Annotated in this window: 59 protein-coding genes and 1 pseudogene (2 of these 60 only partly in view); 21 read left to right on the forward strand and 39 right to left on the reverse strand. The window is 68.3% G+C overall.

Translation table 11 applies throughout. From position 1 onward, the window contains the following. The 16 genes from EV651_RS15725 to EV651_RS15800 all read right to left on the reverse strand — a co-directional run. Positions 1–159, reverse strand: the 5' portion of a protein-coding gene (locus EV651_RS15725) for a VOC family protein (RefSeq protein ID WP_238156911.1). It extends 156 nt beyond the left edge of the window; the window shows 159 of its 315 coding nt (coding positions 1–159); it begins with the start codon at positions 157–159; its stop codon lies off the left edge, out of view. A gap of 46 nt (positions 160–205) precedes the next feature. Next, positions 206–1,396 carry a Gfo/Idh/MocA family protein gene (locus EV651_RS15730; RefSeq protein WP_133785927.1) on the reverse strand — a complete coding sequence of 397 codons (1,191 nt, stop codon included), beginning with the start codon at positions 1,394–1,396 and terminating at the stop codon, positions 206–208. Positions 1,397–1,553: 157 nt separating this feature from the next. Then, positions 1,554–2,228 carry a glycerophosphodiester phosphodiesterase family protein gene (locus tag EV651_RS15735; protein WP_133785928.1) on the reverse strand — a complete coding sequence of 225 codons (675 nt, stop codon included), beginning with the start codon at positions 2,226–2,228 and terminating at the stop codon, positions 1,554–1,556. Then, complete coding sequence (locus EV651_RS15740; RefSeq protein ID WP_166658621.1) at positions 2,225–3,544, reverse strand: ABC transporter substrate-binding protein; 1,320 nt, start codon at positions 3,542–3,544, stop codon at positions 2,225–2,227. The genes EV651_RS15735 and EV651_RS15740 overlap by 4 nt, the downstream gene beginning before the upstream one ends. Positions 3,545–3,546: 2 nt before the next feature. Beyond that, on the reverse strand, positions 3,547–4,359 hold the full coding sequence (locus EV651_RS15745) for a carbohydrate ABC transporter permease (RefSeq protein WP_131283610.1): 813 nt from the start codon (positions 4,357–4,359) through the stop codon (positions 3,547–3,549). Continuing rightward, positions 4,356–5,306, reverse strand: a complete 951-nt coding sequence (locus EV651_RS15750; RefSeq protein ID WP_238156912.1) for a carbohydrate ABC transporter permease — start codon at positions 5,304–5,306, stop codon at positions 4,356–4,358. The genes EV651_RS15745 and EV651_RS15750 overlap by 4 nt, the downstream gene beginning before the upstream one ends. Positions 5,307–5,382: 76 nt before the next feature. Further along, positions 5,383–6,177, reverse strand: a complete 795-nt coding sequence (locus tag EV651_RS15755) for an inositol monophosphatase family protein (RefSeq protein ID WP_133785930.1) — start codon at positions 6,175–6,177, stop codon at positions 5,383–5,385. A 77-nt stretch (positions 6,178–6,254) separates the two neighbouring features. After that, entirely contained in the window at positions 6,255–6,950 is a 696-nt protein-coding gene (locus EV651_RS15760) for an MgtC/SapB family protein (RefSeq protein ID WP_133785931.1), read from the reverse strand. A gap of 144 nt (positions 6,951–7,094) precedes the next feature. Further along, positions 7,095–8,108: a 2-hydroxyacid dehydrogenase gene (locus tag EV651_RS15765; protein WP_133785932.1), complete on the reverse strand. Its 1,014-nt coding sequence runs from the start codon at positions 8,106–8,108 to the stop codon at positions 7,095–7,097. Next, positions 8,105–9,565: an FGGY family carbohydrate kinase gene (locus tag EV651_RS15770; protein WP_133785933.1), complete on the reverse strand. Its 1,461-nt coding sequence runs from the start codon at positions 9,563–9,565 to the stop codon at positions 8,105–8,107. The genes EV651_RS15765 and EV651_RS15770 overlap by 4 nt, the downstream gene beginning before the upstream one ends. A 13-nt stretch (positions 9,566–9,578) precedes the next feature. Then, on the reverse strand, positions 9,579–10,379 hold the full coding sequence (locus EV651_RS15775) for a DeoR/GlpR family DNA-binding transcription regulator (RefSeq protein WP_131335817.1): 801 nt from the start codon (positions 10,377–10,379) through the stop codon (positions 9,579–9,581). Next, positions 10,376–11,005, reverse strand: coding sequence for a histidine phosphatase family protein (locus EV651_RS15780; protein WP_133785934.1), 630 nt, complete (start codon positions 11,003–11,005; stop codon positions 10,376–10,378). The genes EV651_RS15775 and EV651_RS15780 overlap by 4 nt, the downstream gene beginning before the upstream one ends. Next, positions 11,002–12,336, reverse strand: coding sequence for an FGGY-family carbohydrate kinase (locus tag EV651_RS15785; protein WP_133785935.1), 1,335 nt, complete (start codon positions 12,334–12,336; stop codon positions 11,002–11,004). Before EV651_RS15785 ends, EV651_RS15780 begins: the two co-directional genes overlap by 4 nt. Positions 12,337–12,475: 139 nt before the next feature. Beyond that, on the reverse strand, positions 12,476–12,709 hold the full coding sequence (locus tag EV651_RS15790; protein WP_133785936.1) for a hypothetical protein: 234 nt from the start codon (positions 12,707–12,709) through the stop codon (positions 12,476–12,478). A 307-nt stretch (positions 12,710–13,016) separates the two neighbouring features. After that, positions 13,017–13,133, reverse strand: coding sequence for an excalibur calcium-binding domain-containing protein (locus tag EV651_RS42375; protein WP_255512189.1), 117 nt, complete (start codon positions 13,131–13,133; stop codon positions 13,017–13,019). Positions 13,134–13,243: 110 nt separating this feature from the next. Next, positions 13,244–13,528, reverse strand: coding sequence for a hypothetical protein (locus EV651_RS15800; protein ID WP_238156913.1), 285 nt, complete (start codon positions 13,526–13,528; stop codon positions 13,244–13,246). A gap of 78 nt (positions 13,529–13,606) precedes the next feature. Between EV651_RS15800 and EV651_RS15805 the strand changes: the two genes are divergently transcribed. After that, a complete protein-coding gene (locus EV651_RS15805; protein WP_133785937.1) occupies positions 13,607–15,019 on the forward strand; it encodes a glycoside hydrolase family 43 protein in 1,413 nt (470 codons plus the stop codon). Here EV651_RS15805 and EV651_RS41870 read toward each other — a convergent pair. From EV651_RS41870 to EV651_RS15830, 5 genes are read right to left on the reverse strand one after another with little or no spacing between them, the layout of a single operon-like run. Beyond that, positions 15,016–15,786, reverse strand: a complete 771-nt coding sequence (locus tag EV651_RS41870; RefSeq protein ID WP_202870342.1) for a hypothetical protein — start codon at positions 15,784–15,786, stop codon at positions 15,016–15,018. The genes EV651_RS15805 and EV651_RS41870 overlap by 4 nt on opposite strands. A 27-nt stretch (positions 15,787–15,813) precedes the next feature. Further along, positions 15,814–16,584, reverse strand: coding sequence for a hypothetical protein (locus EV651_RS15815; RefSeq protein WP_133785938.1), 771 nt, complete (start codon positions 16,582–16,584; stop codon positions 15,814–15,816). A gap of 51 nt (positions 16,585–16,635) precedes the next feature. Then, complete coding sequence (locus EV651_RS15820) at positions 16,636–17,457, reverse strand: carbohydrate ABC transporter permease (protein WP_133785939.1); 822 nt, start codon at positions 17,455–17,457, stop codon at positions 16,636–16,638. Then, complete coding sequence (locus tag EV651_RS15825) at positions 17,454–18,386, reverse strand: carbohydrate ABC transporter permease (protein WP_133785940.1); 933 nt, start codon at positions 18,384–18,386, stop codon at positions 17,454–17,456. Before EV651_RS15825 ends, EV651_RS15820 begins: the two co-directional genes overlap by 4 nt. Then, entirely contained in the window at positions 18,383–19,678 is a 1,296-nt protein-coding gene (locus tag EV651_RS15830) for an ABC transporter substrate-binding protein (protein ID WP_133785941.1), read from the reverse strand. The genes EV651_RS15825 and EV651_RS15830 overlap by 4 nt, the downstream gene beginning before the upstream one ends. A 196-nt stretch (positions 19,679–19,874) precedes the next feature. Between EV651_RS15830 and EV651_RS15835 the strand changes: the two genes are divergently transcribed. After that, complete coding sequence (locus EV651_RS15835; protein WP_133785942.1) at positions 19,875–20,603, forward strand: hypothetical protein; 729 nt, start codon at positions 19,875–19,877, stop codon at positions 20,601–20,603. Between the two features lie 85 nt (positions 20,604–20,688). Beyond that, a complete protein-coding gene (locus EV651_RS15840) occupies positions 20,689–21,417 on the forward strand; it encodes a hypothetical protein (RefSeq protein WP_133785943.1) in 729 nt (242 codons plus the stop codon). Here EV651_RS15840 and EV651_RS15845 read toward each other — a convergent pair. Further along, a complete protein-coding gene (locus tag EV651_RS15845) occupies positions 21,414–22,151 on the reverse strand; it encodes a helix-turn-helix transcriptional regulator (protein WP_238156928.1) in 738 nt (245 codons plus the stop codon). The genes EV651_RS15840 and EV651_RS15845 overlap by 4 nt on opposite strands. A gap of 57 nt (positions 22,152–22,208) precedes the next feature. Between EV651_RS15845 and EV651_RS15850 the strand changes: the two genes are divergently transcribed. Both EV651_RS15850 and EV651_RS15855 read left to right on the forward strand, forming a co-directional pair. Further along, complete coding sequence (locus tag EV651_RS15850; RefSeq protein WP_133785944.1) at positions 22,209–23,351, forward strand: MFS transporter; 1,143 nt, start codon at positions 22,209–22,211, stop codon at positions 23,349–23,351. 2 nt (positions 23,352–23,353) lie between these two features. Next, entirely contained in the window at positions 23,354–24,136 is a 783-nt protein-coding gene (locus EV651_RS15855) for an endonuclease/exonuclease/phosphatase family protein (RefSeq protein ID WP_133785945.1), read from the forward strand. On the opposite strand, the gene EV651_RS15860 is transcribed toward EV651_RS15855, so the two are convergent. Both EV651_RS15860 and EV651_RS15865 read right to left on the reverse strand, forming a co-directional pair. After that, positions 24,107–24,964, reverse strand: coding sequence for an alpha/beta fold hydrolase (locus EV651_RS15860; RefSeq protein WP_133785946.1), 858 nt, complete (start codon positions 24,962–24,964; stop codon positions 24,107–24,109). The two genes, EV651_RS15855 and EV651_RS15860, sit on opposite strands and share 30 nt — an antisense overlap. Positions 24,965–25,131: 167 nt before the next feature. Then, positions 25,132–26,655, reverse strand: a complete 1,524-nt coding sequence (locus EV651_RS15865; RefSeq protein WP_238156914.1) for a serine/threonine-protein kinase — start codon at positions 26,653–26,655, stop codon at positions 25,132–25,134. Positions 26,656–26,766: 111 nt separating this feature from the next. Here EV651_RS15865 and EV651_RS15870 point away from each other — a divergent pair, with 111 nt between their 5' ends. The 4 genes from EV651_RS15870 to dhaL are packed head-to-tail and all read left to right on the forward strand — an operon-like array spanning position 26,767 to position 30,255. Then, positions 26,767–27,327 carry an RNA polymerase sigma factor gene (locus EV651_RS15870; RefSeq protein ID WP_133785948.1) on the forward strand — a complete coding sequence of 187 codons (561 nt, stop codon included), beginning with the start codon at positions 26,767–26,769 and terminating at the stop codon, positions 27,325–27,327. A 26-nt stretch (positions 27,328–27,353) separates the two neighbouring features. Beyond that, a complete protein-coding gene (locus EV651_RS15875; RefSeq protein WP_133785949.1) occupies positions 27,354–28,583 on the forward strand; it encodes an MFS transporter in 1,230 nt (409 codons plus the stop codon). 44 nt (positions 28,584–28,627) lie between these two features. Further along, the gene (dhaK, locus tag EV651_RS15880) at positions 28,628–29,632 is read left to right on the forward strand and encodes a dihydroxyacetone kinase subunit DhaK (RefSeq protein ID WP_133785950.1); all 1,005 of its coding nucleotides are present in this window, start codon (positions 28,628–28,630) and stop codon (positions 29,630–29,632) included. A gap of 2 nt (positions 29,633–29,634) precedes the next feature. After that, complete coding sequence (gene dhaL, locus EV651_RS15885; RefSeq protein WP_133786108.1) at positions 29,635–30,255, forward strand: dihydroxyacetone kinase subunit DhaL; 621 nt, start codon at positions 29,635–29,637, stop codon at positions 30,253–30,255. 38 nt (positions 30,256–30,293) lie between these two features. Here dhaL and EV651_RS15890 read toward each other — a convergent pair whose 3' ends face one another. Then, positions 30,294–31,475: an RNA-guided endonuclease TnpB family protein gene (locus EV651_RS15890; protein WP_133785951.1), complete on the reverse strand. Its 1,182-nt coding sequence runs from the start codon at positions 31,473–31,475 to the stop codon at positions 30,294–30,296. A 95-nt stretch (positions 31,476–31,570) separates the two neighbouring features. Here EV651_RS15890 and dhaM point away from each other — a divergent pair. Next, a pseudogene (gene dhaM, locus EV651_RS43260) lies at positions 31,571–31,981 on the forward strand (dihydroxyacetone kinase phosphoryl donor subunit DhaM); the annotation flags it as partial. Between the two features lie 54 nt (positions 31,982–32,035). Next, a complete protein-coding gene (locus tag EV651_RS15895; protein WP_370352796.1) occupies positions 32,036–33,907 on the forward strand; it encodes an HPr family phosphocarrier protein in 1,872 nt (623 codons plus the stop codon). Here the strand turns inward: EV651_RS15895 and EV651_RS15900 are convergent. From EV651_RS15900 to EV651_RS15910, 3 genes are read right to left on the reverse strand one after another with little or no spacing between them, the layout of a single operon-like run. Continuing rightward, complete coding sequence (locus EV651_RS15900) at positions 33,886–34,536, reverse strand: hypothetical protein (protein ID WP_133785952.1); 651 nt, start codon at positions 34,534–34,536, stop codon at positions 33,886–33,888. The genes EV651_RS15895 and EV651_RS15900 overlap by 22 nt on opposite strands. Then, positions 34,533–35,075, reverse strand: coding sequence for a GNAT family N-acetyltransferase (locus EV651_RS15905; protein ID WP_133785953.1), 543 nt, complete (start codon positions 35,073–35,075; stop codon positions 34,533–34,535). Before EV651_RS15905 ends, EV651_RS15900 begins: the two co-directional genes overlap by 4 nt. Before the next feature lie 15 nt (positions 35,076–35,090). Then, positions 35,091–35,831: a helix-turn-helix domain-containing protein gene (locus EV651_RS15910; protein WP_133785954.1), complete on the reverse strand. Its 741-nt coding sequence runs from the start codon at positions 35,829–35,831 to the stop codon at positions 35,091–35,093. Positions 35,832–36,020: 189 nt separating this feature from the next. Between EV651_RS15910 and EV651_RS15915 the strand changes: the two genes are divergently transcribed. Then, the gene (locus EV651_RS15915) at positions 36,021–36,611 is read left to right on the forward strand and encodes an RNA polymerase sigma factor (RefSeq protein ID WP_238156915.1); all 591 of its coding nucleotides are present in this window, start codon (positions 36,021–36,023) and stop codon (positions 36,609–36,611) included. Then, the gene (locus EV651_RS15920) at positions 36,598–37,431 is read left to right on the forward strand and encodes a hypothetical protein (protein WP_133785956.1); all 834 of its coding nucleotides are present in this window, start codon (positions 36,598–36,600) and stop codon (positions 37,429–37,431) included. The genes EV651_RS15915 and EV651_RS15920 overlap by 14 nt, the downstream gene beginning before the upstream one ends. Here the strand turns inward: EV651_RS15920 and EV651_RS15925 are convergent. Continuing rightward, positions 37,424–39,775, reverse strand: coding sequence for a beta-L-arabinofuranosidase domain-containing protein (locus EV651_RS15925; RefSeq protein ID WP_133785957.1), 2,352 nt, complete (start codon positions 39,773–39,775; stop codon positions 37,424–37,426). The genes EV651_RS15920 and EV651_RS15925 overlap by 8 nt on opposite strands. Positions 39,776–39,948: 173 nt before the next feature. Here EV651_RS15925 and EV651_RS15930 point away from each other — a divergent pair, with 173 nt between their 5' ends. Beyond that, positions 39,949–40,944, forward strand: coding sequence for a LacI family DNA-binding transcriptional regulator (locus tag EV651_RS15930; RefSeq protein ID WP_133785958.1), 996 nt, complete (start codon positions 39,949–39,951; stop codon positions 40,942–40,944). Here the strand turns inward: EV651_RS15930 and EV651_RS15935 are convergent. After that, positions 40,933–41,415 (reverse strand): DUF1707 domain-containing protein, encoded by a 483-nt coding sequence (locus EV651_RS15935; protein ID WP_133785959.1) that lies wholly within the window; start codon positions 41,413–41,415, stop codon positions 40,933–40,935. The genes EV651_RS15930 and EV651_RS15935 overlap by 12 nt on opposite strands. A gap of 183 nt (positions 41,416–41,598) precedes the next feature. Here EV651_RS15935 and EV651_RS15940 point away from each other — a divergent pair, with 183 nt between their 5' ends. Next, positions 41,599–42,258, forward strand: a complete 660-nt coding sequence (locus EV651_RS15940; protein WP_133785960.1) for a hypothetical protein — start codon at positions 41,599–41,601, stop codon at positions 42,256–42,258. Between the two features lie 66 nt (positions 42,259–42,324). Here the strand turns inward: EV651_RS15940 and purL are convergent, their stop codons facing one another. The 4 genes from purL to purS are packed head-to-tail and all read right to left on the reverse strand — an operon-like array spanning position 42,325 to position 47,570. After that, a complete protein-coding gene (gene purL / locus EV651_RS15945; protein ID WP_133785961.1) occupies positions 42,325–44,586 on the reverse strand; it encodes a phosphoribosylformylglycinamidine synthase subunit PurL in 2,262 nt (753 codons plus the stop codon). A gap of 1 nt (position 44,587) precedes the next feature. Continuing rightward, positions 44,588–46,642, reverse strand: coding sequence for a hypothetical protein (locus EV651_RS15950; protein WP_133785962.1), 2,055 nt, complete (start codon positions 46,640–46,642; stop codon positions 44,588–44,590). Beyond that, positions 46,642–47,310 (reverse strand): phosphoribosylformylglycinamidine synthase subunit PurQ, encoded by a 669-nt coding sequence (purQ, locus tag EV651_RS15955; protein ID WP_133785963.1) that lies wholly within the window; start codon positions 47,308–47,310, stop codon positions 46,642–46,644. The genes EV651_RS15950 and purQ overlap by 1 nt, the downstream gene beginning before the upstream one ends. Beyond that, positions 47,307–47,570, reverse strand: a complete 264-nt coding sequence (gene purS, locus EV651_RS15960; RefSeq protein WP_133785964.1) for a phosphoribosylformylglycinamidine synthase subunit PurS — start codon at positions 47,568–47,570, stop codon at positions 47,307–47,309. Before purS ends, purQ begins: the two co-directional genes overlap by 4 nt. A gap of 112 nt (positions 47,571–47,682) precedes the next feature. Between purS and EV651_RS15965 the strand changes: the two genes are divergently transcribed. The 5 genes from EV651_RS15965 (at position 47,683) to EV651_RS15985 (ending at position 51,391) form a co-directional block, all read left to right on the forward strand. Continuing rightward, positions 47,683–48,201: a PadR family transcriptional regulator gene (locus EV651_RS15965; RefSeq protein ID WP_133785965.1), complete on the forward strand. Its 519-nt coding sequence runs from the start codon at positions 47,683–47,685 to the stop codon at positions 48,199–48,201. Then, entirely contained in the window at positions 48,201–48,875 is a 675-nt protein-coding gene (locus tag EV651_RS15970; RefSeq protein ID WP_133785966.1) for an ABC transporter ATP-binding protein, read from the forward strand. The genes EV651_RS15965 and EV651_RS15970 overlap by 1 nt, the downstream gene beginning before the upstream one ends. Further along, complete coding sequence (locus EV651_RS15975) at positions 48,875–50,200, forward strand: FtsX-like permease family protein (RefSeq protein WP_133785967.1); 1,326 nt, start codon at positions 48,875–48,877, stop codon at positions 50,198–50,200. Before EV651_RS15970 ends, EV651_RS15975 begins: the two co-directional genes overlap by 1 nt. After that, positions 50,200–50,820 carry a CDP-alcohol phosphatidyltransferase family protein gene (locus EV651_RS15980; protein WP_133785968.1) on the forward strand — a complete coding sequence of 207 codons (621 nt, stop codon included), beginning with the start codon at positions 50,200–50,202 and terminating at the stop codon, positions 50,818–50,820. The genes EV651_RS15975 and EV651_RS15980 overlap by 1 nt, the downstream gene beginning before the upstream one ends. Positions 50,821–50,899: 79 nt before the next feature. Further along, positions 50,900–51,391: a hypothetical protein gene (locus tag EV651_RS15985; protein WP_133785969.1), complete on the forward strand. Its 492-nt coding sequence runs from the start codon at positions 50,900–50,902 to the stop codon at positions 51,389–51,391. On the opposite strand, the gene EV651_RS15990 is transcribed toward EV651_RS15985, so the two are convergent. Together EV651_RS15990 and EV651_RS15995 are read right to left on the reverse strand one after the other, a co-directional pair. Further along, positions 51,388–52,263 carry a phosphoribosylaminoimidazolesuccinocarboxamide synthase gene (locus EV651_RS15990; RefSeq protein ID WP_133785970.1) on the reverse strand — a complete coding sequence of 292 codons (876 nt, stop codon included), beginning with the start codon at positions 52,261–52,263 and terminating at the stop codon, positions 51,388–51,390. The two genes, EV651_RS15985 and EV651_RS15990, sit on opposite strands and share 4 nt — an antisense overlap. 21 nt (positions 52,264–52,284) lie before the next feature. Next, on the reverse strand, positions 52,285–53,343 hold the full coding sequence (locus EV651_RS15995; protein WP_133785971.1) for an FAD-dependent oxidoreductase: 1,059 nt from the start codon (positions 53,341–53,343) through the stop codon (positions 52,285–52,287). Between the two features lie 53 nt (positions 53,344–53,396). On the opposite strand from EV651_RS15995, the gene EV651_RS16000 reads away from it, so the two are divergent. Beyond that, a complete protein-coding gene (locus EV651_RS16000; RefSeq protein ID WP_133785972.1) occupies positions 53,397–53,975 on the forward strand; it encodes a TetR/AcrR family transcriptional regulator in 579 nt (192 codons plus the stop codon). On the opposite strand, the gene EV651_RS16005 is transcribed toward EV651_RS16000, so the two are convergent. The 3 genes from EV651_RS16005 to EV651_RS16015 all read right to left on the reverse strand — a co-directional run. Beyond that, positions 53,959–54,381: a hypothetical protein gene (locus EV651_RS16005; RefSeq protein ID WP_133785973.1), complete on the reverse strand. Its 423-nt coding sequence runs from the start codon at positions 54,379–54,381 to the stop codon at positions 53,959–53,961. The two genes, EV651_RS16000 and EV651_RS16005, sit on opposite strands and share 17 nt — an antisense overlap. 210 nt (positions 54,382–54,591) lie before the next feature. Then, on the reverse strand, positions 54,592–55,068 hold the full coding sequence (locus EV651_RS16010) for a hypothetical protein (protein ID WP_133785974.1): 477 nt from the start codon (positions 55,066–55,068) through the stop codon (positions 54,592–54,594). Positions 55,069–55,070: 2 nt separating this feature from the next. After that, a protein-coding gene (locus tag EV651_RS16015) for a glycosyltransferase family 39 protein (protein WP_133785975.1) crosses the window boundary here: on the reverse strand, positions 55,071–55,952 show its 3' portion. 1,122 nt of this gene lie beyond the right edge of the window; the window shows 882 of its 2,004 coding nt (coding positions 1,123–2,004); the start codon falls outside the window, past its right edge; its stop codon occupies positions 55,071–55,073.

Genomic DNA, 55,952 nt, shown 5'->3' on the forward strand with positions numbered 1-55,952 from the left:
CGTGTGCTGCGCGTGGCCGGCATGCTCCGGGACGACCTCGATGTACAGGTACTGGTGCTCGCCGATCTCCCACACCGCCTCGATGTCATTGGGCAGAAAACTCGGCGGCGCCCCCAACAACTTCTCGTACCACGCGACCGCGGTCGCGTAGTCACTCACAGAGATCCCAGCAAACAGATCCATACCGGATCTTATCGGCAGGAGGTCACTCCGGGGCGTCGCCGTGGTCAGGGATCTCGAGTTGTACGCCGCCTTGCAGGGCGGACTGGTGGGCGTAGATGCCGGGGAGGGTGTAGCGGGCGGAGACCCACGCGTTGATCGGCGGGAGGGTCTTGTCGGCGACCGCGCGGACGAAGTCGTCGGCGAGGAAGTGGTGCGAGCCCTCGTGCCCGTTGTGCAGGCCGTCGAACTCCTTCGGCAGCCGTTTGCGGTCGTGCACCGGGGACAGGCCGGACCGGAACGCGTCCCGCAGCGCCGGGTCCACGTTCGCCAGGTCGGCGTCGTCACCCGTTGGCTTGGTCTCCATCAGGTGGCTGACGTCCTCGACGCCTTGCTTGTTCTGCCACAGCGTCGTGGTGGCGAGCTGCTCGAAGCTGCCCTCGGTACCGAACACCCGCAGCCGGGACTCGCGGATGTGCGACGGGTACCCGACCCGGCGCATCTCGTTGGTCCGCATGATCCCGCCGTCGGCGAGCTTGAACAGCGCGGTCGCGTTCGAGAAGTCGTTGTCGAACTGGCTGATCTCCTTGTCGAAGACGCCGTCGCCGCGGTCGTCCTTGACGCCGATCGCCGACACGTGGGTGGCGTGCTGACCGGTCACCGAGAGGACGTTGCCGACGGCGTGCGTCGGGTAGAGCAGCGGCGGGAACGACGCGGTCTTCTTCCAGTCGTCGCCGCCGGAGTACTGGTACGCCGCGTAGAACCCGAGGTCCATGTCGTGGACGTAGTCGCCCTCGCTGTAGAACACCCGGCCGAACGCCCCCTCGGCGAGCTTCTGCCGGCAGTAGACCGAGGACGGGTAGTAGAAGCTGGTCTCACCCATCATGTAGGTGAGCCCGGTCTCCTTCACCAGTTCGATGATGCGCGCGATCTGGTCCGCCTCGATCGCCATCGGGACCGTGGAGTACACGTGCTTGCCGGCCTCGAGCGCCTTGATCGCCATCTCGCCGTGCAGCCACCGCTGCGTGAAGATCGCGACCGCGTCCACGTCCGACTCGAGCATCTCCTCGAACGACGCCGGCGTCACCGTGATCCCCTGCTTGGCGGCCATCTCCGCGGTCCGCTCCGGGATGACGTCGGTCAGCCGCACGTCGGACACGTCCGGATGCGCGGACCACAACCGCAGGAACGAAGGGGCGAACTGTCCGGCTCCGACCACACCGATGCTGATTCCCATACAGAAGAGCCAATCACACATTTATGTTCCACGGAAGAACAAATTCGCACGTTGAAACGTGTGACCCAGCCCACACCGCCCACCCGCCCGAGGCACTTTGAGAACCCACCAACCATTCTCAGGGCGTCGAAACGGTTGGTGGGTTCTCAAAGTTGGGTCAGAGGTGCTGGAGGAGGTGGGGGTTGTCGGTGGTGATGCCGTCTACGGCTAGGGCGGTGGCCTTGGTGAGGGTTTCGGGGTCGGGGACGGGCCAGGCAGTGACGGAGAGGCCCGCGGCGTGGAGGTCGGCGACAGCGTCGGGGGTGAGGCCGGCGATGCCGCACAGGGACCAGCTCGCGCCGGCGGCGCGGGTACGGGTGATGACCTCGGCAGTGTCCGGCGTACGGCCGAAGATGTGGCCCGTCGTCACACCCGGGAACGCCTCCCGGATGGCGAGCAGGATGCCCGGGTGGAACGACGTCACCAGGGTCCGCTCGGCCAGCGCCCGGTCCGACTTCAGCGACTGGGCGAGCAGCGGTACGGCGGCCTCGTCCTTGACCTCCGCCTGGAACCGTACGTCGATCGCCGCGACCGTCTCCGACCAGGTCGGGACCTGTTCCCCGAGCCCGGCGTCGAGTGCACGCAGCTCGTCCAGCGTCAGGCAGGCGACCTCACCCGACCCGGAGGTGGTGCGGTCGACGGTGGCGTCGTGCATGATCACGAGCTCGCCGTCCGCACTCACCCGCAGGTCCAGCTCGATCTCGTCGCAGCCGTCCGCGACCGCCCGCCGGAACGAGCGCAGCGTGTTCTCCGGTTCGGTCCCGAGTGCACCCCGGTGGCCGGTGATGATCACAGAACTTTCTCCTCGTAGAGACGTTTGACCTCGTCGCCGATCACCTCGAGCCGGCGCGCGACGGAGGCGAACACCTTCTTCGGCTGCGCGTTGTCGGCGTAGATCTGCTGCAGCCCGGTGTAGATCTGCACGTTCGCGTTCCGCCCGTACAACCGGATCGCGTCCTGCTGGCGCGCGTTCTTCAGTTGCGCGATCGCGACGCCGTAGTTCGGCTGCTCCGCGATCAGCTTCTTCAGCTCGGCGTCCTCGCGGGCCTTGTTCACCACCGGAAGGTAGCCGGTCTGCGTCGTCCACCACGCCGAGTTCTCCGGCAGGGCGAGGAACTGCAGGAACGTCGCCGCGGCCTGTTTCCGCTCGGTCGAGATGTTCCGCAACATCCCGATCCCGCCGCCGCCGGTGGCGATCCCGGCCGCGACCTCCGACGGGATGAACCCGGCCCCGACCTTGAACTTCGCCTTGGACCCGATGGTCTTCATCGCGCCGGTCGACTCCTGGATCACGCCGACCAGCCCATTCGCGAAATCCGTACTCGGGCTGCTCGCCATGTACGCCGCCCCGAGCTCGTGCACCATCTCGCGCTGCCACTCACCGGCCGCGACCGCCCCGGCCTCGTCGATCGTGACGTCGAGCCCCTTCGAGTACGCGCCGCCGAACTGCCACACGTTGCCCTGGAACTGCCAGTCGCCGTCGATCTTCGCGAACGCGATCGTCCGCAACGACCGTCCGCCGGACTGCACCTTCGCGAGCTCGGGCACCCACGACCGCAGCTCGCTCCAGGTCCGCGGCACCCGGTCCGGCAGCCCGGCCTTCGCGAACGCGTCCCGGTTGTAGTACATGATCGGCGTACTGCGGGCGAACGGAACGGCCCAGCTCTGCCCCTTCACGACGTACTCCCCGAACAGCTTCTCCTGATACACGCCAGGACCGAAACCGTCGGTGAAGTAGCCGTTCAACGGTTCGAGCGCGTCGTTCAGGAAGAACCGTTCCCAGGTGACGTCCGACAGTACGGCGAGATCGGGCGCCTGCTTCGCGACCAGCGCGGCCGCGACCTTCTGCGCCACGTCGTCGTAGCTGCCCTGGAACTGCACCTCGACGTACACGTCCTGCTGCGAGTCGTTGAACTTGGCAACGAGCTTGTCCACTGCCTTGCCGTTCACGCCGCCGTACGGCGACCAGAACACGACCCGCGTGCGGTTGGCGTACTGCTTCGGCACGGACCCGGCCGGCTGCGAGTAGATCGCGTCGACGGAACGGTAACCGCAGCCGGCCAGCGTGGCGCCGGCCGCGAGCCCCAGGAACATCCTGCGCTTGAGCATGCTCATCCCTTCAGAGCTCCGGCCGTGATCCCACCGACGATGTAGCGCTGGGCGATCAGGAAGATCAGCAGCATCGGTGCGAGCACCAGCAGCGTGCCGGCCATGATCGTTCCCCAGGCCGCGAGACCCTCCTCGTCCTTGAGGATCAGCAGCCCGACGGGCAGCGTCCGCATCGAGGCGGTGTTGGTGACGATCAGCGGCCAGACGAAGTTGTTCCATTCCTCGACGGCGGTGATCACCACGACCGTGATCAGCATCGGCCGCGACATCGGGAGAACGACGCGCCACAAGGTGCGCAGGTGTCCGGCGCCGTCGACGGCGGCCGCGTCCGTCACCTCTGTGGGCAGGGTGAGGAAGTGTTGCCGCATCAGGAACGTCGCGAACGCGGACCCGATGCCGGGGATGATCAGGCCGGCGTAGGTGTTGATCCAGCCGAGGCTCGCCACGGTCAGGTAGTTCGGCAACAGCGTCACGTGGCCGGGCACCATCATCGCGCCGAGCACCGCAAAGAACAGGATCTTCTTGAACGGGAACCGCAGATAGGCGAAGGCGTACGCCGTCAGCACGGCGTTCACCACCTTCAACGCGGTCCCGATCACGGTGATGATCGTGGAGTTCAGGAAGAACCGGTCGAACGGCGCGGCCTTCCACGCCAGGCTGAAGTTCTCCCAGGTCAGGTGCGGCCACCAGGCGGGCGGCCACTGGTAGATCTGGGTCGGCTGCTTGAACGCGGTGGACAGCAACCAGTACAGCGGTCCGAGGAACACGGCCGCCACACCGATCAGTACGACGTACTGGATCGCGCGTGTCTTCATCGGTAGTGCACCCGCCTCTCCATCACCCGGGCCTGCACCGTGGTGACGACCAGCAGGATGACGAACATGATGATCGACAGCGTCGCCGCGCGGCCCGCGTTGAACGCCTGGAAACCTTCGTTGTAGATCGACCAGCTCAGCGTGGTGGTGGCATCACCAGGGCCGCCACCGGTCATCACCGCGATCACGTCGAACGCCTGGAAGGTGCCGATCACCGTGGTGATCAGCAGGAAGAAGGTGATCGGGGCAAGCAACGGGAGCTTGATCGACCGGAACCGCGTCCAGGTCGACGCGCCGTCGATCGCGGCCGCCTCGTCGAGCTCCTTCGGCAGACCCTGCAGGCCGGCCAGGTAGATCAGCGCGGCGAACCCGACGTTCTTCCACAGGTAGACGATGACCAGACCTGGCAGCGCCCAGTCGGAGTTGTTCATCCAGTCCGGCGGCTCGGCGCCGAACGGTTCGATCAGCGCCCGCAGCAGCCCGTAGCCGGGGTCGAAGATGAACGCCCAGATCGTCGCGACCGCGGCGCCGGACAGGATGTGCGGAGCGAACGCGATCGTCCGGACCGCGCCGCGGCCCTTCAGCGGCAGGTTGAACAGGAACGCCAGCGCCAGCCCGACCACCAGACTGCCGACCACGATCAGCCCGGTGAACACCACGGTGATCCACAGCGTCTTGTGGAACGCGGGGTCGGTCAGCGTCCGGCCGTAGTTGGCCAGGCCCACGAACTTCGGGCGGGCCGCGATCATGTTCCAGTCGGTCAGGCTGAGGAACGCGTTGTAGATGATCGGCCAGTACGCGAAGACCGCGATCACCAGCAGGTTCGGCGCGACCAGCAATGCGAACAGCCCGTACTCGCGCCGTCGCCGGCGCTTCCGCTGATCATTGCCGTCAGCAATCGTTCGTTCGTCCGGATGGGTCCGGGCCGGCAGGTCAACTATGCTCATCCACGTCCTCGCTTCGCTCCGGGCGCGGATGAGACACGAGCCGAGCTGTGCTTGATGATGACCTCGCTTCGCTCGGTCATACCGACCTCCTCGTGAGTAACTCTTCGAGTGGGGCGGCCACCGAGGGGGCGGCGGCCAGGATGCCTTGCGGGAAAACGGGTCCGCGGACGACGGCGGCGCCGGCCTCGCGGGCGATCAGCGCGCCGGCGGCGATGTCCCAGGGCTGGATCAGGTGCTCGTAGTACGCGTCCGCCGTACCGTCGGCGACCGAGCACAGATCGAGCGCCGCCGATCCACCGCGGCGGATGTCGCGGACGACCGGCAGCAGGTCTTGCAGAAGCGCAGCCTGCTCGGCGCGGCGATCCGGGAGATACGAGAAGCCTGTCGCAACCAGAGCCGACTCCAGTGAAGCCTGTCGCAGCGACCCGAGGCGCTGGTCGTCACGGAACGCGCCGGCATCACGTACGGCGGACCACGTCGTACCGGTCCGCGGTTGGTGAACCGCGCCGACGAGTGCACCGTTCTCGTCCTCGACGGCGATCGACACACTCCAGTCGAGACGGCCGTAGAGATAGTTGACCGTGCCGTCCAGGGGATCGATCACCCAGGTCAGACCGGTTCTTGTAACTCGCGAAGCGCCTTCTTCACCGAGAAGTCCATCGCCGGGACGGGCCGCGGTGAGGCCGTCGACGATCAGCTTCTCGGACGCGCGGTCGGCCGCGCTGACCGGGTCGTTGGCCGAACTCTTGGTCTCGACACCGGCGGCATCGATCGACAGACTCCGCTGACGGGCCAGAAGTTCCTCGCCCGCCGCGATCGCCAGCCGGACGGCCAGTTCGCGCAGGTCAACAAGGTTCGGAGCAGCGGACATGCCGGTGAAATTATCACCGAACAATGGTTACGTATAGAGAATCAGTGTGATTTTCTCACCGAAATCACATTCGTAGCTCAATCGTCATCGTCGTTGCGGAGCCGTACGCCGGTGACGCCGTCGAGGTCGTCGAGTGCGAGCACCAGGTTCTGCAGCGGCGCGCGCCCGGAGAACCGCATCGCCGCCCGTACCTGCGGACGTGCGCCGTCCCGGTGCACCTCGGTCCCGAGCACCGACGCCTCGAATCCCATGGACGTAGCGGTTGCCAGGATCGCCCGCAGTACGCCGGCTCCGTCGTCGTACCGCACCGTGACGATCCGGCGGCGGTCCGGCGACGGCAGGAACCGGGCGAGCCGAGCGAACGGGCCGACGGCAACCAAGTGCAGCACGGTCGCCGCGAGCGCGAGGACCGGCATCCCGGCACCACAGGCCATACCGATCGCGGCGGTCATCCAGATCGTGGCCGCCGTGGTCAGCCCGCGGACCACGTCCCGGCGCATGAAGATCACGCCGGCGCCGAGGAAGCCGACGCCGGACACGATCTGCGCCGCGATCCGGGACGGGTCGAGATTGACGTCGGTCCCGAGGACGGCGCTGAAGCCGAACCCGGACACCAGGGTGAACAGTGCCGCCCCGGTGCCGACGAGCGTGTGCGTACGCATGCCGGCGCTCTTCTGCCGGATCTGACGCTCGATGCCGATGACCATCGACAGCACGAACGCGATCAGCAACAGCAGAAGCTCGGTCCAGGTAGTAGAGGTCGCTAGCTTCATGATCCTGTCCTGTGCCCCGCCTAAGCGGACACCTGTCATGGGGCCTCCCGGTCTGGACTGAGGAGCGGCGGGAGCGAAGCGACCGGAGCGACGAGGGAAGACCGGGAGTCACAGCCCCATGACCGCCGCGCCGGAGGCGTGGCATCAGCACAGTCCAGCGGGGTCCTTTCCGTTGAGGAAGGCGGCTACGGCCGCTGCCGCGATCGAGCCGGCTCGGTGCGCGGTCTGTCGCGTGGCGCCGGCGAGGTGCGGTGTCATCACGATGTTGGGCGCTGTCAGCAACCGCGATCCCGCGGGCACCGGCTCGGACGGGAACACGTCGAACGCCGCCGCTCCCAACTGCCCCGACTCCAACGCGTCCACCGTCGCGTCGTAGTCGAGCAAGCCACCACGCGCTGTGTTCACGAGTACGGCGCCGCGCGGCATCGCAGCGATCTGCCGCGCGCCGATCATCCCGCGCGTCTGATCGGTCAGCCGCGCATGCAGGCTGACCACGTCCGACCGCCGCAGCAACTCGTCGAGCTCGACGAGCTCGATGCCCTCGGGCGCTTGTTCGACGTACGGATCGGCGACCAGGACGCGGGCGCCGAACGCCAGCATCACCCGGGCGACGCGTTGCCCGATCGCGCCGTACCCGACCAGGCCGACAGTCGACCCGTCGAGCTCGAGCCCGCACTCGTCGTACGCGTAGAGATCGGAGCGCCACTCGCCCTGTTCCAGCGTCCGCTGCAGGCGTGGAAGCTTGCGCAAGGCAGCCATCATCAGCGCGACCGCGTGCTCGGCGGCCGCCACCGCGTTCCGCCCGGGCGTCGAGGCCACGGCGATCCCCCGCTGGGCCGCCGCGGCCACGTTCACGTTCACCGGACCGCCGCGGCACACGACCAGGTAGCGCAGGTCGGGCGCGGCGTCCAGCACCCGCTCGGTGAACGGGCCCATCTGCGTGACCGCGAGCTCGACCCCCGCCAGCGCCTCGATCAGCTGGTCCTCCGCGTCACTCGCCTCGTCCACCTCGGCAACCCGTCCGTACGGCGTCAGCGGCCAGGGCAGCGTGACCTCACGGAACTCGAACGCGACGTCCGGAATCGTGGAGAGCGCCGCAGCCAGCAGATCGTTCCGCACGAAATGGTCGCCGGCGAGCAGCGTCTTGACGGTTCTCATCTATCTCCTGTGAAGGTAGGTGCTGGGTCGGACCAGCGTGGGCGGGCCGACTCGATGCGGCGCAGGTAGTGGGCGTAGCCCTCGGCGTAGAAGGCGGCGCGGGCCGGGTCCGGGTCGACCTGCCGGGTTTCCGCGATCCATTCCGCACCGGCGCCGTCCGGGTCGACGGCACGACGTGCGCAGATGACCGCTCCCCGCGCGGCGACCTGCTCGGCCTCGGCGGTGTGCAACGGCGCGTTCAGTACGTCGGCGAGGATCTGGGTCCACTCGCTGCTCTTGGCGCCACCACCGCAGACAGTGACGCGACCGGTCCAGCCGGCTGCGTCGAGGCAGTGGCGGGCCGCGTACGCGATGCCCTCGCAGGTCGCGCGGACCAGGTCGGCCGTCGTCGTGGAGAGTGAGATGCCGTCGATCGTGCCGCGGGCGCGGGTGTCGACGAACGGGGCACGTTCGCCCGCCTCCGACAGATAGGGCAGGACCGTGACGCCGGAGGCGCCGGGCGGGCTGTCCGCGAGCAGCGACGGCAGCTGGTCGGTGGTGACGCCAACGAGTGCGAGCACGCGGTCGAGGGCCGCCGTACCGACCATCGCGGGCATCGCCCGGAGCCACACTCCCGGAGTCCAGGTGCCGAGGAACAAGCCGGCGGGCTCGCCGTCGACGGGCAGTTCGCGGGTGATGACTTGGCAGGCCAACGTGGTGCCGACGGTCAGCAGGGCATCGCCGGGCTCGGTCACGCCGGCGCCTGCCGCGGCGGCCGGAAGATCGTACGGGCCGGCAGAGACGCGGGTCCCGGGCGCCATACCGGTCGAGTCGTCGCGCAGCTCACCGACCGGGCCGGCAGCGGCGACCGGAGCAAGGAGATGGCGCACCTCGGACAGGCCGGTGGCCTCCAGCGCCTGATCGTCGTAGCTCCCGGTCCGCGGGTCGAGGAACGGCGCCGATGCATCCGACACGTCCGTTGCGCGGACGCCGGTGAGCGCCTGCATCACGACGTCCTTGCAGTACGCCGCCGTACCGGCCCGCTCGATCACGTCGGGTTCTTCCGCAAGTACGGCGGACAGCAGCGGGCCTGATGCGCCGGGGAACATGCGGTTTCCGGAACGCCGGAACACGTGTTCCGCGACCCCGTCCGCGGTCCACCGCTCGAGGATCGCGCTGCTGCGCGCATCCAGCCACGAGATCGCCGGGCGGACCGCCGTACCGTCCGGATCCACCAGCCACAGGCCGTCGCCCTGCGCGGTGATCGCGAGGACATCGGGACGCGTTCCGACCGTGGCCGCCAGCTCCCCCACCACCTCGTTGACCGAAGCAACGATCTCGGCGTTCTCGTGCTCGAACCGCCCAGTACTCGGACGGACCAAACGCGTCGGTCGAGCTGCTTCGGCCACCGGACGGCCGTCGGCGTCGAACGCGACGGCCTTCGTGACGGTCGTACCTACGTCAACGCCGACGTCCATGCACTACCCCCTCCTAAAGTTTCGCGACCTCCACGGTGGCGCCGTGGTCGCGCAGCGGTTGGATCAGGTCCTTCGGGGTCTTCTCGTCGACGATCACGACGTCGAAGTCGGTCAGCGGAGCGAGCCGGTGCAGGGCAGTGCGCTGCAACTTGGCGTGATCGACCAGCAGCACCTTGGTCCGCGCCGAGCGCAGCATCGCCCGCTTGACCAGGACGATCTCCTCCTCCTGGTGGAACGCGTGCGTCGACGACACCGCGGACACCGAGCAGAACAGCAGGTCGGCGTGCAGCGCCTCGACGGCCTCCGCACACGGCATACCGCCGAACGAGTCGTGGGTCGCCGAGTAGATCCCGCCGAGCGCCAGCAGCGTGACGTCCCGCAACTGCGCCAGCTTGGTGATCGCCGGCAGGAAGTTCGTTGCCACCGTCAACGGAGCGATGTCCTCGAACAGGTCGACCAGGGCCAGCGCGCTGGTCGAGTCGTCGAGCATCACCGACATCCCCGGCTCGATCATCGCCCGCGCGTGCCGGGCGATCGCGGCCTTCTCCGCGTGCGCGGTGTTCAGCCGGTACGCGACGTTGCTCTCGAACACGCTGGTTGGCTGTGCACTGACCCCGCCGCGGTACTTCCGGACCACACCTTGCCGCTCGAGCTCGTCCAGGTCGCGGTGCACGGTCATCACGCTCACGCCGAACGCCTCGACCAGGTCGTTCGCCGAGACCGAGCCGTGTTTCACGACGTACGCCGCGATCTCGGCCTGCCGTCGCGCGGGACGACTCAGTTCGGTGGTGTCGCCGTCGACATCCGTTGTCATGCCAGGGTCTCCAAACGCAGTGCAGGAATCAGGGGAGGAACGTTGTACGCCTCGAGACCCACTGTGCCGTCCTGCCACCGGAAACGCACCAGCGCCGCGGGACCGAGTGCAGGTAGCAGTCTGCGGTAGTCGTTCAGTCGCAGACCGAGCACCCTGCACACGAGCAGCCGGATGAGCGTGTTGTGCGCGACCACGAGGACCTTCTGGCCCTGGTGCCGCTGCCCGATCTCGTCGAAGACCTCGCGCACCCGATCGGCCGCCGCGGCCGGATCCTCGCCGCCCGGGAAGTGGTCCCGCACCGGGTCGAGCTCGAACGCCTTGCCCACCGCCGGCGGCAGCTCGCTCAGCATCTTGCCCTCGGCCGAACCGAAGTCGACCTCGCGCAGCCGGGGGTCCAGGGTGGGCGTCAGGCCGAGCAGTTCCGCCGCCGGCGTGATGGTCTGGCGCGCACGCAGCATCGGCGACGCCCACAGCGCATCCGGCGCGTAGTCCGCGGCCCAGTCCTTGAGTTGCTGCGCCTGCCGTACGCCGACCTCGTCGATCGGGAGGTCCGTGGAACCGGTGTACCGGTTGCCGTGGTGCCATTCGGTCCGGCCGTGGCGGGCCAGCACGATTGTCGTTCTCATCCCCGGTACCCCCGGCGGTCGAGTTCGGCGACGAACTCGCCGTACAGGTCGTCGAGTCGTCCGCCGCGCGGCTCGAGGACGCGATCGATGCGGACCATCCGTCGCGCGGTCCCGGTGAGATCGGTCCCGCCGGACGCGGCCAGGACGGCCATTCCGTACGCCGGGTCCGGAATGGCGGGAAGCTCTACCGGTACGCCGAGGACGTCGGCACGGAGCTGGTTCCAGTACCCGGCGCGGGTGGCGCCGCCGGTGAGCGAGACCGAGCGGACCGGGTCGGCACCGAGCGTCTCCAGGTGCTCGAACGCGAGCCGCTCGATGAACGCGACACCTTGCAGCACAGCGGCGTACGTCTGCAGGTCGTCGGCGGTGGTGCCGAGCGTGAACCGTTCGGCCTGCGGTGCCACGAAGGGGAATCGCTCGCCGGTTTTGGTGAGGGGGTAGATGACCGCGTCGATCGGGTGGGCGGCGCGATCCAGCGCGTCGAGGTCGGCGCCGGGAAGCAGTTCGGTGAGTGCGCCGGCACCGGTGCTGGACGCGCCGCCCGGAAGCCAGCCGCCGTCGGGGTGACGGTGGCTGTAGACAGCTCCGGTCGGGTCGGTCAGCAGCTCGGTGCTGACGCCTTTGAGGACGAGCGTCGTGCCGAGGACCGAGTTCCACGCGCCAGGAGCGAGGGCGCCGGCGGCGATCTGGGCCGCGCAGCCGTCCGTCATACCGGCGTAAACGGGCACGCCGTCCGGGGTGCGACCGAGCTCGGTGCCGGGGCGGACGACCTCGGGGAACGCGGCGAGCGGGAGGCCGAGTTTGTCGAACGCGGCAGCCGGCCAGGCGTCGGCGATCAGGTCGTAACCGGTCTTGAGCGCATGGCTGGTGTCGGTCGCGACCGGGTGGCCGACAAGGTGCGCCGCGACGAAGTCGGCGCTGTGGACGACGCGGCGGTCGGTCAGGTCGAGATCGAGGATCTTCGGGAGCGCCCAGGTGGGTTGCATGCTGGTCGCCCAGCGTTCCGGGTCGGCGTCCACGATGTGGTCGCGACTGGCGGCCGCGCGGGCGTCGTCGTACATCAGGGCAGGTGTGACGGGGCGGCCGGCGCGGTCGGTCAGCAGGAAGGTGCCGGAGGTGGAGCAGATCGCGATGCCGTCGACGTCCGTGGACCCGACCTCCGCGAGGACCGCGTCGACGGCGGTCGACCAGGCCTGCGGGTCCTGCTCGTGACGCACGCCGTCACGGTGGCTGGCGAGCGGACGCGTTGCACGGGACAGAACGTGACCCTTGGCATCGGCCAGCACGGCGCGCACACTTTGCGTGCCGAGGTCGAGCCCGATCCAGCCCACGAAACGCCTCCCAGATGAGTGTTATCTACATTGATAACATAACACCAGAAGACGATAAGAACGCACCAGTCCTTGACCGAAGGCGGACATGAAACGGCTCCCACAGGCCGATTGGCCTGCGGGAGCCGGCAGCGTTCGATCAGGAGTGCATCAGGACCAGGGCCGGGTCGGCCGTGGCCAGCTCGAGCCGGCCGGCGTCGACAGCGCCGTACGCGCCGATCGGGCCGCTGCTGCGGCGACCGTTCCGATTGAGCCAGAAGCGCCAGCCCGCGGGAGCCGCGGGCCAGGTCGGGTCCGGCTTCCAGCCGACCGGCGGACGCCAGCCGGCCGTCGGCGGCTGCGGCCACTGCGGTGGCGGGTTGAACTTGTGCACGAGCGGTCCCTCCGGATTCCCCAGCGATCCACTGAGCGCGAACTGTCTGACAGATCAACGACCTGACGCACCGAATGTCACGGATAAATCTTCGTAAAGTTTCAGCGGCGTACGGCGACCCATCTCAGCACCGAAACAACGCCACGGCAACCGTTCTCTCAACCACCGGACTGCACGTGCATCGGCAACGGCATCAGCTGCCTCCCCACAGCCGACACCTCAGTTGTCCACAGCAACCGCCTACCTATCCACAGCTCGACCGCGTTATCCACAAGCCGAACTGTGGACACAGCGCGTGGCGATCGACTCACTCGCAGGCCACGCCATCGTTGTCGCGATCCAAGTGCGAGGTGTAACCAGGCTGAGCTCGGTACAACGGTGCCTTGCCCGCCGCACGCACCTCGGAGCAGTTGGCGTAGTACACCTCGACCGGCGCGGCCCGGTGGTGAATTGAACGTTGCCATGGTGAGTTCCCCCTCGGGGGTTACATCCCGTCACCGTGACAATGTGTTACAGATCTTGCGGGGTGTATCACTACGCGGCGGTCAGGTGCGACTCGCTGATGCGGGTCGGGACGCTGCCGGCCGCGATCGCCTGGTCGAGTGCGGCGAGTTCGGTGCAGGCGAGGGCGATGGCCTCGGCCTGGGTGCGGCAGCCGTCGGCGTACCAGAAGGGGTCGTCGGGCTGCCGGTCGTCGGCGTCGTCGATGTCGGCGTACCAGCAATCGTGCCGGTAGTGCACGACCCGGACCTTGAGCTTCATGTCCGGTGAGACGCCACCCAGCGGCACCAGGTTCCGGGCGGTGGACCGTTCGACCACCGTTTGAACGGTTTACAACGTTGGCAAGCTCGTTCTACAACCAGGGAGATGGTCCGCCACACCCCGGAGGTGTCCGTCATGAGGTTCGTCCGCCCCGTCCTCTGCACGCTGCTCGCCGTACTCCTGACCGGATCCGCCGCCGGTCCCGCTCCCGCCGTCGAACGCGAGGAGAATGCTGTGACGTCGCAGACGTTCCGGAACCCGGTGAATCCGTCCGCGGATCCGTCGCTGATGTACTACAACGGCAGGTACTACGTCGCGACCACGCGCGGTGACCGGATCGGGATCTGGTCGTCGACCAGCCTCGCGACGCTGCTCGTGCAACCCGAGCAGGTGGTGTGGCGCGACTCGGACACCAGCCGCAACACGCAGATGTGGGCGCCGGCGTTCCGGCACGTCGGAAACCGCTGGTACATCTACTACACGGCCTCCGACGGCGTGGACGCCAACCACCGGATGTACGTGCTCGAGTCGGCCGGTGACGACCCGCTCGGCCCGTACAGCTTCAAGGCGAAGATCGCGGACTTCGGTGAGTACGCGATCGACGGCGAGCCGATCACGGTCAACGGGCAGCAGTACTTCGTCTGGACCGGCCCGGGCCGCGGACAGGGCGGACCGGCGCAGCTGTACATCGTCCGGATGAGCAACCCGTGGACGGCGACCGGCGGCCGCGTCGCGATCCCGGCCGACGGCGGGTGCACCGAAGTTCGGGAAGGGCCGACCCCGCTGTACGGCGCGACGCGCACCTTCCTGACCTACTCGACGTGCGACACCGGCAAGCCGGACTACCAGCTGTGGATGAAGAGCATCGCGAACGGCGCCGACCCGATGGTCGCGGCGAACTGGGTGCAGCACCCCGGCCCGGTCTTCTCCCGCAACGACGCGACCGGCGTCTGGGGTCCCGGGCACCACTCGTTCTTCAAGTCACCGGACGGCACCGAGGACTGGATCGCGTACCACGGCAAGAACACCAGCACCTACACGTACTCGTACCGCACGACGCGGGTGCAGAAGATCACCTGGAACGCCGACGGTACGCCGAACCTCGGCCGGCCGCTCGCCGCGGGCGCGACCCAGAACCTGCCGTCCGGCGACCCTGGTTCACCGAACTACTGGATCAACGACACCGACGCGGCCGTCGCCTACACCGGTGCGTGGAGCTCCGGTTCCGGCTGCGGCAACCAGTGCTTCTGGGGCAACGACCACTGGAGCTGGGAGCCGAACGCGACCGCGACGATCCAGTTCACCGGCACCCGTGTGGCCCTGCTGAGCGTGGCGGACACCGGCAACGGGATCGCCGCGATTTCGGTCGACGGCGGACCCGAGCAACGGATCGACTACTACAGCTCGATCCGCGTCGGCGAGCAGCTGATGTACGTCAGCCCGGTCTTGCCGTCCGGCCCGCACACCCTGAAGGTGCGCGTGACCGGCGACAAGAACCCCGCGTCGACCAGCGCGGTCATCAGCCTCGACCGCATCGAGGTGTATTAGACGAACGTCTTGACGACCGTCCGGCCGTTGACCATGAGGAGGTGGCCGTCGTCGGTGAGTTGGAGGACGCTGCCGGGGCGGCGGGTCTCGTACATCCAGGTGATGTCACCGAAGTCGTTGAAGTTGTAGAACGTGCCGTCCGGTCCGACCGACCCGTACGACTCCGGCGAGGTCTTCTTCCCGGTGCTCCACAGGACGGTGGTGCCGTTCTTGTACAGCACCAGATTTCCGGTGGTCAGGAACTTGAGCGTGTAGATCCGGTTGACGGAGTACATGATCACTTCACGTCCTTCCGGGTCCGGGGCATGGAGCTGGCTCTGCGGCATCAGGGTGCCGATCACCATGTGCCGGTTCCAGTTGGCTTTGCCGCGGGTGTTGTAGATCGCGAGGTTCCCGTTGTCCGGCAGCACCAGCTTCGCGCCGGCGCTCTTGATGCTCATCGACCAGAACTTCGTCCGGCCGTAGATCATCTGCAGCGTCCCGTCCGTGCCCATGACCAGCACGGAGCCCGCGCGCCAGGTCCCGGAGCTCCACAACCGCCACGACACCCCGCGCTGGTACAGCTTCGCCTCCCCGCGCCTGTCCATGATCAATGTGTAGACCCCGTTGTGCGATCGGATGTACTGCCCGGCCATCAACTTCTGACCCGGCAGCAGCGTGTCCGAGACTGCCACCGTCTTCGCCTCGGCCGGTGCGCTTCCCACCAGCACGGCCCCACCCAACAGTGCCCCGACGGCCAGGACCCCGGCCACCAGTCGACGTACCATCCCGCACCCCTAGTTCGCTCAGTCTTGTCAGTAGAAGATCTTGACGACGGTCTTTCCGTTGACCATCCGAAGGTGGCCGTCGTCGGTCAGCTGGAGGACGCTACCGTCGCGACGGGTCTGGTAGTAGAAGGTCAGGTCCCCGAAGCCGTTCACGGTGCCGAACGAGCCGTCCGGGTCGACCCAGCCGTACGCGCCCGGGGCATTCTTCACGCCGGTACTCCACAGGACGGTGGTGCCGTTCTTGTACAGCACCAGATTGCCGGTCGTCAGGAACTTCAGCGTGTAGATCCGGTTGACGGAGTACATGATGACCTCGTCCCAGGTCGCGTCCGGGCCGGCGAGCTTGCTCTGCGGCATCAACGTCCCGACAACCATGTGACGGTTCCAGTTCGCCTTGCCGCGGGTGTTGTAGATCGCCAGGTTCCCGGTGTCCGGCAGCACCAGCTTCGCGCCGGCGCTCTTGATGCTCATCGACCAGACCTTCGTCCGGCCGTAAATCACCTGCAACGTCCCGTCGGTGCCCATCATCAGCACCGAGTTCCGCCGCCAGGTGCCCGAGGCCCACAGCGGATTCTTCACTCCTCGCTGATACAGCTTGGCGTCGCCGGTCGGCTGCATGATCAACGTGTAGACCCCGCTGTGCGAGCGGATGTACTGCCCGGCCAGCAGCTTCTGACCCGGTAACAGGGTGTCCGATACCGCCACCGTCTTCGCCTCGGCCTGGGTGCTCCCCACGACCGCGACCCCGCCCACGAGCGCTCCGACTGCCAGAACTCCGGCCCACAACGGACGTACCATGCCGATCCCCCTCTGTGCGTTTGTGAGTGCTCAGTGTCCCGGGCGAAGAGGTCATCCCTTCAATCCGGAGGCGAATCCGCGGATCACGTAGCGCTGCAGGACGAGGAAGAGCAGCAGGATCGGGAGCGCTGCGAGGACCAGTCCGGCGGCCACCAGGCCGTAGTTGGACGTGTACTCGTTGACGAACGCGAAGACCCGGACCGGGACCGTCTCCCGGCCGGATCCGCCGAGGTACAGCAGCGGGGTGAAAAAGTCGTTCCAGATGTGTACGGCGTTGAGGATGAGCACCGTGCCCGTGATCGGCCGCAGCAGCGGGAAGATCACGTGCGCGAACGCCTGCAGATGCGAGGCGCCGTCGATCAGCGCCGCGTTGGTGTAGTCGGCCGGCAGCGAGCGGATGAACCCGGTGTAGAGGAACACCGTGAACGGCAACTGGATGCCGGTGTAGAACAGGATCATCCCCTGGTAGGTGCCGAGCAGGCCCAGGTCGTTGACCATCTGGTAGAGCGGGATCATCCCGAGCTGGAACGGCAGGATGATGCCGACGAGGAACAGGATGTAGAGCGTGTAGCTCAGGCGCGTCGCCGTACGGGCCAGGAAGTACGCCGCCAGCGAGCCCAGGACGATCAGCACGAGGACACTGCTCACCGTGATCAGGGTGCTGTTCAGCAACGCCGAGCCGAGTGACGCCGACTGCCACGCTTCACCGAAGCTCCCCACCGACGGCGGATCGGGCAGCGACAGCGGTTTGTTGGCGATCTGGCCGGGATCCTTGAAGGCCAAGGTCACCAGTGCGTAGACCGGGAAGAGGAAAGCGATGGCAGCCGCGACCATGACGACTTCCAGCACGAAAGTACGGGGCTTGTATCTCATGCCGCGGTCTCCCTCGAGCGCAGGTACCCGATCTGGATGAAGGACACGGCCGCGACGAAGATCGCCAGTACCAGCGCCACCGCGGTGCTGTAGCCGAACTTCCCGAAGACGAAGGCCTGCTTGTAGAGGACCGTCGACAACGTGTCGGTCGCGTACCCGGGGCCACCGTTCGTCATCGCGATGATCTGGGTGAACAGCGTCAGGCCACCGACCGTGGACAGCATCAGGTTGATCGTCACGGCCGGGGCGAGCAACGGCCAGGTGATGTGCCGGAACCGGGCCACGGTGCCCGCGCCGTCGACCATCGCGGACTCGTGCAGCTCCTGCGGTACGCCTTCCAGACCGGCCAGGAAGATGACCATCGAGTACCCGGCGCACTGCCAGATCACGGTGAACGCGACCGACCACAACGCGATCGACGGATTGCCCAGCCAGTCCTGCCGCAACCCGCCGAGACCGATCGCCCCGAGGGCCGCGTTCAGCCCGGCGTCCGGCGCCGGGTTGTACACGTACTTCCACAGGAACGACACCATCACCGGACTCACCACGACGGGCGCGAAGAAGATCACCCGCAGCACCATCCGGCTCTTGATCCCGGTGTGTACGCCGAGCGCCAGCAGCAACCCGATCCCGTTCTGTACGACGACGATCGCCACCGTCAGCAGCAACGTGTTGCGCAACGCGCCGAGCGCCTGATCGTCGTGGAACAACTGCTGGAAGTTGTCCAGTCCCACGAACGACCGCTGCGCCCCGACGCCGGACCAGTCAGTGAAGGCCGACCCGGCCCCGGAAAACGCCGGATACAAGACAACCAGCGCATAGATCAGCAACGCCGGCACCGCGAACAACCACGGCGGCGCGATCCCGCCGCCGCGGCGCCGCGGTGCCTTGACAGCGTCCCGGCGTACCGCCTGAGCTGTGACCGTCATGCCGTCTTCCGGTAGGCCTCGTCCATCTTCTTCAGGGCGGCCGGGACCGTGCTCTTGCCGCCGAGGAGCTCCTGTACGACGGCGAAGTGGGTCGGCTGTACTTCGGCGTTCGGCCAGCGCTGATCCATGAACGGAACCGCCTTGTTGTCCTTGAGGTACGGGAGGAACGGCTTCAGTACCGGGTCGACCTTGGCGTCGCCGTCGGAGTACAGCGGGACGCAGGCGACGGCCTCGGCCCAGGCGTTGACGATCTCCGGCTGACCGCAGTACTCGATGAACTTCTTCGCCTGCTCGGCCTTCTTGCTCTTCGCGCTGATCGCGATACCGACCACCACGCCGCCGGGGATCCAGTTGTCGGCGGCGACATCCGTGGCCGGGAACGGGAACATGCCCAAGTCGTCCGGCGTCGGCGACGCCTGACGGAAGGCCTGCAGGACCGCGGACACCTGCACGGCCATCGCGGCCTTGCCGGTGCCGACCATCGAGGTGGCCTGCTCGTACGTCGTCCCGTTCGGGTTGTCGTTGAAAAAGCCCTTCTTCTGCAGCTCGAGGTACTTGTCCATCGCATCCGCCCAGCCCGAGTCCGCGAAGGACGCGCTGCCGGCGGTCATCTTGTCGTCGAAGTCCGGCGTCTTGGCGTAGACCGTCCCCGGGACGAGCGCGTAGTCGATGAGCTGCGTGACCCACGGGGTCTGGGCGCCGAGCGCGATCGGCACGATGCCCTTCTTCTTAAGCTTGTCGCACACCGACAGCAGCTCCGACCAGGTGGTCGGTACGTCGACGCCCGCGGTCGCGAACGCCTTCTTGTTGTAGATCGCGCCGAGCACGCTGGTACCGGGCGAGAAGATGAACGTCTTGCCGTCGTTCTGGAACGCACCCTTGAAGCCGGTGGGGATCTTCTGCGTCCAGGACTGGCCGCTGAGGTCGGTGAGCAGGTTCGCCTTGCTCAGCTGGACCATCGACATCGCACTGCCGTTCCCCGGGTAGACCGCGTGCAGGTCCGGGGCGTTACCGGCCGCGAGCTGCGCCCGGAGCGCGGTCTGCAGCTGGTCGGCCGGCGAGAACGAGAGGTTGAAGTCGAAGTCCGAATGCGCCTTCTTGTAGTCGTCGAGCGCCTTCCGCAGGCCGGCCTCCTGGCTGCCGGCGCCGATCACCTTGAGAGGACCGCCGGACGACGAGCTGCCGTTGCCGCCGCCGCAGGCCGACAACGTACCGGCCAGACCGGCGGTGACGGTCGCCCCGCCGACGAGTTGCAGGAGCCGCCTTCGGCTGACGGACCGTTCGAGTGCCATGGTTCCTCCTGAGCGCCGAAGTACCGGCCAAGAATGTGAAGTAACCGCAAGATCGTGTTACTTTTGTCACGGGGACGGTACGTACGGCCCGGGAGAGTGTCAAGACCTCGTTGAAAGGATTCAGTCGGGACCGGTGTGAAAAGGCCTCCACCGGTGTTTTGGGGCCCGGCCCACCTCGCCTGAGAAGATGGCCCACGTGCGCGTGAGACGAGTCCTCCTGGCCGGCCTCCTGCTGCTGGCCCTGGCTCTCGGCGCCGGCAGTGGCTACTACGCGGGCGACTACTTCGACAGTCCGGAACCCACCGCCTCCGGCAGCGCCGGTCCACTCGGCGACGTCTCCCCGTCCCCCACGCCGACACCGACACCGACCGAGCCCTCGCTCCCGGTGAAGACGCCGGTCCCGAGCACCGTGGAGCCTCTCGAGACCGGGCTGGACTACACCAACCACACCTTCACCGTGACCCCGAAGGACGCGGAGCCCGTCCAGCTCTCGATCGAGACACCACAGGGCTGGAAGATCGCACCCAGGGACCCGAAGCGCCCGGGCGAGGTCAAGTACCTCGACAAACTCAGGGAACGCGGCGTCCGCGTCGAAGCAGTCGCGCCGGCCGCACAGAGTCCCGCGGCCGAGATGGCCCAGCTCATCGTCGACCTCAAGAAGAGCCAGCCGCCGGAGAACGACGTACGCATCGCCAGCGACACCACCGACGTGATCACCGGCGACGACGGCGAATCCCGGTCGGTCGCCACGCTGATCTACACCTTCATCCCGGGCGAGACCCTGCGCTACGTGATCGTCCGCTGGGTCGCGATCAACGGCGCCCTCACCAACGTGGAGATGAGCATCACCGGCCTCCCCCAGGACGCCCACGCCCTCGACGAGGTCCTCCAACGAGCAACCGCCTCGGTCAGCGAGGTCGGCTGACGCTTTTCACAGAATCGTTACTTATCCGGTGCAACCTCTGCGAGGGCTGAGGTGTCTTCTGTTAGTAGACGTGGGGAGGTGGGGCATGGCGGGGACGGTGAGTAGGCGGGCGATGCTCGGCGCCGGTCTGCTGACGCTTGCGGGGGTGGGTGGAGCGGGAGGGTACGGCGTCGGTCTGTTCCTCACCAAGGAACCAAGCCTGGCCGGCACGGCGGCACCGCTCGCCGTGGGGTCCACGCCAGGTACGACGCCTCCCCCGACGCCGACACCGACACCGACGCCGCGCAAGGTCACGTACGACGACTCGCCTGCGCTGAACGTGGATGATCTGCGCTACAAGAGCCAGACGTTCGAGGCGCGCAGCGTCGTCAGGTCACGGGTTTCGGTGCGGATACCGAGCGGATGGAACCTGACTCAGCCGGATCCGCCGAAGACCGGCAGGTTCACCGACCCCACCGGAAAGCGATGGATCCGGATCGAGGCGGGCTTCACGATCAAGCGGCCTCCTGCGACGTCGATGCAGATCCGCATCGCCGAGCTGAACCGTCTGTCGGCCGACCAGATGGTGCACCTGATCTCGCACCGCGTGGACGAGCGTTACGCCACCATCACCTACACCTATGTACCGCCTCCGGAGCAGTCCCCCGAAGGCGTCTTGCGTTATGTCATTGTGCGGTGGGTTGCGGACGACAGCGGTAACTGCGCCGTCGAGATGAGCTCCACTGGGCTCCCCCAGGACAAGGACGCTCTGCTGGACGTTCTCGACCACGCCAGCGACAGCGTCGAACGCCGGGACACTCCGCTGTCGGGTTAGATCAGTTGCGCGAGGCCGCGGCGGCCTGCGTCGGACAGGTGTACGGCGCGTTGGTTGGGGCGCCGGTGGAGCCAGTTGCGGTTCAGTAGCGCCTCGGTGATCGCGGCACCCAGCTGCCCGGACAGGTGGTGGCGTTGTTCACTCCAGTCGACGCAGAACCTCAGGAGCGGGCGTCGGGACGGCCGGCTGGCGAGGTCGACTCCTAGCTCAGTAAGGACCTCTGTGGCGTTGGGTCCGAGCGCATACGGGCCGTCCGGGAGCTGTTGGGCCAGGGGGTCGCTCGGACGGCGCTCTGTGCCTCTGCCGCCGTCGGTGCGCGTCAGGGCGTCACGGCGTACCAGGCCTTCCAGGAGGGCCACGCCGAGACGACCGGCCAAGTGGTCGTAGCAGGTGCGGGCCTCGCGCAGCGCTGCGGCCCGGGTGCTCTGCCTCAATGACTTGATCGGCTGGGGCTTGGCTATCCGGGCCAACGCTTCCACAGCGGCTGCCACCTCAGGCCCGGACAGTCCGTAGTACCTGTGCCGGCCGGACTGTTCGACCGTGACCAGACCGCCCTCCAGCAGCTTGCGCAGGTGCGCACTGACCGTCTGCGGCGACACTCCGGCCTCCGTAGCCAGCAGAGAGGCCGGAAGAGCGCGGCCGTCCGCCAGCGCCATCAGGACCTTCGCCCGGGCCGGCTCGGCCATCAGACCGGCGACCTGGGCTACATCGGCGTCTCCGTCCATGCTTCCCATACTCACACCGTCACATTTCGACGTGACCCGAAGTGTCGCGGTGGGAACGTGGAAAGCATGCTTCTCGCGTTGCTGTGTATCGGAATCTTCCTGGTCCAGCTGGACGTGACCGTGGTGAACGTCGCGCTGCCGGCCATCCGGACCGGTCTTGACACCAGTGCGGACGGGCAGCAGTGGGTAGTGAGCGGGTACATGATCGTGCTTGCCGCGCTGCTGCTCGTCTGCGGAGCGCTGGGCGATCGGATCGGTCACCGGCGGATCGTGCTCGCGGGGCTGGCAGTGTTCGGTGGCGCGTCGCTGGTGTGCGGCATAGCCCCCGGCATCGAGCTCCTGGTCGCGGCGCGGGCGATCCAAGGTGTCGGCGCGGCTCTGCTCCTGCCGGGCACATTGGCCGTCATCACCGATCAGTACGCCGACAAAGCCGCCAGAGCACGTGCTGTCGGGATTTGGGCCGGCGCCGGCGCGCTGGCCCTCGTTGCGGGTCCCACGCTCGGCGGGGTGCTGGTCAGCGATCTCGGCTGGCGTTCCGTGTTCCTGATCAACCTGCCGATCATCGCGGTCGCACTCCCGATCGCCTGGCGCATCGTGCCGCGGCACCAGGTCGCCCAGCGCGAGACCACGCGCAGCCTGCACATCGGCGCGGACTTCATCGGCGCCAACGTGGTCGCGGGCCTGATGAATCTGGTCGGTCTGGGCACGCTGCTCGCGCTGACGCTCTACTTGCAGGAACACCTCCACCACAGTGCGCTGCGCGCCGGGCTGGAACTGATTCCGGTTCTGCTGCCGTTGGCGGTCCTGGGGCCGGTCTCCGGACGGGTCACGGCCCGGTACGGCCCGCGGCTTCCGATGTCCTTCGGCCTGGCGCTGGGAGCCATTGGGTCCTTCTGTCTGCTAGCCGTACAGCCCACGAGCCGGTACGCCGCAGTTGTTCCGGTCGAACTCTGCCTCGGCATCGGCATGGGTTTCCTCACCGCAGCCGTGGTCAACGCCGCCGTCGCCGCCCTCCCTCCGGACCGCGCCGGTCTGGCCAGCGGAGTCAACAACACGGCACGGCAAGGCGTCGGCGCGGTCGGCGTGGCCCTCTACAGCACGATCCTCAGCCACTCCACGCCGTTCACCACGGGCCTCCACATCTTGGCCTGGTTGGGCGGCGCGCTGTGGGTACTGGGCCTGGGAATCAACTGGCTCACAGTGGAGTAGACATGCGACTGGCAACGCTGAACGTCTGGGGCGTCCGCGGCGACTGGCCGGCCCGACTTGCCCTGTTCCAGAAGGGCTTCCAGCAGCTGAATGCCGACGTACTCACGTTGCAGGAGACGGTGCTCAACGCCGACGTCGATCAGGTCATGGAGATGCTGGGGCCTGAGTACCACGTGGTGCACTCGTCGGAGCGAGAGTACGACGGATCCGGCATCAGCACTGCGAGCCGCTGGCCGATCGGCGACGTACTCGAGCTCGACCTGAACGTCACCGACCGGACCGGAGACTTCGCGTGTACGGCGCTGCTCACCGAGGTGCTCGCGCCGTTCGGACGGGTCTGGGTGGCGAACCACTTCCCGGACTACCAGGTCGATCACGAGCGCGAACGGTGCGCGCAGACCGTCCTTGTCGCGCGCAAGCTCGAGCAGCTGGTTTCAGACTCCCCCGGGCATGTCGTCGTCGCCGGAGACCTGGATGCTGACGACACTGCGGACAGTCTGCGTTTCTGGACCGGGCGTCACGTGGTCGACAACCTGAGCGTCTGCTACCGCAGCGCCTGGCAGGCGACACACCCGCACGAGCCCCTGGAGACCTTCGTGCCGGAGAACCCGCTGTTCGTCGACGGCGATTGGCCGTACCGCGGACTCGACCACATCCTTGTCCGCTGCGGCGCCGAGGGCCGCCCGACGCTACCGATCCAGAGCTGCCGCCGTACGTTCGACCAGCCTGGCGAGATTCCCAGCGACCACTACGGCCTAGCTGCCGACCTGGAGGAACGGCAGTAGCCAGGCGAGGGTCTCGTCCGGGGCCTCTTCGGGCAGGAAGTGGCCGGAGGCGACCGGGCCGCCGGTGACGTCGTCGGCCCAGTCGCGCCAGATGTCGATCGGGTCGCCGTACCAGCGCCCGACCGAGCCGTCCTGCTCCCAGAGGACCAGCGTCGGACACGTGATCCGGCGCACACCCCGGTCGGCCGCGTCGTGTTCGCAGTCGATCGTGGCGGCCGCGCGGTACTCCTCGCAGATCGTGTGGACGACCTCGGGGTCGCGGAAGTGACGGATGTACTCGGCGCGGATCTCCGGCGGGAACGCGTCGCCACCGGACCAGGTATCGAGGAGATGGTTCACGAACAGGTCGGGCGCTCGGCCGATCAAGGTCTCGGCGATCGGGGCGGCCATGAACGTCCAGACCCAGTAGCCGAGGGCGAAGTCCTTGTCGGCGCGGTCGAAGGCGTCGCCGGTCGGTACGACGTCCAGTACGGCGAGCTTGGTCACCACATCGGGATGATCGAGCGCCATCCGGTAGGCACAGCGGGCGCCACGGTCGTGGCCGACCACGGCGAAGTCGTCGTACCCCAGCTGTTTCATCGCCTCGACCTGGAGCCTCGCGAGTTCTCGCATCGACTGGTCGCCGGAGGAGGTGCTGTCACCGAAACCGCTGAGGTCGGTCGCGACCACAGTGAACTCCCGAGCCAGCACCGGTGCGATCCGGTGCCACATGACATGCGATTCCGGGAAGCCGTGCAGGAGCAGGAGCGGCGGTCCGTCACCACCGCGACTGCCGTGGATGACAGCGCCGGACACCGGTACGTCGAACTCGCGGAAGGACTCGATCACGCAGTACGACGTACCCAGCCGGCCGGCGGGTCAGTCGGCCCTGTCAGTCGGCCGGCCAGATGGTCCGGAAGATGGTGGAGCGGAGGCGGTAGAACCTGCGGCGGGCGGACTGGAGCAGCGCCGGCGAAGGTCGGAACCGTTCGGTCGGTAGATGCATGGGGACTTCCTCAGTCGGGGTACTGCACCGAATCGGCGATCTCCGTGGCTCGGAGGACATCCGATCCGGGTACGACCACCTGTACGAGTAGCGAGCCGCCGTCCCCGTGATCGACGACTCGTTGGAGCAACACGATATCGGCATCGAAGCAGTCAGCGGACACCCGGTCGGTTACTGACCGTTCACCGACCATGTGCGGCTGCAGAGTGCCTTCGTTCCTGCACTGCTTGCCGTCCGGGACCGCCAGCTTCGACTTCGATACGCCGACGAACACACCCGGAGTCTTCCCCGACCAGTCCGCATCGCGGCTGACGCGGAAGGCCGGGGCGCTCCCGGTGCTGCCAGGCGCGGTCCAGTCCGACTGGGCCATCGACTGCGCCCAGGCCTCGGGCAGGGTGACCGAGAATTGGCCCTCCGAGACCTGAATCATTTTGCGGCCCGAGAGGTACCAGTGGCCGCCGTACCCGATACCGCCGCCGACCAGCAGCGCCAGCAGAGCGGCCACCACCCATCGCCCGCGCCGCCGCTTCCTGGGCACCGCAGTCTCAACCGCGGCGGTCTCAGCCTCAGCGGTCGCGGGCTCCACCGCGGCACTCTCGACTGCGACGGTCTCCGAGTCCGCCCGTGCGGTCTCCGACGGCTCGGCGGGTTTCACGATCGTCGGCTGGTTCTCGTCGCTGAGCGCCGTCTTCGCGTCCAGGTCCTCGGACGCAACGGTCACGGTCTCGCGGGCCGACAGCGGGAAGTCACGTGTGGTCTCGTCGAGCGCGCCCACGAGCTGGCGCGTGAACGACTGCACGTCCGGCCAGCGCTTCTCCCGGTCCGGGTCCAGCGCCCGGACGATCGCCGCGTCGACCTGCTCCGGCAGCTCGAATCCGAGCGAGCTCGGCGGCGCCGCCACCTTGACCCGGCTCGCGGCGCCCAGCCCGTCGACCTGGTGCGGGGACCGCCCGGTCAGAGCGGCATACGCGACCGCGCCCAGCGAGTACTGGTCGGCGCGCTGGTCCAGCCGCTCACCGAGCGCCTGCTCAGGAGCGACGTACGACGGGGTGCCGCCGGGCATCGTGATGCGGGAGATCTCGTCGAGGGACTTGCCCAGCCCGAGGTCGGACAGCACCGCCCGCTCGCCGTCGTCGGTGCTGCGGAACAGGACGTTCGCCGGTTTCACGTCGCGGTGCAGCAGGCCGCGCCGGTGCAGCGCCTGCAGGCCGCGACCGACCTGGACGACCACGTCGACGGCCTCGGGCAGCTCCAGCGGCGCCTTCTTCAGGCGGTCGGCGAGCGTCCCGCGGTCGGCGTACGTGAGCACCAGGAACGGACGGCCGTCCTCGAGCTCGCCGACGTCGTGCACCTGGACGACGTGCTCGGACTCGACGCGGCGCAGGAACCGGCCCTCCTCGAGGAACCGCTGCCGGACCGAGTCGTCGTGCCCCCAGTTGTCGGCGAGCACCTTGATCGCCACCTCGGCGTCGAGCTGCTCGTCGTGAGCGAGCCACACCGTGGCGAAACCGCCCGAGCCCAGGCGTCGGCGCACGACGTATCGACCGAGTCTGGTTGGGACCCCCATACAGGGCATTATGGGTCACTGGAGTGTCTCACCAGACACCAAGACCCTGACCGGGGCCGATCGAGAGCAAAGGCGCAGATGAGCGACAGCACCAGTCCGGCCGACGACCTCGCCACCCTCGCGGAGCAGGCGCAGGCCGGCGACAAGAACGCGATGGACGACCTGCTGCGGCAGGTGTATCCGCGCGTCCTGCGGATCTGCCGCAGCGTCCTGCCGTACTCCGCCGACGCGGAGGACGCGGCTCAGGAGGCACTGCTCAACATCGCCACCAAGATCAACTCGTTCTCCGGCCGCAGCAGCTTCTCGACCTGGGTCCACTCCGTCGCGGCGAACTCCGCGCGCTCGACGTACCGCAAGCTGAAGCGCACCGCGCAGGCCGCGCACAACCCCGAGCAGATGGAGAAGCCGGACCCGCGCACGACGAGCGTGATCGCCGGCACCCGCCTGGACCTCCTGGAGGCCCTGGAGACCCTGGAGCGGGACCGCCCGCAGATGGTCACCCCGCTGGTGCTGCGGGACGTCTACGGCCTGTCGTACGAGGAGATCGCCGCCGAGGTCGGCGCCCCGCTCGGCACCGTCAAGTCCCGGATCCACGACGCCCGCGAGGTCGTCCGCCCGCTGCTGCGCCCCAAGGACTGACCTGACCCCGGCATACCCTCGCAGTTATGACCGCCCGGGGGTTGCTGCACAACGGCGACTACCTGAAGCTGCTCACCGGGCAGACGATCAGCTCGATCGGCTCCTCGATGAGCTCGTTCGTGTTCACGCTGCTCGGCCTGGCCATCACCGGCTCCCCGGTGCAGGCAGGTCTCGTCGGTACGTCGGCCGCGCTCGGCGGGATCGTGGCGGCGCTGCCGGGCGGCGCGCTCGCGGACCGGTGGAGCCGACGCAGGATCCTGATCGGGTACAGCCTGCTCGGCGCAGTCCTGTTCGGCTCGGTGGCCGTCGTGGGCTGGCTCGGCCACCTGACCCTCCCGCACCTGATGGCCGTCGCCCTGGTCAACGGAGCGGGCTACGGCCTGTTCATGCCCGCCGAGACGGGCGCGCTCCGGCAGATCGTCCCGCAAGAGGACCTCGGCACCGCGCTCGCCGCCGCTCACGGCCGGCTGAACCTGGCGGGCCTGGCCGGAGCGCCGCTCGGCGGCTTGCTCTACTCGATCGGCCGGGCGATCCCGATCGCGGTGGACGCAGTCTCGTACCTGGTGATGGCGGTCATGCTCACTACGATCCGTCACCCGCTGCCCGCCACGAAACCCGAGGGCGGCGCGCACGAGCCGATGCTGAAGGCGATCCGGTCCGGGTTGACCTGGCTGTTCCGCCAGCGCGACCTGCGGACGATCGCGGTCGTCGCGACGCTGCTGAACTTCGCGGCGAACGGGACGATCCTGGTGCTGATCCTGAGCATGCAGCAGCGCGGCGTACCGGCCTCCGTGATCGGTCTGCTGGAGACGGCGATGGGGGTGGGCGGCCTGGTGGGCGCGTTCGCGGCGCCCAAGCTGCTGGCCAGGTTCAGCACCGGCCGGATCACGATCGTCGGCGCGTGGATCATCACGGTCACGTTCGCGGGTACGGCGGCGAGCACGCGTCCCGTCGTACTGATCCTGCTTCCGGCGCTCGCGATCTTCTTGCTGCCCGCACTGAACTCGGGCCTGTTCGGCTACCAGATGCTGATCACGCCGGACCATCTGCAGGGCCGCGCGCAGAGTGCGTTCATGTTCCTGTCCAACGGCGCGGCCCCGCTGGCGCCGTTCCTCGGTGGCCTGTTCCTGGAAACGCTCGGCGCTCGGGGCGCTCTGCTGATCTTCGGCGGGCTGCTCGCGATCGGCTCCGTACTGCTCACGATCAGCCGGTCGATCCGCTCGATCCCGTTGCTCTCCGAGGTCGAGACGGCCTGATTCTGGGGCTCCCGTTCCGGGCCCGGGTGTGCTCAGATGGGGCCATGAAGAAGCTCATCAACGACCCGGCCGATGTTGTGAGTGAAGCGCTGCAGGGGATGGCGGCGGCGCATCCGGACCGGCTCCGGGTGGATCTGGAGAACCGGATCGTCTACCGCAAGGACGCACCGAGACCCGGCAAGGTCGGGCTGATCTCCGGTGGCGGGTCGGGGCACGAGCCGATGCACGGCGGGTTCGTCGGGCTCGGGATGCTGGACGCGGCCTGCGCGGGTGAGGTGTTCACCTCCCCGGTGCCGGACCAGATGATGGCCGCGACCAAGGCGGTCGACGCGGGCGCCGGCGTCCTGCACATCGTGAAGAACTACACCGGCGACGTGATGAACTTCGAGATGGCCGCCGAACTGGCCGCCGCCGACGCCGGCACCGAGGTGCTGTCGATCGTGACGAACGACGACGTCGCCGTCCAGGACAGCCTCTACACGGCCGGCCGCCGCGGCGTCGGCGTGACAGTACTGCTGGAGAAGATCGTCGGCGCGGCCGCCGAGGAGGGCCGCCCGCTGCAGGAAGTCGCGGACCTCGCGAAGAAGGTCAACGACAACGGCCGCAGCATGGGTATGGCGCTGACGTCGTGCACCGTCCCGGCCGCAGGCAAGCCGACATTTGAGCTGGCCGAGAACGAGATGGAGGTCGGGATCGGCATCCACGGCGAGCCCGGCCGGCAGCGGTTGCCGCTGGCCCCGGCGCGCGACATCGCCGCGATGCTCGTCGACCCGGTGGTCTCGGATCTTCCCTACCAGCAAGGCGATTCGGTGATCGCCTTCGTCAACGGTATGGGCGGTACGCCGCTGCTCGAGCTGTACCTGATGTACAACGAGGTCGCCAAGCTCCTCGACCGCGCGGGCATCACGGTCGCCCGCTCGCTGGTCGGCAACTACATCACCTCGCTGGAGATGGCCGGCTGCTCGGTCACCCTCCTGAAGGCGGACGACGAACTGGTACGCCTCTGGGACGCCCCGGTGAACACCCCCGGCCTACGCTGGGGCGCGTGAGCATGGGAGTCGATTCTTTCGTCAACTGGTTGCGTGATGTCGCCGGATCGCTGCACGACAACGCGGCGTACCTGACCGAGTTGGACTCGGCGATCGGGGATGCCGATCACGGCGCGAACATGGATCGCGGGTTCCAGGCGGTGGTCGGGTTGCTGGACGAGACGTCGTTCGACAGTGCCGACGAGCTGCTGAAGAAGGCCGGGATGACGTTGGTCAGCAAGGTCGGCGGGGCGAGCGGGCCGCTGTACGGGACGTTCTTCCTGCGGTTCGGGACCGCGCTCGCCGGGGTCGACCTGACGCCCGAGACGATCGGGAAGGGGCTGCACGCCGGGGTCGAGGGGGTGCTTGCCCGCGGCAAGGCGGAGCTCGGCGACAAGACCATGTACGACGCCTGGGCGCCGGCGCTGGACGCGTACGACGCCGCGGTGGCGGGCGGATCGGACCTCGGTACGGCGTTGACCGCTGCCGCCGAGGCCGCCGCGAAGGGCCGGGACGCGACGATCCCGCTGGTCGCACGGAAGGGCCGCGCGAGCTATCTGGGTGAACGCAGCGCCGGCCATCAGGATCCCGGCGCGACCAGCACGACGCTGATCTTGGAGTCCGCGGCCCGAACGCTGTCTTGACGTCCTCCCCGCCGGTAACGGCGGGGATTCCAACCCAACTACGCGGAGGTAGCGAGTTGCGGTTCACGCTTCTCGGCGACCCGTACCGCAGTCGCTCCACGTGCGTTCACGGCCCGTCCGGCCGCGATGTTGACAGCAGCGTTCACATCGGCGTTCGCGGTGTACTTACAGGACCGGCAGCGGAAGACGGCTTGGTTCTCGCGCGCCTCCCGATCCCTGGTCCCGCACCGCGAACACGTCTGACTTGTGTACGCCGCCGGAATTCTCTCGACCCGTCCAGCGGCCTTGTGTTCCAGCCGCTGGACGAGTTGTCCCCAGCCGTTGGCCAGGATGCCCCGGTTCAGTCCGGCCTTCTGCCGAACCTGCTTCCCGGGGTTGTCGACCGTGCCCGTGGCGGACCGCGTCATGTGGACTATGCGCAGGTCCTCGACCCGGATTACGTCGAACTCGCGGGCGAGACGGGTGCTGGTCTGCTCCACCCAATCCTTGCGCCGATCCGCCTCCCGCGCCTTGAGCCGGGCAATCGCGGCCTTGGTCTTCGCGCGACGGTTGCTGCCCTTCCGGGCACGGGACAGACGCTGTTGCAGAGCACGCAGACGCCTCTTCTCCCCCGGGGACAGCGGCGGCACCAGCAGTTGCTCGCCCGTCGACAATGCCGCCGACACGGCTACACCACGGTCGACACCGACAACCTCGCCGGTGCCTGGTCCGGGGATCGAGTCAGGGACCACAGCGAACGCGATGTGCCAGCGGCCGGAACGGTCACGGACGACGCGGTACGACTTCAGGTCAGGCAGCGGCTTGGACAGCCGGAACTTCACCCAACCGACCTTCGGCACAAGCACCCGGGCCCACTTGCGGTTGAGCTTCTCTACCCGCTGGGCCTGCGCGCCGACGATCCGGAACCCCTCGTGCATCCCGGCCTTGCGCCACGTCGGTCGCCGGTGGGTCCCGCCGAAAAAGTTCATGACGGCCTGGTCGAAGTCACGCAACGCCTGCTGCTGCACCGTCTGCGACCCGGCCCGCAACCACTCGTTGTCGGCCCGGGCCTCGGTCAACTGCCGCGCCTGCTCCACGAACCGTGGCGGGTAGCTGCGGCGCCCCGCCGACCACATGGACCACTGCTCAAGGGCCAGGTTCCAGATGTATCTGGCGTGTGCGCAGTGCCCGAGCAACGCCACCTCCTGCTCCGGAGTCGGGGCAAGACGAAAGCGGGACATGGCACTCATTCAAACAGTCGGGACCGACAGTCCCTCAAACGTGAAGGGAGGCAGTTGCGGGGAGCCCTCGCCCTGAAGGACAGGGTTTCGCCGCAATGACTTCGATGATCGGGATCGTGGTGGTGTCGCACAGCCGCGCGCTGGCCGAGGCGGCGGTCGGGCTTGCCGCGGAGATGGTTGCCGAGGACAAGCGTCCGGTGATCGCGATCGCCGCGGGACTGGACGCGACGACGTTCGGAACCGACGCGATGGCGGTCTCGGAAGCCCTCGGTACGGCGGACAGTCCGGACGGCGTACTGGTGCTGCTCGATCTGGGTAGCGCGGTGCTGAGTGCTGAGATGGCGCTGGAGTTCGTTGATCCGGAGCTCGCCGCGCGGGTGCGGCTGACGAGTGCGCCGCTGGTCGAGGGGCTGGTGGCGGCGGTCGTCACCGCGTCGACCGATGCGTCCTTGGACGCGGTTGCCGCGGAGGCTGAGCGCGGGCTCGTCGGTAAGCAGGACCACCTCGGCGTCTCCACCACCGACGCTGCTCCGGTTGCTGAGGCCGATCGCACCGTCGAGGTGGTTGTCGGCAACGAGCACGGTTTGCATGCGCGGCCGGCGGCCCGGTTGGTGGGGCTGGTCAACGGCTTCGACGCTGTCGTGACGCTCACCGATCTGGACAACGGCAAGGGGCCTGTCGACGCGGGCAGTTTGAGCATGGTCGCGACACTGAACGCCCAGCAGGGGCACCGATTGCGGGTCGGTGCGAGCGGCCCGCAGGCGGCCGAGGCGTTGGCCGCAATCGAGGAATTGGCAAAACAGAACTTCGGCGACGACCCCGGATCACCGGAGTCCGCTCCGGCGGGGCCGCAGGCGGTTGGCTCGGCTCCTGGTGGGTCGGGGCTGGATGTGGCGATCGGGCCGGCGGTCCTCGCGGGGGCCCAGATCGACCTGGGTGCTTATGTTGCCGGGGACAACGAGCTGGGCCGGCTGGACGCGGCTCTCGCGACCGCGGGCGAGCAGCTCGACGAGCTGCGGGCCAACCACGGCGACATCTTCGCGGCGCATCTCGCGCTGCTGCGTGATCGCAAGGTGCTCGACGACGTCCGCGCTGCGATCACCGCCGGCGCATCGGCCGCGGCCGCGTGGCGGCAGGTGTACGACGAGCTGGCGGCTACCTTCGAAGGGCTCGACGACGCGTACCAGCGCGAGCGCGCGCAGGACGTCCGCTCGGTGCGGGATCGGGTACTGCGATTGCTGGTCGGAGTCACCGAAGAGGCGCCGACGGACGGCATCCTCGTCGTACCCGAGCTGGATGCGGCGACCGCTGCCACCCTCGACGCGACACGGATCGCGGGGATCGCCGTCCGGGCAGCCGGCACGACCGGGCACGGTGTGATAGTTGCTCGATCGCGAGGAATCCCGTTGATCACCGGGATCGGGGACGTCGACGTGCCGCCGGGCGCGGTCGTCTCCTTCGACGCTCGAACTGGCTCGTTCGAGGTCGCGCCGGACGAGGATCGGGTCCGCGCGACGATCACCGAACGCGAGGGCGAGCGGGCGCGGGCGATCGCGGATGCCGACCAACCGGCCACCACCCGCGACGGCCGGACGATCGACGTACTCGTGAACGTGGGCGTCGTGCAGGACGCCGTCGACGCGCGAGGCGCCGACGGGTCCGGGCTGGTGCGGACCGAGGTGCTCTTCGGAGATCGCCGTACGGCGCCGACCGTCGACGAACAGGTAGAGACGTTCCGTGCGATTGCACGGGCGCTCGGCGGCAAGCCGATCACGATCCGGACCTGGGACATCGGCGGCGACAAGCCGCTCCCCTTCCTCCCGCAGGACCGCGAGGCGAACCCGTTCCTCGGTGAACGGGGCCTCCGAGTCTTCCGCCGCCGCCCCGCACTGCTCCGCGATCAGCTCGAAGCGATCCGGCGTACGGCGGCCGAGACGCCGGTGCACGTGATGTTCCCGATGGTGACGACCGCGGACGAGGTCGCGTGGGCGTTGCAGGAGCTCGGGCCGCGTGAGGGTCTCGAGGTCGGCATCATGGTCGAGGTCCCCGCGGCGGCGCTGCGGGTCGGCAGTCTCGCCACGGAGCTCGACTTCGTCAGCATCGGCACCAACGACCTCACGCAGTACACGACCGCTGCCGACCGGACCAACGCCGCGGTGGCGCCGCTCGCCGACGGGCTCGATCCCGCCGTACTCCAACTGATCGACCATGTTGTCCGCAACGCCGGCGTACGTGTCGCAGTCTGCGGTGACCTGGCCAGCGACCCGCAGGCCGCCGTACTGCTTGCTGCCCTTGGTGTGAGCGAGCTGAGCGCTGTCGGACCGCAGGTGCCGTTGGTGAAGGCCCAGCTACGGCAGGCCGACCTGGGACGGGTCGACACTGCCGCTGTGCTGGCAGCTCGGGATGCGGCTCAGGTGCGCGGGCTGCTGTAGTAGCGCAGCTCTACCAGGTTGAAGCCGGAGGTGCGCTCTGGCTTGGCTGGGAGCGTGTAGCTCTCGCCGGGCTCGAGGTAGGTGACGTCCGGGCTGCCCAGGTCGAGGTCGACGACCAGGGCCGGGTAGGCGCCGGTGCGCCAGGTGTACGACTCACCTGCCTCGGGGGTGACGTGCTGGACACGTACGTCGTCCTCGTCGACCACCACCTTGGTGGGGATCTCACCGGCCTGCTCGAACCCTGCCTCAGCTGTGTCGACCCCGAAGTACGGGTCGCCGGAAGCCTCTTCACCTAGATCGAGCACCTCGATGAGGCGGTTGAGGTACAGCGCGTCGCCGTCGTTGGTGAGCATGTGCACCGGCGACACAGGGCGGTAGACCGAGCCGCCGACCGTCTCGCTCAGGTGCCTCGCGGGGCTGCCGTCCAGCCAGTCCATGTGGCAGGGCGAGGTCGAGAGGCACAGGACGACGTACGGGTTGTGGTGCAGGTGCCAGCCCTGGGCTTCACCGGGCTGCAGCGACACCTCCCAGACGCGGACGCGCGAGTTCTTCAGCAGCACGCGGGTCCCGATTTCACCGAGCACGACCTCGCTGCCGTCGGGGGCGGTGACACTAGTACCTGCAGTCATGCGGTCTCCTCAATCGGTCGTTCCATGGCGACACCGGCCAGGATGATGCCGTCGGGCATCGGTAGCTGAGCCGCCTCCACCTCGGTGAAGCCGAAGGCCTTGTAGAGCGGTACGCCGGGCAGCGTCGACATCAGTGCGAGCCGGGTGAAGCCCTCCGCGCGGGCCGCCTCGGTGCACGCGTTCAGGATTGCCCGGCCGAGTCCACGCCGCGTCCAGTCCGCCCGGACGAACATCGCCCGGATGCGCGCCGGCTCGGTCGCCGGGTCCAGGAGCCGCTCATCTGCTCCCGCCGTACTCGCATTGAACAGCTTGTTCCGCCGGCTCCACCCGCCACAGGCGACGACTTCACCACCCGCATCCAGGACGTAGTAGGTGCCGTCGTCAATCAATGCGGTGTCCAGTGTGGTGATGTGCTTGGCTGCGCTGGCCGTCTGTTCCGCGTCGTAGTACGCCGGGAACTGGGCCTCCACTGCGGCCCGACTCAGCTCAGCCACCGCGGGCCCGTCCGCCGCCACCGCCAACCGCAACACAGCCTCCACAACCCACAGGCTAGTTCACTGCGAACGGCGCTTCTTGGCCCAGGCTCGGTACGCGGAGAACATGTTGCCTGCCGTCACCACGAGCAGAACCAACAGCAACAGCAGGCTGGGATTCGTCAGGATGATGACGACTGCGAACACCACCCCGGCACCGAGGATCTTCGCCAGACTCACGACCAACTCACGGTCCATCCGTGCCGGCGCAGCCGCGAACTTCGCCGCAGGCTCCGGGCGGGGCTGTTGACTTCGCCGTACCTCAGCTGCTGGTTGACCTCGTCTACGGTTTCCGCTGAACTTCCAGGCCAAGGCACCGACGGCAACGACGACGAACAGCACCGCGGTGGACAGATCCGCGTCCCCGGACGCGATGGATCCACCGATGATCAAGCCCACGATCAGAACCGGCAGCAGCATCCAGCCGATCAGCGTCCACCCGGCCCGCCGTGCCTCCCGCGGGTCCGCCGACTGGGGTTGCCGGGGCCGGATCGTTTCGGCAACGGTCGCGGCGAAGAGCTTTCCCATGGTTTTGAGTGACGAGTTGGTGAGGTCCAGGAACACGCCCAGTCGGCCGGTCCCGGCCTCGGTCAGTTCGTAGTCCTCGGGGGAGTCGTCCTGCGGCCGCCGTACGACGAATGCCTCGCGGACCAGCGTGTCCAGGGCAGCCTGGACCCGTTGGTTGCCCATACCGGTACGGCGTACCAGCTCCGTCCGGGTCAACGGTGCGAACCGCAGGTGCTCCAAGAGCACGTGCTCCAACCCCGGATCGTTCCCCACAGATGTCCCCCTCGACTGAGCCCCGGTCCGATTCTCGCAGGTACTCGTGGTCATCGAACCCACACGGAAAGCTGCAGGAAGCTGCAATCTCGGCGGGGTGAAATGGGTGGACGGGCTGGTGGACATCTACCAGGTATGACGCTGATACCGATCGAGGCTCGGAGTGGGCCGGTGAGTGAGGGAGTTGTGCACCACCCGCCACCAGATGCGCGCCGGGAGCGGTTCGAGCAGGTCTTCGCGACGCACCGGGACGCGGTGCTCGGGTACCTGCGCCGCCGGACCGACAGCGGCCACGACGCCGCGGACCTGCTCGCCGACACGTTCCTGGTCGCCTGGCGCCGGCTGGACGACGTACCACTCGACCCGCAGACCAGACCATGGCTGTACGGCGTAGCGCGCCGGGTGCTCGCCAACCACCGCCGCGGTGAGGGCCGCCGGCACGCACTGGCGACCAAGCTGCGTGGCGAGCTCAGTGACGCCGAACCAATGCGCCCGCTGCTGGACGACACTCCCGCGGCACGTGCCTTCCGCGCGCTGCCGGAGCAGGACCGGGAGCTGCTGTCGCTGGTCGCGTGGGAGGCACTGGACACAGGCCAGATAGCCACAGTCCTCGGCATCTCACGCAACGCCGTACGTATCAGGCTGCACCGCGCCCGGAAGCGGTTCGCCAAGTTGCTCACCGCCCCGCTCGCGAACCGCACCGTGGTCGCTCTCAGCACTGCGTCCACCCTGAAAGAAGGGGTTTCCCATGAAGACGCATGACATCGACGCCGCCGTCCGCGGCCTCAACCCGCACCAGTCCACTGACAACGTCTCGGACAACGCCTGGAGTGAGCTGGCTGACGCAGTCACCACGGACGAGTCGGCTCCGGTAGTACGGCCTCTCCGCCGCTCGCAGCCGCGTCGGCTCGTCCTGGCCGCTGCCTGCACGCTGCTGATCGGCGGTGTGGTCGCGGCGACCGTGGTCAACCGCCCCGACCAGAGCCAGCCGCAGGCGCTGTCGTTCACTGAACGCGGCGACAAGCTGATCGTCCGCGTGGTCGACCCGAACGCGGACCCGAAGCGCTACAACGCCGAGTTCAAGAAGATGGGCCTGGACGTGACGGTCCTGAGCGTCCCCGTCAGTCCGCCGTGGGTCGGCAGGATGATCAGCTTCACCGGCCGCAACGACAAGGACATGAGCCAGCTCAGGATGCTGGAGCCGGGTGAGCAGTGCAACGGAACGCTGAACGCCTCGGACCCGGGCTGCCAGGAGGGTGTCGAGCTGCCGAAGAACTACGACGGCAAGACCGAGATCCAGTTCGGCCGCGTGGCCAAGGAGGGCGAGCTCTACATCCACACCTCCTCGTCGGCGACGGACAAGGGTGAGGTCTTGGCCGGGCTGACGGTGAAGAACAAGACCATCGACCAGGTGCTGCCGCTGGTCAGGTCCCGCGGTGTCCGCGAGATCGAGTACCTGACCGGCAACGGACGTGACCAGCAACCGGTGAAGTCCCCGCCCGGCAACTGGTACGTCGACGACGCCTCCACGTATGCCGAGGGCGAGGTCTCCTTGCTCGTCAGCCCGACACCGGTCAAGTAACCAGGAGCTGCAACAAGCCTCCGGAGTACGTCGGACGCAGTACGGCCTCCACCCGGACGTACTGCGTCCGCACCGGTGGGAACGTCGTCGTGTTGAGCCGGTCCACCGCTACGTCGTACGGCGTGGTGTTCTGGACCGGCCGCCACGTCTCACCGTCCAGCCACAGCGCCTGCCACGACTGCGGGACACGACACTGACCGGAGCCGGTGTCGTCGAACCAGTACGCCGAGACCTCGGACAGCTCGCGTACCGAGCGCAGGTCGTACTCGATCCATTCCGTCGTACCGCGGCGGTCCCACCAGGTGAAGCGCGGAATCGACGTGTCTGCAGAGGATTCCGGCGTACGTCCGGAGTCCGGGGCCTCGAGCGAGTCACCGTGGTTCACGTGGGACGCGGTGATCCTGGTGCAGTAGCTCCACTCCTTGCCGTCTGCAGCGACCTGGGGGAACGACGTGACCCGCAGACGGGCCGCACCCATCGGCATGAGGGTCACAGTCTCCACAGGTTCGTCCGACTTCGCCGGCCCGGGCTGGAGCAGTCCGACGACGTCCTCGGTGTCCGTCTCCCACTGCGGGATCCGCCGGGCCAGTGTGGTCAGTGAGAGCGGCACTCCGTCGGTGGTGAACGGGTTGTCGCCCGCCTCCCGTCGTACGACGTCGATCGGCGCGTCAGCGACCAGACCGTAGTTCCACGGCGATTCCGGGTAGACGGAGAGCTCCGGCCACTCGTCGGTGCCGCCGATGCGCTCATAGCGTTCGTTGATCTGCAGGGAGTAGGTCAGTGGGCCGCGGTCGACGGACACCGAGCGCTGGTTGTCGTCCCACACGCGCGTCGTGGTGCGCATCGGCAGGGTGAGTTCAACGCGATCACCTGGGTGCCAGGTGCGCTCCAGCTTCATCCAGTCACCAGGCGTCTGCACCTGCTGTCCGTTGACCTTCACAGTGGCGTCCTGCGCCCACCCCGGACGCCTTAAGTAGAAGGGGAATCGGACCGGTCGCTGCGTCTCCACCGTGAACGCAATGCTGTCCGAGAACGGGTACTCCGTGTCCTGGACGACACTGACCGTCTCACCAGCTCCGACCGTCGCAGTCACCTTGCTGGCGGCATACATCGACGCAGCGAGCCCGTTGTCCGTGGTGGCCAGCCAGAGCTCCTGCACGTAGTACGGCCAGCCCATACCGTAGTTGTGCGGGCAGCAACGGTACTGATGTACGCCGTACTTGTATGACTGCATCGGGAACGGGTTCTGGAACTGTCCGTGCTTCGGCCGGTCGTCGAGCTGCACGCTGTTGGCACAGGTGATGTAGTGCATGACCTGCTGCTGCGGGTCGTACGACGCGGGCAGCGAGTTGAACGCCAGCTCCTCACACCTCTCCGTCCACGCGACGTCACCGGTGAACCGGATGAGCAGCTCGCAGCTGTGCATCAGCTCGACGATCCCGCACGTCTCGAACCCCTGTCGCGGGTCACCGAACCCGGGCCGCGAGTTCTCGTCCCCAGCGAACCCGCCACCCGGGAACTGGCCGTACAACCCCATGACCGTCGCATAGTTCCGGTACGTCGCGTCTCGGTGCTTGACGTCCCCGGACAGCAGCCAGTACTGCAGCGGCTCCCGGAAACCCTGTGCCAGGTTGACGTTGTGCCAGTTGGGAATGCCGCTCACGTAGTCCGCGGACCCGTTGTGCATCTTCGTCACCAGGTCGAGCAGCCACTGCTCTCCGGTGCGGTTGTAGAGCCAGTACGCGCTGTCGATGTTGTCGCCCCAGCGGAACGCACCCCACGACCGGTTGAACACCTCCGGCGGCTGAGTGTTCTGGAACCGCAGGTACTTCGTCATGAACGGAATGACCCGCTCGTCACCGGAGTACTCGTACCAGGACCGGAACGCGGCCAGCAGCGGCATACCCGGCCAGAAGTCCGGGCCGTTCTCCAAGGACGTCCGCAACCGCTCCGGACCGAACCATCCGTCGGCTGCTTGGGTCGCGAGGATCCCGTCCATCCACTGCTGTGTCCGGGTCAGTACGCCGCTGTCGCCCGTGACGTAGCCGAGGTCGCCGAAGCCACGGAGCCAGTACGGCAGCTCCTCCCAGGCTCCCTGTGCGGGGTCGACCCACCCGTTGGTCTCGTACACCAGGAAGTCCGAGATCTCGTCGTACCGGCCGCAGAGCCCGTCGACCTGCAAGGCGAGCTGCTGCGCCAGCCAGCCGCGCGGCTCGATCGCACCGGGCGGGAGCTTCTGGAACGGGACCGGCCGGAGCGGGGCGCGCTGTGGGACGTAGTGCCCGCCGCGGCCAGCCGGCGGTCCGGACGGTCGAGCGGCGTCGGCAGAGGCTGGTTCGGGCACTGTGGGGCCTTTCGAGTGGCAGGAGCGACATCACTGCAACGGAAAGACCGCACACGTTTTCCGTCGTTGACAACGTAGGACTGGCAACGGTGCCGGTCAAGATCAAAGCCCAGGTCAGCAAGGTTTCCAGGCGATCCTGCTACGCTTCGCCCAATGACCGGGAGGAAACAAGGATGAAGAGGCCAGGCGTGCGGATGGTGGATGTTGCCGCGCTCGCCGGGGTGTCCGCCGGGACCGCGTCGAAGGCCCTCAACAACACCGGCCAGCTGAGCCAGGAGACCAGAGACCGGGTACGTCGGGCCGCCGCGACGCTCGGGTTCACGCCAGATGCCCGCGGTCGTGCGCTCTCGTCCGGCCGGACGTACACCGTGGCACTGCTGACCACCGACAGCTCGGGTCGCTTCAGCATCCCGATCATGCGCGGTGTCGAGGACGTGCTCAGCGCGGGTGAGCTGGCGACCGTCCTCTGCGACACCCGCGACGACCCGCTGCGCGAGCAGACCTACCTACGTTCCCTCGTCGCGCGCGGCGTCGACGGCATCGTCGTCACCGGCCGCCGGACCGAGCCGCGGACCCGCATCGACGTACCGCTGCCGGTTGTCTACGCGCTCGCCGCCTCAACCGATCCGACCGACGCCTCAGTGATCGTCGACGACGCGGGAGGCGCCGCCGCCACGATCACCCACCTGCTGCACCTCGGCCGCACCCGCATCGCCCATGTCACCGGCCCTGCACACCACCGCTCCGCCGCCGAACGCGCCCACGCCGTCGCCGCAACGGCCGGCACCGCCCTCTGCGGCGAACCGCTCTACGGTGACTGGAGCGAACGCTGGGGCCGCCAGGCCACGGATCTGGTACTCAGCAGATCCGGGGGCCAGAACCCGGATGCGATCAGCTGCGGCAGCGACCAGATCGCCCGCGGTGTCTGCGATCGCCTTCGCGAACTCGGCCACTCGGTTCCCGAGGACATCGCGGTCACCGGCTACGACAACTGGCCTGTCATGGCGCTCGCCAGCCGCCCGCCGCTCACCACCGTCGACCTCCGTCTGGAAGACCTCGGTCGCCGCGCGGCCACGCTCCTGCTCGAAGCAATCGACGGCAAGCCGCACCACGGCGTACTGGAACTCCCCACGCAGCTGATCACCCGTGAGTCGACCCTAGGAACCTGACTCCCGCCGCGGCTTGGAAGCCCACCGGTACGCGTACGCGACCCATACCACCGCAGGTACACCGAAGATCGCCGCCGCAATCTCCCGCCCGAACACCAGCAACAACAACCCCACCAACACGAACGGCACCGCCAACCACACAGCCCCGGCGAACGCCGCCCACCGCCACTTCCCGGGCTGCCGGGCCGCCGGCTTGTACAACGAGGACACCGGCAACCCGGCCAAGGCAGGCTCCAACTCGCCGTGCGTCACCGCGGTGTTCAGCAGGTCGACGCGCCGATGCAGCTCCCCCTCGTCCAGCCGCCCGATCGCGAACTGCTCGGCCAGCTCATCCGCGACAACCCGCCGATCCTCGTCGGTCAGCCGGATGGCGGCCATCCGCCGCCGAGCCGCCACCACCCGCGCTTCCTGCCCCGCAGCCGCAGCCATCCCCACCAGATCGGACGGCTTCACCGGTCGCCGCTCCGCCATCCGCCTCACCTCACACTCGTCCCTCCGAGTGTGCCAGACGTCCCGGAAGGCGTCTTCTGACGCCGGATCGGGCGCACTTGGTTGCCGGGTCCGGCGGAGACGCTGATCACAGATCCGGCACTCAACGTCGCGTCGCCACCGAGCCATCTCTGATCTCGACGGGCCGAACGGAGCCCCTGGACGATGGAGACGAGAACCATGAAGAAGACCCTCACCGCTCGCGTTCTGGCCGGCGCCGCGATCATCGGCGCCGCGGGACTGGTCCTCGGGATCGCGCCGAGCGATGCCGCCGTCCCGGCCCGGACCGCCGCTTTCACCACGCACGCCAAGCCTGCAGTCAAGCCCGCGCTCAAGCCGGCGAGCCTGCACTTCAGCTACAAGTGCTGGGGCGTCGGGAGCAACTGCAACGTCGCGGTGTACGCGCCGACTGGCTGGAAGTTCTCCCAGCTCAGCCGGGAGCAGGCGAAGTTCACCGACAGCTCGAACACGTGGATGCTGCGCGTGAACGGCGGCCTCGGCGGCAAAGTCAGCACGAGCCGCGCCGCCGACCAGCGAGTCCACGCTCTGCACGGCGTTGCCGGCTTCAAGCTGAAGTACCGCGGCAACGGCAGCACGGCGTCGAAGGTCGTCTGGGACGCGCCGCGCGTCGCCTACACGCAGATCACCTACACCTACCGCGACGGCGCCCGCGGTCAGCGGTGGGTCACCACCCGCTTCGTCGACATCTACGAGAACGGCCGGCGCGCGTACATCGAGATCACGGTCGCCGGTCGTCCCCAGGACCAGGCCGGACTCAGCAAGGTGCTGACCGAGGCGACCCAGCGGGTGGCGCTGGTCGGCTGACATCCGCACCGCGGCGAACCACGGCCAGGTGACCCGGGCACCAGCGGCGCCCGGGTCACACAACCGTCAGTTGAGGACGGACGGCAGGGTTGCCGTCCAGGCCTCGCGCAGCTCGGTCAGCGGGACCTCGAACTGGTCCTGGACGTCGAGGGTGTCGCCGGTGATGACGCCGATCTTCGCGTGCGGGAAGCGGCGGGCGGTGCACATGTCGGTGAACCGCACCTCCTCGGTCCGCGGTACGGCGACCACCGCACGGCCGGCCGACTCCGCGAACAGGAACAGGAACGGGTCGAGACCGTCCGGGGCCCACACCCGCGCGCCGACGCCACCGCGCAGCGCGGACTCGACCAGCGTCTGGGCGACGCCGCCGTCGCTGACGTCGTGCGCCGCGTCGATCAGTCCGTCGCGGGACGCGTTGATCAGGATGTCGGCCAGCTGCTGCTCCGCCGCCAGGTCCACCGCCGGCGGCCGCCCGCCGAGGTGGCCGTGGACGACATGCGCCCACTCGGACCCGGACAGCTCCTCCTCGGTCTCACCGAGCAGGTACAGCTGGTGGCCCTCCATCTCGGGCGTGAACCCGATCGGCGTACGGCGGGTGACGTCGTCGATCACGCCGAGCACACCGACCACCGGGGTCGGCAGGATCGCGGTCTCGCCGGTCTGGTTGTAGAACGACACGTTTCCGCCGGTGACCGGGATGCCGAGCTCCTTGCACCCGTCGACCAGGCCGCGGATCGCCTCGGTGAACTGCCACATCACCGCCGGGTCCTCGGGCGAGCCGAAGTTCAGGCAGTCGGTGACCGCGACCGGGCGGGCGCCGGTGGTCGCGACGTTCCGGAACGACTCGGCGAGCGCGAGCTTCGCGCCGGTGTACGGGTCCAGCTTGGCGAACCGCCCGTTGCAGTCGGTCGACAACGCGACGCCGAGGCCGCTGGTCTCGTCGATCCGGATCATCCCGCTGTCCTCGGGCTGCGCGAGCACCGAGTTGCCGAGCACGTACCGGTCGTACTGGTCCGTCACCCAGGACTTGTCACACAGGTTCGGCGAGGCGACCAGCTTCAGCAGCGTGTCCCGCAGCTCCGCGCCGCTGCTTGCCCGCGGCAACTTCTCGGCACCGTCGGCCTGCAGCTCGTCCTGCCAGGACGGCCGCTCGTACGGGCGGTTGTACACCGGACCCTCGTGCGCGACGGTCTCCGGCAGTACGTCGACGACCCGCTCGCCGTGCCAGTCGATCTCCAGCCGCCCCGTGTCCGTCACCTCACCGATCACATCGGCCTGGACGTCCCACTTCTCGCAGATCTTCAGGAACGCCTCGACATTCTCGGGAGTGACGCAGGCCATCATGCGTTCCTGCGACTCGCTCATCAGGATCTCTTCGGGCGACAGCGAGGCGTCCCGCAGCGGCACCTTGTCCAGCGACACCCGCATGCCGCCGTCGCCCGCGCTCGCGAGCTCGGAGGTCGCACACGACAGGCCGCCGCCGCCGAGGTCCTGGATGCCCTCGACGACGTTCGCGGCGAAGAGCTCGAGCGTGCACTCGATCAGCAGCTTCTCCATGAACGGGTCACCCACCTGGACCGCCGGACGCTTGGTCGGGCCGCCCTCAGCGAAGGTCTCCGACGCCAGCACCGACACTCCGCCGATACCGTCACCGCCCGTTTTGGCGCCGTACAGGATCATCTGATTGCCGACGCCGGTCGCGTTCGCGAGGTGCAGGTCCTCGTGCCGCATCACGCCGACGCAGAGCGCGTTCACCAGCGGGTTGCCCAGGTACGTCGGATCGAAGACGACCTCGCCGCCGATGTTCGGCAGCCCGAGGCTGTTCCCGTAGCCGCCGACGCCGGACACGATTCCGGGCAGCACGCGCTTGGTGTCCGGGGCGTCCAGCGGGCCGAAGCGCAGCGGGTCCATCACCGCGACCGGGCGGGCGCCCATCGCGATGATGTCGCGGACGATGCCGCCGACCCCGGTCGCCGCGCCCTGGTACGGCTCGACGTACGACGGGTGGTTGTGCGACTCGACCTTGAACGTGACGGCGTACCCCTCGCCGATGTCGATGACACCGGCGTTCTCACCGATACCGGCCAGCATCTTCCCGGCCGGCGTCTCCTGCGGGATCTCGCCGAAGCGCTTCAGGTGCACCTTGGACGACTTGTACGAGCAGTGCTCGCTCCACATCACCGAGTACATCGCCAGCTCGCAGCTGGTCGGGCGCCGCCCGAGGATGTCCCGGATCCGCTGGTACTCGTCCGGCTTCAGCCCGAGCTCAGCCCACGGCTGCTCGAGGTCCGGGGTACTCGTAGCGTTGCTGACGGTGTCGGTGGACACGTTACGACTCCTGCACTAGGTGGGACTCAGGTGAAACGGTAGCGGGCTGGTGAGAAGCCATCAGATGGGCCACCAGCAGTGGGACGGCGAAACCGGCCATGATCGCGGGCAGTGCGACACCGGCGTCGTTCAGAAGCATGCCGACGACACCACAGGTCGACATGGCCAGCAGCGTTGGCCGGACCATCGGCAGGCTGCTGTAGAACTCACGGTAGGACTCCGACGGCACGCGCTGCGGCAGGACCGTGGCCAGCATCAGGAGGATGACGGCGGCGAGCATGGCCCAGCCGGCCGGTCCACTGAAGAACTGGACCGCCATCTGCAGCTTGCGGATCAGTACGTCGCTCACGTCGCCGTCGAGGAGCCGCGCCACGAACGTGCCGAAATGGCTGCGCTGCTCGGGCGGACGCAGGAAATCGAGGAAGGCGACCGCGGACACCGCCAGCACACCGGCCAGGCCCACTCCGATCAGCGCGCGCAGTGAGATGCTGCCCTTCCAGGTCAGCCAAGCCATCAGCAGCACTGCCGGAGTCAACGCGACGATGCCGCCGAAGTCGGTACCCCAGCCCGGTTTGCCGTCCACAATGATGGCAGCGCCACCGATGGCCAGCACTGCGAGTGCGGCCTGAACCCTGCTCTTGTCGATCAGCTTCTGCGCGGCCCACGCGGCTGTGACCAGCGCACCGACCGCCAGCGTGGCAAAGGTCGAGTTGCCGAAGCCGTAGAACCTCCCGCCGATCACAGGTCCGTCGGCGAACATGCTGCCGACCTGCATCGGCGTACCGAGCACGCCGTCCAACAGCAAGAGCAGGTACGCCGCCAACGCGAGCCCGAGGTACGCGTACCTCTTCAGGAACACCTGCGCGAGGACTGCGGAGAGCGCACTGATACCGATCGTCACGGCGTACAACGAGAACCCAGGCGACGGCCACCGCCACCAGACGGTCGCTTGGGCCAGGAAGACCGCGATGTAGAACCCGCCCTGGAGGAGCAGCGTGAACACCGCGGTACGACGCGACGCCGGGCTGCGCCTGAGCAGGAACCACACCAGCGCGAGCACCTCGGCACCGACGATCGTCAACGCCACTGCGAACAACACCGGCCGTGGCTGCTCGAACCGCTGATTGGCATCGAGACGGTCGTCGATCACCGCCGCGGCGTTCGTGTGCAGGTCACCGGTGAAGTGGATCTCGGCACCGTCCAGCGGTCCTGCCTTCTCGGATCCGGCAGGGTCCACCGACTTGGCCTCACTGCGCAGGACCGTCGCCGTGATGTCGGTCAGCTGGATCATGCCCGGCCGGCGGGTCGAGTCGCTGGTCAGCCAGCGCGGACCATTGTCCGGCGGGAGCTGCATCGCCACCAGGGTTTGCTGATGCGCGTCGGCTGTCTCTTGGCCGACGCCGACAAGCAACACCCAGCCATCGGCGGCCCGAGCCCGCGCCACCAGGTCGGCGACCTGCTTGCGCGCCTGGTCGCGGCCCTCACGCAACGGCATGGCTCCGGCGTCGACGATCGCATCGCCACACGCCGTACTCGCCAGCTTGGTCGCATCGAAGTCCGGACTCCAGTTGGCGACCGTGCCGTCCGGCTTTGCCACCGCGATCGCTGCGCCCGGCCCGAATCCACAGAGCCGGTCGCGGCTGATGCCCAAGCGGCCGATCGGGGCGCCGGTGTGGTGCTCGGCCTGACGGTCGACGTACGTCTGCCAGTCGGCCACCTTGCTGCCGGTCACCGCGGGCAGGTCGCCGCAGGGCTGGTCCGGGACGTTGCCCCAGGCGCGCGTACCGGCGCTGATCGTCAGCCAGCCGTCGATCGGACAGGTGTGCGGGCCGGCGGTCTTCACCGAGATCGAACCTACGTGCGACTGGTCCACCAGAGCAGTCAGCTCCGGGGACGCTTTCACGTCACTCCAGGTCAGCCCGGGTACGCCGATCACCACGACCTTCGCGTACAGGTCAGCGGGCTGCGCGGCCGCCGTACCAGTACCGGCGAGGACCACCGCGGCGGTGAGCATGAGGGTGCGGGCCAGGAGCCGCCGCGCCCGCGTGAACCTCATCAGGAAGCGACGACGGCCTTCAGCACCGAGGTGAAGAAGCCCAGGCCGTCCGTGGTCGGGCCGGTGAGTGTCTCGACGGCGTGCTCCGGGTGCGGCATCAGGCCGACCACGTTGCCGCGCTCGTTGCTGATCCCGGCGATGTCACGGTAGGAGCCGTTCGGGTTGCCCAGGTAGCGGGCCACCACCCGGCCTTCACCCTCCAGCCGGTCCAGCGTCGCCTCGTCGGCGACGAACGAACCGTCCTGGTTCTTCAGCACGATGGTGATCTCGTGGTTGGCGTCGTAGTCGCTGGTCCACGCAGTGCTGTTGTTCTCGATCCGCAGCGCCTGGTCCTTGCAGACGAACTTGCGGTGGTGGTTCTTGATCAGCGCGCCCGGCAGCAGGTGCGACTCGCACAGCACCTGGAAGCCGTTGCAGATGCCGAGCACCGGCATCCCCTCGCCGGCCCGCTTGATGATGGTCTCCATCACCGGCGCGAACCGGGAGATGGCACCGGCGCGCAGGTAGTCGCCGTACGAGAACCCGCCGGGCAGGACGACCGCGTCCACACCGTGCAGGTCCGCGTCGCCGTGCCAGAGCGCGACCGCCTCGGCACCGGCCACTGCCGCCGCGCGGCGGGCGTCGGCGTCGTCCAGCGAGCCCGGGAAGGTGACGACCCCGATCTTCACTGCGCGTCCTCTTGGCCGTTCTCCACGTGCAGCGTGTAGTCCTCGATGACCGGGTTGGCCAGCAGCGTGTCGGCGGCCTTCCGGATCTCCGCCACAGCCTCCTCGGTCGCCTCACCGTCCAGGGTGATCTCGAAGCGCTTTCCCTGCCGGACGTCGGCCACACGAGAGAAGCCGAGCCGGCCGAACGCGCCGTGCACCGCCTTGCCCTGCGGGTCGAGGATCTCGGGCTTGAGCATGACGTCGACGACAACGCGAGCCACTGACTACTCCAGGTTCGTTGCGGGGTGACGGCTGAATCCTACCGACCGCGGCGTGGATTGCCGCATCCTGGACTATTCACTGAGTACATACACGCGATGTATAGTTCTGGCCATGGCCACTGCTGAGCTCGTTCTCGGGCTGCTGTCCGCCGGCCCGGCGCACGGGTACGACGTGAAGCGTGGCCATGACGCCTGGTTCCCGGACAGCCGGCCGCTCGCCTTCGGCCAGGTGTACACGACCCTCGGGCGACTGGAACGCGACGGACTGGTCGAGATCGTCGACAAGACCTCCGGCGGCGGACCGGACCGGACGGTCTACGCGCTGACGAGCAAGGGCCGCGACCACCTGAGCGACTGGCTCAACGACCCGGTGCCGCCGGCCTGGGGAAGCGCCGACGAGGTACTGCGGAAGCTCGTGGCAGCGATCCGGACCGGAGGCGACGCCGCGGGATTCCTCGCCCGCCAGCGCGCCAGCCACCTGCGCCGGATCCGTGAGCTGCGGGAGACTCCGGCCGACGACGACCCGACCTCGCCGCTGGTCCGCGAGTACATCGTGGCCCACCTGGACGCCGATCTGCGCTGGCTGGACGGCGCACTGGACCGCATCTCCGAGCAGAGGGGGACTCGCTGATGAACGCTGCTCTGGAACTGGAACGAATCGAGTACGCCTACCGGCGGAACACGGCCCTCCGCGGCGTCAGCCTGCAGCTCAAGCCGGGCGAGGTCGTCGCGGTGACCGGTGCGAGCGGCTGCGGCAAGTCGACGCTGCTGCACTGCGCGGCGGGCATCCTCACTCCGGACGCCGGTGCTGTGCACGTGGACGGCCAGGACCTGGCTGCTCTGCCGGAAGAGCAGCGTGCGGCGCTCCGGCGTACGAAGGTCGGCATCGTGCTGCAGTTCGGTCAGCTGGTGCCGGACCTGCCACTGGTCGACAACGTGGCGCTACCGCTCCTGCTGGGTGGCCATGAGCGCGGTGAGGCGCACAAGGCCGCAATGAACTGGCTGGACCAGGTGGGCATCGCTGATGAGGCCGACGCGGTTCCGGCCGAGCTGTCCGGCGGCCAGACGCAGCGTGCTGCGGTAGCGCGCGCACTGGTCACCGGTCCGTCCGTAGTACTAGCCGACGAGCCCACTGGCAGCTTGGACAGTCGGGCCGGCCAGGAGCTGCTCGACGTACTGCTGGAGGCTGCCCGCTACCGCGGTGCCGCTCTGCTGATGGTGACCCACGACAACCTGGTGGCAGCGTCGGCAAACCGGGAGATCCGGCTGCGCGACGGCCTGATCCAACACGAGGTGTCACTCTGATGACACTGGAGACGCTGGTGCAGCTTGCGCGCTCACGGACGCCGGCGGACCGCAGCCGGGTCCAGCTGGCCACTGCAGCGCTCGCACTCAGTGGAGCCTTGCTGCTCGGCGCACTGCGCATCGCCCGCCTGGGCAAAGGTGAGCTGAGCAACGATGTCTACAGCAACTACGTCGCCGAGAGCGGCCTCCGGTCCGGGCTGATCGCGATCCTGATCATCCTGGCCGCACTCACCGGAGGCCTCGCGGTCCAGGCCTTACGACTGGGTACGGCGGCCCGCGAGCGGCGGCTGACTGCGCTACGACTGGCAGGTGCGTCACGCAAGCAGCTGCGGCAGCTGACCGTCACCGACGCTGCCATTGCCGGTCTGGCGGGTGGACTGCTCGCTGGACCTGCCTACCTGATCCTCAGTCTGCTCTTCGGCACACTCCCCTTGATGGCTCGGGTCCTGCCCGGTGCAGAACTGATGGACGGGGTCCTGTGGATTCCGGTGGTGGTGATGATGACCGCGGCCGGGGCGGTGATCGGAAGCCTCTTGCACCGAGACGGGCCCGTGTCGCGGCAACCACAGTCCGCGGCGCAGCGTCGTACCGGCATCATCGCTGGACCGGTACTGATCGCGCTCGGCCTGCTCGCCTCGCCCTACGCGGGCTACGTGGGGTCCACGATCCTGCTCGCCGGCCTGGCACTCTTCTTCCTGAGCATCTCGGGAGTCTGGATCCGCGGGTTGGGGCGGCGGCTGCAGCGGTCCGGCGACCCGGCCAACCTGCTCACCGGCCTCCGCCTGGTGACCGACTCCCGGCCCGCCTCCCGGATCTGCATGCTGCTGGGGTGCTGCGGCTTCCTCGTCGGCACCATGGTGAACGGGATCGCCGACGTCCAGGCCGACGCCCAGCTGGACGGTACTCACACGTTCTACGACACCGGGTTCGGGCTGACGATCGCCGGACTCGTTCTGATCGTGCTGACCGCGATGGCCGCGCTGATCGTCGGTGTCGCGGACCAACTGGTCGACCAGCGCCGCCAGTTCGCCAGCCTGACCGCGCTGGGTGTGGACCTGCCGTTCCTCCGCCGGGTCATTCGCCGCCAGTTGACTCTGGTCGCGGCTCCCGCGCTGGCCGCCGGTCTGCTGTTCGGCACCGTGATCGGCATCAACCGAGTAGCCGGCGGTGCGGTCGAGCCGTTCGAGCCGGGGACACTGCTGCTCGCGGCGATCCTGACGATCGCAGGCTGGCTCCTCGGTCACCTCGGCGGCACCGCCGCCGGTTTCCTGCTTCGCAACCAACTCCGGGACGCACTCGATCCCGAGAACCTAAGGGCGGCCTGATGACCTCGACACCTCTGGCGGTCCGACCAGCGTTGCTGCTCGCGTTACCGAACCGGATCACGCTGGTGCGGACCGTGGTCGCGATGGCGCTCGCGACGTATGCGTTCCAGACCGGTGAGCTGCTCTGGCTGGTGATCGGGTACGTCGCCTACTGGTTCGGCGACAGTCTCGACGGCTGGGTGGCGCGCCGCCGGAACGAGGAGTCGCTGTCCGGTGCGGTGTTCGACATCATCTGCGACCGGGCCTGCTCGTTCCTGCTGGCGGCCGCGTTCATGGCGACGTACCCGGACACGATCGGGCCGCTGGCGATCTACCTGGCGCAGTTCGGCGTACTGGACACCATGCTGACGTTCTCGTTTCTGCTCTGGCCGTGGATGCTCAGCCCGAACTACTTCTACAAGGTGGACCGGCCGATCTACGTCTGGAACTGGTCCAAGCCCGCCAAGGCGATGAACACCGGCGCCGTGGTGGTGTCGCTGATCGTCGCCGGCCAGACCGGCGCACACTGGCTGCCGTACGCCGTCGCGATCGCGGCCCTCGGGGTCAAGGTGGTCTCGTCGTACCGTCTGATCGAGATCCTCTGCGGCCGCCGCGCTGCCGCCCCGGACGCGGCACGATGACAGGGTGGACCCTGGACTACCCCTGGAAGGGAGCCTGAGTTCCGTGGCAATGGCCGGGATCACGCTTAGCCTCGGTGTCATGTGGGTGTGGCAACTGGCACTGGCGGTGGGCTTCGGCATCGGCTCCGCCGTCGTACCGTTCATGAACGCGGAGGCGTACGTCCTCGCGCTCGGCGCCACGCACGCCCTGAACCCGGTGGTCGCCGCGGTCGGCGTCTCGATCGGGCAGACCATCGGCAAGGTCGCGATGTTCCTCGCCGTCCGCTACCGACCCGGATATGCGGCCCGCAAGACCAAGAAGGAGCCCAAGCCGGTCAACCTGGACACCCGCTGGGGCCGCTTCGTCCAGTGGAACCGCGACCTCAGCAAACGCCTCATGGACGCCATGAGCGACAGCCGCTGGGGTGCCCCGGTCACGCTCCTGAGCGCGTTCGTCGGCATCCCACCGCTGTACGGCGTGGCACTCATCGGCGGCGCCTCGCGGATGCGGACCGTCGTGTTCACGCTGTCGGTCCTGGTCGGCCGCAGCGCCCGCTTCATCCTGCTCGCGCTCGGCGTGGGCCTGTTCTAACCCTCGAACTTCCGCCCGGTCAGCTGTTCGTACGCCGCGATGTACGACGACCTGGTCCGCTCGACGACCTCGTCGGTCAGCGGCGGCGGCGCCTCACCGGACGTGCGGTCCCAGCCGGACTCGAACTGCAGCCAGTCGCGGACGATCTGCTTGTCGTACGACGGCTGCTGCTTGCCCGGCGCCCACTGGTCGGCCGGCCAGAAACGGCTCGAGTCTGGGGTCAGCACCTCGTCGGCCAGCACGAGCGTCCCGTCCGCGCGGGCGCCGAACTCGAACTTCGTGTCCGCCAGGATGATCCCGCGCTCCTCGGCCATCGCCCGCGCCGTCGTGTAGATCTCGAGCGTGGTGTCCCGCAGGACAGCCGCCGTGTCCGCGCCGACGGTCGCGACCACCACGTCGTACGACACGTTCTCGTCGTGCTCGCCGAGCTCGGCCTTCGTGGCCGGCGTGAAGATCGGGGCGTCGAAGCGGGAGCCCTCGACCAGGCCGCCCGGCAGCGGGATCCCGCAGACCGCGCCGGTGGCGTTGTAGTCGACCAGGCCGGTGCCGCTCAGGTACCCGCGGGCCACGCACTCCACCGGGTAGATCGCGAGCTTCTCGCACACCACGGCCCGTCCGGCGACCTCGGCCGGCACGTCCGTGGAGATGATGTGGTTCGGCACGTCCAGCTGCTCGAACCACCACAGGCTCATCGCGGTGAGCACCTTCCCCTTGTCGGGGATCACCGACTCCAGGACCCAGTCGAAGGCGCTCATCCGGTCGGTCGCGACCATCAGCAGGTCGCCGGACTCGAGCTCGTACAGGTCCCGGACCTTGCCGGAGTGGAGGTGCTTCGCACCGGGAATCTCAGGCGCCTGCGGAAGTGTGGTCACGGGCCTGATTGTTCCATCCGCCTACCTACGGGCCCGCAGGGCCACCAGTTTCCCGCCGACGGCGAACAAGGCGTCACGGATCGTGCAGAGCAGTCGGTTCTCGGTCTGGCCGAGGCGGCCGACGCTGCGGGAGCGCTTCACCAGCTTGGTCGTCGCGGGCCGTCGTTCGGCGTCGTACGCCGTCAGCGCCGCCGGCAGATCGCTGGTCCGTCCGACGTGCCGGGCCAGCGCACCCGCGTCCTCGATCGCGGAGCAGGCGCCGCGGCCCAGGTTCGGTGTCATCGCGTGCGCCGCGTCGCCGAGCAGCACCACCCTCCCCTGCGCGAACGGCACCAGCGGCAACGTCAGGTCGTAGATGTCGTTCTGCAGGATCTTCTCGCTGCTCGCGATCAACCGCGGCAGCGGATCGTGCCAGCTCTCGAACACCGTCGGCTCGCTCTTGGTGCCGGCCGGCTGGTTCGCGGTCGCGTACCAGTAGAACCGCCCGTCGATCAGCCGCGCGAACCCGAACAGCTTCCCGCGACCCCACGTCTCGCCACCGCCGTCGAGGTCCACGTCGGCGATACCCCGGTACGCCGTGAACCCGGAGTACCGCGGTCCTGCGTACTGCGGATACAGCGCTCCACGCACCCCGCTCCGAATCCCGTCGGCGGCCACCAACAGCTCCGCCCGCAGCTCACCGTTGACCGTGACCCCGTCCGCATCCTGCGTCACCGTCCGTACGTCGTACCCGGTCCGGACCGTCACCGCGGGGCCGAACTCGGCCGTGATCAGGTCGTGCAGCTGCGCGCGGTGGATCATCACCGGGAGCTCCATGCCGAGATCGGCCGCACCGACCACCCAGCGACCGTCGGGCTTGCGCATCCCGGCCGGCTTGGACTGCACCGACGCCTTCTCGACCCCCTTGATCCCGAGCTCCTCGAGCACGGCGACCGCCGACGGCCAGACCGAGATACCGGCCCCGACCTCCCCCAGCTCCGGAGCGCGCTCCAGCACTGTGACCTGCCAGCCGCGCCGTTGCAGCGCGACAGCAGCCATGACCCCTCCGATACCCGCCCCGACCACGATCGCCGTACTCATGTCACTGACTCTACATCTGTAGAGTCAGGCTGGGAAGTGCGAGACTGTGCGACGTGACGAAGCAGGCTCCGCGGGGCGCGGATCGGCAGGACGCGATCGCGGACGCGGCGATCCATCTCGTCGCGACCCGCGGATTGCGCGGGCTGACCCACCGCGCCGTCGACGCCGAGGCGGGCCTGCCGCCGGGCTCCACGTCGTACTACCTGCGGACGCGGAACGCCCTGCTCACCGCGTGCGTGAGCCGGATGCTCACCCGGGACGTGGCCGGGATGCCGCCGCCCGGCGCGGATCCGGTTGAGCTGATGGTGGCGATGACGGTGGGACTCGCGCAGAGTCGTCCGGACGATCTGGTCGCGCGGTACGAGTTGTCGCTGGAGGCGAGCCGTCAGCCGGAACTGCGGACCGCGATCGTCGAGGGCGGGCGGCAGTTGCGGGCGATGCTCGCGCGGTTGCTGGCCGGACTCGGCGTACCCGATCCGGAGGCGGCCGCGTGGCCGGTCGCCGCGATGCTGGACGGACTGCTGTACGACCGGATCGCCGGGACCGGCACAACGCTCTCACCAGAAGCGTTCGAGGCCGCCGTACGACGCTCTGTCACGGCGCTGATCGCCGGACTCAGAGACGGTCCGTGAGCGCGACGAACGTGAAATAGCCGACGCCGACCAGCATGCCCACGTGGCCGAGGACGGACAGGCCCGCACCGGAACCCCAGGAGTCACTCTGCGCATCCTCGGAGTGCTTGCCGCCGCTCGGCAGCCAACGGGCCAGAAGCAACAATCCGATGACCGTCAGCAACCACCAGCCGGCCAGTACGACCAGGGCGATCCCCCGCTGACCGGTGATCAGGGCAACGACCCAGCCGATCAGCGTGATCACTCCGACCACGGTGTGCAGCCGCAGCAGCGTTGCGGAGTACCCGTGCCGGCCTGCGCCGTGACCGGTGCCGTCGACAACAGTCCCGCCGAGCCGGACGCGCGTGATCAGTACGACGACCGCTCCGAGCGCGGTCAGGAACCAGGTGACGTTCGACCATTCCACGCCCCGATCCTTACCCCTCCCGATGGGCAAGTGAACCATTCAGCGTGTCGTCTCGTGCCTGACGACCGTCCAGAAAACCCACTTTGTGCACCAGATCCGTGCGCTGCGCGCCGCCTCGTACGGATCTGGTGCACAAAGTCGTAGGGATGCCACGCCCGGCGGGCCGAGTGTCCGCTCGGGGCCCGCCGGGCTGCCTGGGGCAGGCTCGGGTCAGCTGGTTTGGGTCTGCCCCGGGATCTGCTGCGTCCCGGTGCCTTGCTGCGTGCCTTGGCCTTGCTGCGTGCCTTGGCCTTGCTGCGTGCCTTGGCCTTGCTGCGTGCCTTGGCCTTGACCCTGCCCCGGGAGCGTGCCTTGGCCGTTGCCCTGGGGGAATCCGCCACGCATGCCGCCACCGGGGCCGCCGAACTGGCCCTGCTGGTTGCTCGTGCCGTCCCACGAGTGCCCGACCGCCATGCCGCCGAGGAAAGCCAGCACGGCAAGAACCGACCCGGCACCGGCGAGCACCAGATTGCTCGGCCGCCTACCACCCTTGGCCACCTCAGGCTGCTGCCCCGTCGGTTGCTGCCCCGCCGGTTGCTGCGCTGTCGGTTGCTGCGGCGCAGGTTGCTGCGCTGTGGGGTCCGGGGTGCCCGGGTTGTTCTGGGCGGCCTGCGCCGCCTGGAACTGGGCTTCTGCGGACTGTGTCATCTTCATGCTCCTGTTCCGGTGGAAAGGTCGTACACCGTGGTGCTGCCGACGGTCTGGGCGGTGAAGTTCTCGCTGACCCAGGTGGCGATCTCGCTGGAGGTGCCGTTGCGGCCGCCCATCATCCCGCCGCCACTGCTACCGATGAAGTAATGGACCTTGCCCTGGGCAACCAGCTGCTTGAACTCGTCGAGCGACGGCGCCTGGTCGGTCCCGTTGAACCCGCCGATCGCCATGATCGGTTCGCCGGACGCGATCTGCAGCGGTGCGGCGCCGTTCGCGGTGACTGCGGCGGCGGCCCAGGTGTACCCCTTCGCACCTTGTTGCAGCAGCGTCACCAGTTCGTTGGAGACTCCACTGATCCCGCCACCACCAAGGAACCCGCCCATCCCGCCACCACCAGGCCCAGCCTGCTGCGTAGTCCCGGTCCCCGGCTGCTGCGGCGTACCGGTGCCGGTCTGGCCAGGCGGCGTACCCATCCGGCCGCCGAAGCCACCGCGCATGCCACCCATGCCACCGGCGCCTGACGGGCCGGCGGAGGGCAGAGCACCGGCGTGCGCCGTATTGATCGTCGCGACCGAGTACGCCGTCGGACCGGCCAGCGCACTCACCGTGAGCAGTGCCGCCGTGAACAGCCCGGCCCGCCGAGCCGCCGTACGGTGCAACTTCAACTCAGGCAGGACCATCAGCAACCCGGCTGCCACCACACCGGTGGCCAGAACCACCCCGCGCAACCACGGCTGCCACGTCGGCGTCTGGTTCAGCAGCGCGAAGCTCCACCCGGCCGTCAGCAGGATCCCACCGGCCAACGTTGTCCGCGGCAACCATTCCGTACGTCGCTTCCAGAGCACCGCCATCGCCGCACCGATCAGCGCACCGATCGCCGG

This window comes from Kribbella sp. VKM Ac-2571, from assembly GCF_004362255.1.
GTDB lineage: Bacteria > Actinomycetota > Actinomycetes > Propionibacteriales > Kribbellaceae > Kribbella > Kribbella pratensis.

Coding starts and splice junctions, on each gene's coding strand:
- EV651_RS15765 (WP_133785932.1), bottom strand. CDS start 8,108: ATGAGAACCGTCAAGACGCTGCTCGCCGGCGACCATTTCGTGCGGAAC.
- EV651_RS15935 (WP_133785959.1), bottom strand. CDS start 41,415: ATGGCGGAGCGGCGACCGGTGAAGCCGTCCGATCTGGTGGGGATGGCT.
- EV651_RS15950 (WP_133785962.1), bottom strand. CDS start 46,642: ATGAGGTTCACGCGGGCGCGGCGGCTCCTGGCCCGCACCCTCATGCTC.
- EV651_RS15845 (WP_238156928.1), bottom strand. CDS start 22,151: ATGGGAAGCATGGACGGAGACGCCGATGTAGCCCAGGTCGCCGGTCTG.
- EV651_RS15985 (WP_133785969.1), top strand. CDS start 50,900: ATGTGGGTGTGGCAACTGGCACTGGCGGTGGGCTTCGGCATCGGCTCC.
- EV651_RS16010 (WP_133785974.1), bottom strand. CDS start 55,068: ATGACACAGTCCGCAGAAGCCCAGTTCCAGGCGGCGCAGGCCGCCCAG.
- EV651_RS15780 (WP_133785934.1), bottom strand. CDS start 11,005: ATGAGAACGACAATCGTGCTGGCCCGCCACGGCCGGACCGAATGGCAC.
- EV651_RS15995 (WP_133785971.1), bottom strand. CDS start 53,343: ATGAGTACGGCGATCGTGGTCGGGGCGGGTATCGGAGGGGTCATGGCT.
- EV651_RS15875 (WP_133785949.1), top strand. CDS start 27,354: ATGACCGCCCGGGGGTTGCTGCACAACGGCGACTACCTGAAGCTGCTC.
- EV651_RS15870 (WP_133785948.1), top strand. CDS start 26,767: ATGAGCGACAGCACCAGTCCGGCCGACGACCTCGCCACCCTCGCGGAG.
- EV651_RS15840 (WP_133785943.1), top strand. CDS start 20,689: ATGGCGGGGACGGTGAGTAGGCGGGCGATGCTCGGCGCCGGTCTGCTG.
- EV651_RS15830 (WP_133785941.1), bottom strand. CDS start 19,678: ATGGCACTCGAACGGTCCGTCAGCCGAAGGCGGCTCCTGCAACTCGTC.
- EV651_RS15740 (WP_166658621.1), bottom strand. CDS start 3,544: ATGCTCAAGCGCAGGATGTTCCTGGGGCTCGCGGCCGGCGCCACGCTG.
- EV651_RS15750 (WP_238156912.1), bottom strand. CDS start 5,306: ATGAGCATAGTTGACCTGCCGGCCCGGACCCATCCGGACGAACGAACG.
- EV651_RS15745 (WP_131283610.1), bottom strand. CDS start 4,359: ATGAAGACACGCGCGATCCAGTACGTCGTACTGATCGGTGTGGCGGCC.
- EV651_RS15825 (WP_133785940.1), bottom strand. CDS start 18,386: ATGACGGTCACAGCTCAGGCGGTACGCCGGGACGCTGTCAAGGCACCG.
- EV651_RS15940 (WP_133785960.1), top strand. CDS start 41,599: ATGGAGACGAGAACCATGAAGAAGACCCTCACCGCTCGCGTTCTGGCC.
- EV651_RS15970 (WP_133785966.1), top strand. CDS start 48,201: ATGAACGCTGCTCTGGAACTGGAACGAATCGAGTACGCCTACCGGCGG.
- EV651_RS15965 (WP_133785965.1), top strand. CDS start 47,683: ATGGCCACTGCTGAGCTCGTTCTCGGGCTGCTGTCCGCCGGCCCGGCG.
- EV651_RS15980 (WP_133785968.1), top strand. CDS start 50,200: ATGACCTCGACACCTCTGGCGGTCCGACCAGCGTTGCTGCTCGCGTTA.
- EV651_RS15770 (WP_133785933.1), bottom strand. CDS start 9,565: ATGGACGTCGGCGTTGACGTAGGTACGACCGTCACGAAGGCCGTCGCG.
- EV651_RS15755 (WP_133785930.1), bottom strand. CDS start 6,177: ATGTCCGCTGCTCCGAACCTTGTTGACCTGCGCGAACTGGCCGTCCGG.
- EV651_RS15975 (WP_133785967.1), top strand. CDS start 48,875: ATGACACTGGAGACGCTGGTGCAGCTTGCGCGCTCACGGACGCCGGCG.
- EV651_RS15855 (WP_133785945.1), top strand. CDS start 23,354: ATGCGACTGGCAACGCTGAACGTCTGGGGCGTCCGCGGCGACTGGCCG.
- EV651_RS15890 (WP_133785951.1), bottom strand. CDS start 31,475: ATGTCCCGCTTTCGTCTTGCCCCGACTCCGGAGCAGGAGGTGGCGTTG.
- EV651_RS15900 (WP_133785952.1), bottom strand. CDS start 34,536: ATGACTGCAGGTACTAGTGTCACCGCCCCCGACGGCAGCGAGGTCGTG.
- EV651_RS15775 (WP_131335817.1), bottom strand. CDS start 10,379: ATGACAACGGATGTCGACGGCGACACCACCGAACTGAGTCGTCCCGCG.
- EV651_RS15930 (WP_133785958.1), top strand. CDS start 39,949: ATGAAGAGGCCAGGCGTGCGGATGGTGGATGTTGCCGCGCTCGCCGGG.
- dhaK (WP_133785950.1), top strand. CDS start 28,628: ATGAAGAAGCTCATCAACGACCCGGCCGATGTTGTGAGTGAAGCGCTG.
- EV651_RS15820 (WP_133785939.1), bottom strand. CDS start 17,457: ATGAGATACAAGCCCCGTACTTTCGTGCTGGAAGTCGTCATGGTCGCG.
- EV651_RS15920 (WP_133785956.1), top strand. CDS start 36,598: ATGAAGACGCATGACATCGACGCCGCCGTCCGCGGCCTCAACCCGCAC.
- EV651_RS15730 (WP_133785927.1), bottom strand. CDS start 1,396: ATGGGAATCAGCATCGGTGTGGTCGGAGCCGGACAGTTCGCCCCTTCG.
- dhaL (WP_133786108.1), top strand. CDS start 29,635: ATGGGAGTCGATTCTTTCGTCAACTGGTTGCGTGATGTCGCCGGATCG.
- EV651_RS15760 (WP_133785931.1), bottom strand. CDS start 6,950: ATGAAGCTAGCGACCTCTACTACCTGGACCGAGCTTCTGCTGTTGCTG.
- EV651_RS41870 (WP_202870342.1), bottom strand. CDS start 15,786: ATGGTACGTCGACTGGTGGCCGGGGTCCTGGCCGTCGGGGCACTGTTG.
- EV651_RS15805 (WP_133785937.1), top strand. CDS start 13,607: ATGAGGTTCGTCCGCCCCGTCCTCTGCACGCTGCTCGCCGTACTCCTG.
- EV651_RS15850 (WP_133785944.1), top strand. CDS start 22,209: ATGCTTCTCGCGTTGCTGTGTATCGGAATCTTCCTGGTCCAGCTGGAC.
- EV651_RS15815 (WP_133785938.1), bottom strand. CDS start 16,584: ATGGTACGTCCGTTGTGGGCCGGAGTTCTGGCAGTCGGAGCGCTCGTG.